Below are 55,409 nucleotides of genomic sequence, written 5' to 3' on the forward strand. Positions count from 1 at the left end.
GCAGAGCAGCACCTGCCAACTGGCCAACCCGAGCGTGAAAAAGCTCGCCGCGACCACATAGCCCCCCATGCTGTGCACGTCCGACATCCAGAATGAAAAAATGTTGTACCAGCTCCAGTTTTGGTCGCGCGTCGGCGCGAGATCTTCATTACATAGTCGCGGGCTGTAGCCGGCGGTCGCGTCTTTGGCCGAAACCTGATGCATGTGTGTTGAATGTGGCATGAAACCTGCTCCTCTTGTTATGTGGATTGCTGAGGCTATTGCAGGATCCAGGCCACAATGGCTGATTTTGCATACAGAAACCGAGCGTTATGTATACGATTTTGCTATCGATAGGTGAAACCGGAGTGGGTGAATGAATACTGAACATTGTCTCCAGGCCGCGCCAGCGCTGCAGGACAAAGATGAAACCATTTATCAGGCGTTGATGACGGCGATTGTCGAGCATCAGCTGCCACCGGGCAGCAAATTGCCGGAGGAGGCGTTGTCCGACGTGTTTGCCGTGAGCCGCACCGGCATCCGTAAGGTGCTGCAACGACTCGCCGCTGTGCAAATGGTTAGCCTGAAGCCCAAACGTGGTGCATATGTCGCCAGCCCGACGGTGGAAGAGGCGCAGGCTATCTTCCGCACGCGCGCGCTGCTGGAGGTCGCCAACCTTCCCGATATTATCGCCCGCTGTCGGGCGCCCCATCTGGCGGCACTGGAGCGCATTATTCAGCTGGAACAGCAGGTGCATGAGGCTTACGACGGCCCGGCGGCGATTCGCTATTCCGCCGATTTTCATATTCAGCTGCAGGCGATCTCGGGCAATTCGGTTATCACCGACATGGTGACGCGTCTTTGCCAGCGTTCTTCCCTGGTCATCGCCACCTGGGGCGCGCCGTGGCGGCAGGGGGGCCGTTGCGACGATCATCAGCAGTTGGTCGGTTTGTTGCGGGATAAAGCGCTGCAGCCTCTGAGCGACGCCCTGATGCGCCATTTTGATCATATTGTCGCCAGCCTGCGCTTTGAGCGCGATGGCGTCAGCCTGCCCGATTTTTCCCGGCTGTTCGCCGGTTACAAGGAGCCGTGATGTCTTCTGTTTGCATACAGGTTATCAACCCCAACACCAGTCAGGCGATGACCGACACCATCGCCGCTGCCGCGCGCACCGCCGCCGCGCCGGGCACCGAGATCCTGGCGGTGTGTCCGCGCGACGGGGTGCCGTCCATTGAAGGGCACTTTGACGAAGCCATCGCGGCGATCGGCGTGCTGGAACAGGTGAGGGCGGGGCGACGGCAGGGCGTTGACGGTCATGTGATCGCCTGTTTCGGCGATCCGGGATTGCTGGCCGCGCGCGAGCTGGCGCAGGGGCCGGTGATCGGCATTGCGGAAGCGGCGATGCATATGGCGTCGATGGTGGCGACCCGTTTTTCGATCGTCACCACGTTACCGCGCACGCTGATTATCGCCCGCCACCTGCTGCATCAGTACGGTTTTCATCAGCATTGCGCGGCGCTGCACGCCATTGACTTGCCGGTGCTGGCGCTGGAGGACGGCAGCGGGCTGGCGCAGGAGAAAGTGCGCGAGCGCTGCATCCGTGCTCTGAAAGAGGATGGCTGCGGGGCGATTGTGCTCGGCTGCGGCGGAATGGCGACGCTGGCGCAGGAACTGACCCGCGAGCTGCGGGCGCCGGTGATTGATGGCGTCAGCGCGGCGGTAAAAATGGTGGAGTCGCTGGTGGCGTTGGGGTTATCGACCAGCAAACAAGGGGACTTGGCCTATCCCGAAACCAAAGCGTTAAGCGGTCAATTTCAGTCGTTAAATCTATTTTAAAGGGATGAAGAATGGTCATTGTCGATGAGAATTACCCCCGTGACCTGCGAGGCTACGCCGGAGATCCGCCGCATGCGCGCTGGCCGGGCAACGCGCGGATTGCCGTGCAGTTCGTGCTCAATTACGAGGAGGGTGCGGAGAATCATGTGCTGCATGGCGATGCGGGATCGGAACAGTTTCTCTCCGATATTATCGGCGCCGCCAGCTATCCGGCGCGCCATATGTCGATGGATTCGCTGTACGAATACGGCAGCCGGGCGGGCTTTTGGCGGATCCACCGCGAGTTCAGCCGGCGTGGCCTGCCGTTGACGGTCTTCGGCGTGGCGATGGCGCTGGCGCGCCAGCCGGAGATTGTCGCGGCGATCAAAGCGGCGAAATACGATGTGGTCAGCCATGGTTGGCGCTGGATCCATTATCAACATATGGATATCGCTGAGGAGCGTGAGCATATGCAAAAAGCGGTGCAAGTGCTGGCCGACCTGTTCGGCAAAGCGCCTACCGGCTGGTATACCGGGCGCGATAGCCCCAACACTCGGCAACTGGTCGTGGAGCAGGGCGGTTTTGATTATGACAGCGATTATTACGGCGATGATTTGCCGTTCTGGAGCGAAGTGGCGTGCGGCGACGGCAGCCGTCGGCCGCACCTGATCGTTCCTTACACGCTGGACGCCAACGACATGCGTTTCGCCACCGCTCAGGGGTTTAATACCGCCGAGCAATTTTACACCTATCTGAAAGACAGCTTCGACGTGCTGTACGCTGAGGGCGAGGAGGCGCCGAAGATGATGTCGGTGGGGATGCACTGTCGTCTGCTGGGCAGGCCGGGGCGTTTTCGCGCGCTGCAGCGTTTTCTCGATTATATCCAGCAACACGAACGGGTGTGGGTCTGTACGCGGCAGCAGATAGCGGACCACTGGCGCGAGACCCATCCGTACCCGGGAACATGACGCATGCCTGGCGGCGCTGTGTCGGTTCCACTGCGCAGCGTGTTTTCATATGGCCAATAACGCTGCCGCTCAGCTCGTTCCAGTGCTTTGATGGATCGACAGAGCGGCCGTAGGGCAAACGACCCGCCGCCAATTGAACCTTCGTTTATTTTGCCGCGTTACAATAGGTGAAAATTTCCCCATGGAGCCTATCGTGCGCAAATCCAGATTCTTTATCGTGACCTTGCTGTGCCTGTGCGGCGCCGCTGTGCTGTACGTCATGGCTTACCGGGCGTTGGGGCATTACCTCAGCGACGGGGAGAAGGCCTACCCGGACATCACCGTTGAAATCCGCTGAGGGCCGTGCGCCGCCGCGGTGATTGCGCCGATTTTTTCGCACTGATTTACCCGCCATTTACCCGCCGTCGGCAATGATGACGCTGCGTCTCCACACTGTGTGGTTCTCTTGGGCGGAATGCGGTTATGTCACTGCAACAGGTATCGAATGTTTCTTTGAGCAATAACGGCTTAAAAGGCATCGGTTACAAACATTACGCGTTGGCGATCGTGGCGTTTTCGGCGATCGTGCGGTTTATTTCCTTAACGGATCGGTATTTTTGGTGCGACGAGGCCTCCAGCGTGCTGACCAGCCGCTATGATGTGGGCGCTTTGCTGTACCATGCTTCCTTCGATGTTCACCCGCCGCTTTATTACCTGCTGCTGCATGGCTGGATGGTGCTGTTTGGCGACGGCATTATGGCGGCCCGCGCGCTGAGCCTGGTGTTCGGCGTGATTACGGTGGCGCTGGCGATGCGTTTTACCCGTTGGTTGGCCAACGAGCGGGCGGCGCTGACCGCGGGATGGCTGATGGCGATCATGCCGATGGCGGTGCGTTACAGCCAGGAGGCGCGCATGTATGCGCTGATGGGGCTGTTGGCGATCGCCGCCGCCATGGCGCTGGCGAAGTGGCTGAAAACGCCGGATAACCGCCGCTATCTGGCGCTGTATGCGCTGTTGATGACGCTGAGCTTTTATACTCACTACTTCACGATTTTCACGCTGATCGCGCACTGGCTGGTGGTGTTGGCGCTGTCGTGCCGCCGCGAAGGCGAGTGTTACATCAGGCTGCCGGCGTGGTGGGGGGCCAATGCGGCGATTGGAGTGGCCTATATTCCCTGGCTGCTGGTGCTGCTCAATCTGCTGGCGCATATTGCCGAACTGCGGGTCGGCGGCGACGTCGGTTGGATCCCTCAGGTTGCCTGGAGCGATCTGCCGGCGATGTATTGGCGTTTTCTCACCGGGCATGATGGCAGCAACTATCCCACGATCATTCTCTGGCTGCTGCCGGCGATGTTTGTCGCCTTATGTTCACTGCTGCTGTGGCGGCGCCAGATGCCGAGAAAATATGCGCTGCTGCTGCTTGGCGGCATGCTGATCCCGGTGACGTTGGTATTCGCCATTTCCTGGCGTTCGCCGCTGTTTGTCGATCGCTACCTTTATTCCGCCGCGCTCGGCATTCCGCTGGTATTGGGCGTGCTGATCGCCGGTACGAAAAGCCGGGTGCGCGGGATCTCTTTGCTGCTGTTCTTCAGCCTGCTGTTCGGCTGCGGCGTGCGCAACGACTATCCGGTCGAGAAAGATGAGTTCAAGGTGATGGTGAACTACATCAACAGTAACTATCAGCCCAACGATGCGGTGGTGGTCAGCAACATGTTCAACTACCTGAGCTATGTGTATTACAACAAGAAGGGCTATCGCGCCTTGCTGTATACCCCCGCCAGGCCCAACGGCATTTCGGGCAAGCCCAATGCCTATGGTTTCGGCACCTTTTTCCACGATCGGGCGGCGCAGACCTACGTCGATAACCTCAGCGCGTTAGCGAAAGGCCATCGCCGGGTCTGGCTGGTCAGCGGCGGGGATTTCAATCAGGACTTCGGTCGTTCGCCGCCGGGGTGGGTCAACACCGGCACCTTCAAAAGCGGCGGTTTCGAGTCGAGGCTATTCGTGGTGCCTTGAGCGGAATGTCATATTTCCCATTCGGCGTTACATCTGGCCGAGCAAACTTACGCGGGGATGACAGTTCTATACATTGGGATTGGTACTGTAGCTCTACCCGATGATGTTGTGTGTTATCCATTCCCTGTAGTGTATTACCCCATCCCTGTTAAGTTTATCCCGCCTTGTGCGGGATTTTTTTTATCTGCGCATACCCGGCGGCGCGTAGCGCGATTTTTTTGAATAACACCGTCAGTTTTATTCAGTATTCAGCCGTTGCGCGCTTGATTAGATTGAACGCGAGATGGGCGTCGTCGGCGCCTCTGTGCAATGAGTGGAGAATTTCTATGGCGAAGACAGTAGTGGTGTTTCATTCCGGCTACGGCCATACCGAGCGTTTGGCGAAAGTGGTGGCGGAAGGCGCAGGGGCCGAACTGATCGCTATCGATCAGGAAGGCGATATCAGCGATGAAGCGTGGCAGAAGCTGGATGAGGCGGACGCCATCATCTTTGGCTCACCGACCTATATGGGCGGCCCGTCCTGGCAGTTCAAGAAATTCGCCGACGCCAGCTCCAAAGCCTGGTTCGGCCGCAAGTGGCAGGACAAAGTGTTCGGCGGCTTTACCAACAGCGCCAGCCTGAACGGCGACAAGCAGGTCACGCTGATTGCGCTGCAAACGCTGGCTTCTCAACATGGCGGCCTGTGGGTCAGTCTGGGGCTGCTACCGGCCAACACCAAATCGGCGCAGCGTACCGATGTCAACAACCTGGGCGGTTCGGTGGGGCTGTTGGTACAGACGCCGTCGGATGCCGGCGTGGACGAGATGCTGTCGGGCGATCTGGCGACCGCCAAGCTTTATGGCCAGCGCGTGGCGGGCTTTGCCGCCAAACTGGCGTAAGGCCTTGCCGCGTGCAGCGTTCATTTTTTCTGCACATTTGGCGTGTAAGCTGCGAAATGTTATTAGCCTGCTTGGGCTAACGCTGCATTTCGTACAAATATTCCCGGTTCCTAGGCCGGGTTTTTTGTTGCTAAGGTCTGCTTAAGCTTTCGCCGCTACACTGCATGGCAGCACAGGCATGCAATGAATGGCTGTGTCGTAACTGTCGATTTGCTGTTGTTCAAGCAAGCCCGCTTTAGGCGGGCTTTTTTTGGGTTGTTATTGCACGGGCGGCCCAGTTGCAGGAAAATACTCGCGTAGTTATTCAAATATCATTCAACGAGCAATAACCACAATCTTATTAATGTAATTAACGTCGGTCGGCGGCCTATTACGCTTTGCGCTATGCTGTCAGCAGAGCTGAGCATTATTTTCCGACGGTATGCGGGGGAGTCCGCCGCCGCCATATTAGGTTAAGAAAAGTCTGTTAATTAATTGTTAATGCTTTTTATTATTGATTTGTCTGGCTTTTTTGGTTGAAATCCGGGTTGATTATCCCTCACTGGCCGGGCGAGAGAGTATGCACATTATTATTCTGGTTATTAGCAAAATATGGGCGAGGCGATGAACGCCAGAATAAACGCCAGGCATGGCCTGCCGCTTACGGTTCAGCTCATCAATCTTTTCATGCTGGCCTTTTTACTTTCCCTGGTGGGCATTCTTAGCCGGCCGATTGGCTCGCTTTCTTTATTTTGGCCGGTGAATGCGATTCTGCTCGGCCTGCTGCTGCGCAAACCCGCTTACGCCACGCCGCTCGGCTGGCTCACGACCTATCTGGGCATGGTTGCCGCCGATCTCAGCACCGGCGAGGGCTGGTCTTTGGCGCTGTGGCTGAACGCCTGCAACATGTCGCTGATCGTCGTCGGTTACGGCATCATGCTGATGCTGCCGCAATCTCAACGGCGCATGGGTAAACCCCAGGCGATACTCTATATGTTCAGCGCCAGCCTGGCCGGTGCGGCGGTGGCGTCGACGCTGTCCGTGCTGCGTAACGATAGCCTGTACAACAACACGGTGGTGGTCGCCTGGCTGGCCTGGTTCAGCGAACAGTTTTCGACGACCCTGCTGCTGTTGCCGGTGCTGATGGCGGCGCCGCGGTTGAAACAGCTGTTGCGCATGCAGGTGCGTTGGCGCTTGAAAGGCTGCCTGCCGCTGCTGGCGCTGCTGCTGTCACTGGCGTTCAGCGTCTATATCGGCGGGCCGGGCGCGATCGCCTTCCCGATCCCGGCGCTGCTGTGGTGCGCGGTGCGCTACCAGCTGTTCCCGGTGACGTTGCTGACGCTGTTGACCGGTATGTCTGAGATCAGCAGCATCTCCGCCAACCTGGTGCTGTATGAAACGCCGAACAACCATAATGCCTTCCTCGACACGCTGATGTCCGCCCGATTGGGTATCGCCATGCTGGTGATGGGGCCGCTGATCCTCGCCAGTTCCATCGCGGCCAACCGTAAGCTTATGCGGCGTCTGGAGCACAGCGCCAACCACGATTTCCTGACCGGCGTGCTGGCGCGCAGCGCGATGACGCGCAAAGCGGGCGAGCTGTTGGAGCACAAGCACCGTTCCAAAGAAGCGGTGTCGTTACTGCTGATCGATATCGATCATTTCAAGCAGATCAACGATACGCACGGCCACAGCGCCGGCGATCAGGTGCTGGCGTCGTTCGCGCACATCGTGCGGCGCGAGCTGCGGCACGATCAGCTGTTCGGCCGCTTGGGCGGGGAAGAGTTCGCCATCATGCTGCCGCGCGCGTTGGCGGCGCAGGGCGTGGCGCTGGGGGAGCATCTGCGCCGGTTGGTGGAGCAGACGGAGCTGCAGGCGGAAGGCAAGCAGACGTTGAAAATCACCATCAGCGTCGGCGTCGCCAGTTTGGCGATGAACGAGGTGAAATCGCTGGAGCAGTTGATGAACATGGCGGATATCGCGCTGTATCGCGCCAAATCGCAGGGGCGTAATCGGGTGGAGTCGTTCAACGTGGTGAACGGCAACAGCGTCGAGCATATCCTGTTCCGCTAACCGTTTTCAGCCTTGCCTGGGTTCGAAGCGGGTTTCGCAATTAGGGCAAATCAATATCACGTCTTGCAGCATTGCCGCGCATTTTTGCCGGGTAACATAGCCGCATTTAGGGCAGACGATTTGGGTGGAGCGGTTGATAAAACCTTTGACGCTGCTGGAATCGGACATATCAATAGCCTGTGTCAGGTGAAAACTCACGCTAACACAGGCGACGACATATTTCGTTGGTTATTTTCTGTACGCAGAGGCTTACAGGCTTTTCAGCGCCTTGATGGTCTCATCCATGTCGATCTCGTGCTCGGAGAAGGTATGGGTGGTGTTCTGGAAGGTGGTGATGGTCAGCATGCGCAGCGTTTGCATGGCCTGCGCCTGGTCTTCGGACTGCGGGCGAATGCGGTTCATCAGCAGGCCGACTGACAGCACGGTGTTCTCTTTATCCACGTCGGCTTTGACCGGCACTTCCTTGGTGAAGGTATTGAAAGACTTGATGCTGGCGATCTTGATTCTTTCGTTGGCGATGATGATGTATTTGCTGGGCGCCAACACTTTGACCGCATAAGCCGACGGGCCTTTGGTGTTGTTGGTCGGTTCGAAGGTCACCGCCGCGTTTTTCTTAATCAGCTCCGGGTTTTGCACTTTAATCACGTGAAAATAACGATTTTCTCCGTTCTCGTCGGTAATAAAGCCGAAGCCTTTGTCTTCAAAAAAAGTCGTTATCTTGCCGTTCATCGCTATTCTCACAAAAAGGTTCAATACAGCGCTTATGATAGCGCGGAATGCCTTGCAGCGACAGATTGCGCGGGCGGCATTTAGTCATGCGATAACGGCATTTAGCGGCTTCCCAGCGACATGCTATGTTCATGCTGACTTTATTCAATGCGCAAAAAGGAATAGCGATGGGCATCAAACGTCTCAATCACGCCGTGCTGTACGTCAGCGACGTGCGGCAGAGCGCCGACTTTTATCATCAGGTATTGGGCTTCAAGCTGAAGCCGTCCGACAGCCCCGATCGGGCGGTATTTACCCAGGCCGCCGACTCGGACAACGATCACGATTTGGCGTTGTTCAGCAAGAACCTGGGCCAGCAGCGCGCCGGGGTGTTTCGCGCCAACGGCGAGCCGCCGGCGGAGCATGAGCCGCCGGCCGGGCTGTATCATCTGGCCTGGGAAGTGGACAGCCTGGAAGAGCTGGAGCGCATTCGCCATCAGCTGGCCGAACGCGGCATTCTCGGGTTGGAAGAGGATCACGGCGTGCACAAAAGCATTTATGGTCACGACCCGGACGGGCTGCTGTTTGAGGTGACCTGGTTTATTCCCCCGGCGTTGCTGACCGAAGAGGACAAAAACCAGCAGGGGATCCGCCCGTTGGATTTCGCCGCCGAGAAGCGGCGTTTCGCCGGCCTCTAACCTGCTCCTGCGCGGGGCGCATCGGCGCCCCGACGCTCACAGTACTTTGTTGAGGAAGTTGACGGTGCGCGGGTGCTGCGGCTGAGCCAGCACCTGTCTGGCATCGCCCTGCTCGACGATCTGCCCGTCGACCATAAACACCACCCGATCCGCCGCTTCGCGCGCAAAGCCGATTTCATGCGTCACCACCACCAGCGTGACGCCCAGATCCGCCAACCCTTTAATCACGTCCAGCACTTCGCCGACCAGCTCGGGATCGAGCGCGGAGGTCGGCTCATCGAACAGGATCACCTTCGGGTTCAGAGCCAGCGCGCGCGCGATGGCGATGCGCTGCTGTTGGCCGCCGGAGAGGTGGCGCGGGTAGGCGTCCGCCTTGTGGCGCAGCCCGACCGTATCCAGCAGCTCATAGGCCACCGCTTTCGCCCGTTCGCGGGAGTGGATCTTGTGCACCACCGGCGCTTCGATGATGTTTTCCAGCACCGTCAGATGCGGGAACAGGTTGAAGTTTTGGAACACGTAGCCGACGTTGATGCGCTGCCGGAGGATGGCCTTTTCCTTCAGCTCGTACAGCCGGTTGCCCTTGCGGCGATAGCCGACGTAGTCGCCGTCAATACGGATAAAGCCCTCGTCGACGCGCTCCAGATGGTTGATCGCCCGCAGCAGCGTCGATTTTCCGGAGCCGGAAGGCCCGAGGATCACGGTCACGGTGCCCGGCTGCAGCGTCAGGCTGACGTCGTCCAACGCCTTGTGTTTGCCGAAGAATTTGCTGACGTTGCTGATTTCGATCAGGCCGCGCGCCGGCACCGGGGTGAGGTTGCGTGCCGGCTGTTCGGGCAAGGCGTAATAATCAATGGCTTCAGACATGCGGGTCTCCTAACGTTTTAGCCAGCCGGCCAGTTTCTGCCAGGGCGTCGGCGGCAGTTCGCGCACCGCACCCCGGGCGAAATAGCGTTCGATGTAGTATTGGATCACCGACAGGGCGGTGGTGATGAACAGATACCAGACGGTGGCCACCATCAGCAGCGGTATCACCTGCTGGGTGCGGTTATAGATCACCTGGATGGTGTAAAACAGCTCCGGCAGCGCCAGCACATAAACGATTGAGGTGCCTTTCGCCAGACTGATGATCTCGTTGAATCCGGTCGGAATAATGGATCGCAGCGCCTGCGGCAGAATGATGCGGAAGGTGCGGCGATAGCCCGGCAGGCCCAGCGCCGCCGCCGCTTCGTGCTGGCCGTAATCCACGCCCAGGATGCCGCCGCGGATGATCTCGGCGGTATAGGCGGACTGCACCAGCGTCAGACCCAGCACCGCCACGGCGAACTGGCCGAGGATATCGATGGTCGGGTAGCTGGCGAACACCACCGAGGTAAAGGGAATGCCCAGCGAGATGGCATCGTACAGATAGGAAAAGTTATACAGGATGATCAGCACCAGGATCAGCGGCAGCGAGCGAAACAGCCAGATATACCCCCAGGCCAGCGACGCCAGCAGGTAAGAACGCGACAGCCGCGCCAGGGCCAGCAGGGTGCCGAACAGAATGCTGAACAGCGTGCCGAGCAGCGTCAGCAGCAGGGTCTGTCCCAGCCCCGCCAGCACCGCCGGGGCGAAGAACCACTCGGCGAACACGCCCCATTCCCAGCGCGCGTTGCCCGCCACCGATTGCACGATGGCGGCCAGAATAAACAGCGAAAACAGCGCGCCGATCAGCCGCAGCGGATAGCGGGCGGGCACCACTTTCAAGACTTCTTGTTTGGACATGTCATGTCTCCTGATACAGATAAAGGGGCCTTAGGCGATTTTCCTTTCCGACGCGCAACAACAGGCGTCTTCTGCAATCAGGCTTTTGCGGAACGGCAGGCGGCCATCGTAGGGCGGGCGGCTGTAAACCTCGCTGTCGACGGTGGGATCGAACTGCGGCTGATAACCGTTGCTCAGGTACAGGCCCACCGCTTCGGGCTGGCGAAAGCCGGTGGTCAGATAGAGCCGGCGATAACCCTGCGCCAGCGCCAGCGTTTCCAACTGCTGCAACACCCGTTGCGCCAGGCCCTGGCGGCGCAGATCGCCCCGCGTCCAGATACGCTTCAGCTCGGCGGTTTGCCCGTCATAGCGCTTGAAGGCACCCATGGCGATCGGCGTACCGGCGCGCAGCAGCACGATGAAGGCGCCCTGCGGCGGCGCGTACAGGTCCAGCGGTTCCGGTTCCTGGTCACCAAAATAGTCGCCGTAGCGCTGACGATATTCGCCGAACAGCCCCTCGATCACCGGGGCGACCAGCGGATCGGTCGGCAGCGTCTGAATGAAAGTGTCTTGCGTCATCGCGCGCTCCTAATCGCCCAGACCGGGCGGGTTGATTTCCGACTGCGCAAGGCGTTCGACGCTCTCGCCCCAGCGGTTGAGCACCTGATCGTACTGTCCGCCGCGGATCGCGCCGTTCAGCGCTTCATTCACCGCCTGCACCAGCCCGTTGCCTTTACGGGTGGTGACGGCGATGTGCGCCGCCTTGGGCCAACCGCCTTCCACCGTGCCCGCCAGCCGGGTACGGCCATTCAGCGCCGCTTTATAGGCGCCCAGCACGTTGGGCCCGAAATAGGCGTCGGCCCGGCCGGATTGGATCGCCAGCGTGGCGGCCGCATCGTCGGTCACGTAGATCGGCTGGAAGGGTTTGAGCCCCTGCTGCCGATTCTGCTTGTCCCATGCCAGCAAGATGGCTTCCTGGTTGGTGCCAGAGCCGACGATGATCTTTAATCCGGCGATATCGGCAGGCTGTTTGATCGTCGCGATCTTGCCGCCGGTTTTGACATAAAAGCCGAGCGAGTCGATGCGATAGGTGGCGAAGTCGAAGCGGGTTTTGCGCTCTTTGGTGACGGTGACGTTGGTGATGGCCGCGTCATACTTGCCGGAAACCACCCCCAGCGGCCAGTCTTCCCACGAGGTTTGCACCACGTTCAGTTCCAGGCCCAGGCTGTCGGCTACCAACTGCGCGATATCCACTTCGCTGCCGATAAGCCGCCGGTTGTCGGCGGCGAACAGCGCCAGCGGCGGCGTGTTGAGCGCGGCGATCGCGACGGTGAACCGGCCCGGCTTCACGAAGCGGAAATCGGCCGGCAGCTTGGCGATCGCCTGCGGGTTTTTCGGCGCATGGATAGGGGTTTCATTGGCCTGCAAATCGATGCCGGTGCCCGCCTGCGCGGCGCCGGTCAGGCTCAGCAAGGCCGCCACGAGAGCGGCGGTAACGGTTTTCTGCATAGCGGGTATCCCTGAAAACGATCTTATTATTGGGTGAATCTGTTCAACGGACGCTTCAGGCCCAGGTGCTCGCGCAGCGTATCGCCGTGGTACGCCTGGCGGAACAGGCCGCGCCGTTGCAGGACGGGCACCACCCGATCGACGAAGTGCCCGAAGGCGTTGGGCGTACCGCCGCTGATGATGAAGCCGTCGGCGGCTTCGCCGTCGAACCAGCGTTGCAGGCCGTCCGCCACCGCTTCCGGCGTGCCGCTGAACACCGGGCGCGGCGAGGCGGCCTCCAGCGCCACCTGGCGCAGCGTGAGGTTACGCTCGCGGGCGTTGCGCTTGATGGCGTCGGTGGTGCTGCGGAAGCTGTTTTGCCCCAGATCGCCGATGTCCGGGAAGGGCGCGTCCAGCGGATGGCGGGCGAAGTCGTAATGCTCGAAGTAGCGGCCAAGGTAGTTGAGAGCGTTCTCGATGCTGACCAGACGGGCGGTCTCTTGGTACTGGCGCTCGACGTCCGCATCGTCGTCGCCGACGATCACGCTGACGCCCTGGAAGATGCGCAGGTCGTCCGGTTCGCGCCCCTGTTCCACCAGCTGCCGCTTCACGTCTTGGTAGAAATCCTGCGCCTGCTCCAGCGTGTCGTGATGGGTGAAGATCGCATCGGCGTGCTTGGCCGCCAGCCGTTTGCCGTCTTCGGAGGCGCCGGCCTGGAACAGGATCGGGCGGCCCTGCGGCGTGCGGCCAATGTTCAACGGCCCCTGCACCGAGAAGAACTCCCCCTGATGATTGAGGGTGTGCAGTTTCCCGGCGCGGAAAAATTCGCCGCTGGCCTTATTGCGCACGAAGGCATCGTCCTCCCAGGAGTCCCATAGTCCTTTGGCGACGTCGAGAAACTCGCCGGCGATGCGGTAACGCAGGCTGTGCTCCGGGTGTTCGGCGCGCGAGAAGTTTTTGGCCGAACCTTCCAGCGGCGACGTCACCACGTTCCAGCCCGCGCGGCCGTTGCTCAGGTGATCGAGGCTGGCGAACTGGCGGGCGACGGTGAACGGATCGCTGTAGGATGTGGAGAGCGTGCCCACCAGGCCAATTTTGTCGGTGGCGGCGGACAGCGCGGCCAATAAGGTCAACGGCTCGAAACGGTTAAGAAAATGCGGAATGGACTTTTCGTTGATATATAAGCCATCGGCGACAAAGACGAAATCGAATTTCCCTTGTTCGGCTTTTTTCGCCGAGGCGATATTAAATTCGAGGTTGATGCTGGCGTCGGCGGTGGCGTCCGGGTGGCGCCAGGCGGACATATTTCCCGAGGCGCCGTGCAGAATGGCGCCCAGCCGTAATTGCCGTTGATTATTCGCGTTGTCGCTCATCGTGATTATCCTGTCATGCGCCGAAAGGCGCGCGGTGTCTGATGCGTCCACTATTGATGAGCGCTGTCGGGATGTAAAACAACAAAACAGCATATTCAAATGTTGAAAACTGCAAATATCACGGCGAGCGAAAATAATAATCCCCGGCGCGGCATCAGCGGCGTCGGGGAAATACTATTTCACGTTATTCAGGCGTTGCTGAGGGCTTTTTTCGCTGCGGGGGTTAATTGCTGCAGCGTGCGCTCCGCCAGCAGCGAAAAATAGTGGGCGGCAGGAAAGAGGGCGCGCTCATCGGGATTGAAACGCGGATGGTGCAGGCCGAATTCGCTGGCGGAGCCGATGCTGACGAACACGCCCGGCACGTGATGCAGATACAGCGCGAAATCCTCGCCGCCCATCTGCAGCTCCGCCTCTTCGACCCGGTAGCCGGCCTCGGCGGCGACGGTTTTGCTGAACGCCGCCCAATGGGCGTCGTTGATCACCGCCGGCGGCCCCGGCTGCCAGTGGAGTTCGGCCTGCGCGCCGAGCGCGGCGGCAACGCCGTCGATCACCTGGCGAATTTTATCCGGCACCTGGCGGCGCACCGCATCGCTGTGGGTGCGCACCGTGCCTTCCAGCTCGACGGTTTGCGGCAGCACGTTCCAGGTATTGCCGCCTTCGATGCGCGTCACGCTCACCACCAGCGACTCCAGCGAGCTGAAGCTGCGGCTGGGCAGCGTTTGCAGCGCGCCGACGATCTGGCTGGCGGTGACGATGGTATCGACACCCTGTTCCGGTTTGGCGGCGTGGGCGCCTTTGCCGGTAATGCGGATCTGGAAGCGATCGACGTTGGCGTAGAACGGCCCGGCGCGGGTGGCGAAGGTGCCGGTGGGCAGCTCCGGCGCATTGTGCAGGCCAAATATCGCCGCGACGTTATCCAGCGCGCCGGCGTCGATCAGGTGTCGGGCGCCGTTGAAGGTCTCTTCCGCCGGCTGGAAGAAGATGCGCACCGTACCCGCCAGTTCGGCTTCACGCGCTTTGAGCAGGTGTGCGGCGCCGAGCATCACCGAGGTGTGAAAGTCGTGCCCGCAGGCGTGCATCACGCCGCTGTTTTGCGAACTGAAGGGCACGTCGGCGATTTCGTCGATCGGCAGGGCGTCGATGTCGCCGCGCAGCGCGATGATCGGCCCCTGGCCGCTGCCGATCTCCGCCACGACGCCGGTTTTCAGCGCCAACGGCAGAAGGCGAATGCCCGCCTCTTGCAGCCAGCGGGTCAGGCGGGCGGTGGTGGCGAATTCATGATTGGAAAGCTCCGGGTTTTGGTGCAGTTCACGCCGATAGGCGATGATCTTGTCTGCCAACTGGCTGGTCATAGGCTTGGCTCACAGTGGGAAATAAACCCTAACCCTAGTGCAGGGGCCGCCGAAGCAAAAAGACCATCTGGTTATATTTCATAGCGATTGTGTCTGCACGGCGCGTCAACGATGGGGGGAAGGGGCAGGTTTAGGCGTTCGCGCGTTGTTCGCCGGCGCAGGGAGAGGATTGACCTGGAACGGTAACTTACTGCAACCGGTGTCATTCATTTACACCGGACAACACGGATTTTTTCACTCTTTATCGGATTTCTGTGATCGCGGTGGTGGACAAAATCCTGCCTGCTTGCTGTACTGTAATCGACACAGGTTTTGTGTCTTTCATTCACGTTAAAGGTAAGTTTGATGTCTAAGATTAAAGGTAGCGTTAAGTGGTTTAATGAATCCAAGGGCTTCGGTTTCATTACTCCGGAAGATGGTAGCAAGGACGTTTTCGTTCACTTCTCTGCCATCGTTAGCAACGGTTTCAAAACGCTTGCTGAAGGCCAGCGTGTAGAATTTGAAATCACGAACGGTGCCAAAGGCCCATCTGCCGCTAACGTTACTGCTATCTAAGCTGCGTAGCTGAATTTCTTAAAACCCGCTCATTGAGCGGGTTTTTTATTGGGCGCGTTATGCGTCGCTGCGGCGGGCCAACAGGCTGAACAGCAGGATGGCGATGGCGTAGCAGCCGACGATGGTCAGCGCCATCGACAGGCCCGAGGTGCCGCCCAGCCCGGTGAGCGGCACGGCGCAGGCGCCGAGCGCGAACATGCACACGCCGATCAAGGCCGACGCGCTGCCGGCTTTGTCCCCCTGGCTTTGCATCGCCAGCGACGAGGCGGTCGGGCCGACGATGCCGATCACCGCCACCGAGAAGAACAGCGGCACCAGCAACACGACCAACGGCGCATGCAGCGCGGCGGCCAACAGCAGCAACAGCGATGCGACGGCCGCCAGCGTTAACCCGCCCCTCAACACCCGGCGTTCCCCCCAACGTGAACTGAGACGGCTGGCCAGCTGCGCCGCAATGATCAGCCCGACGCCGTTAATGGCGAAGCACAGGCTGAACATCTGCGGGCTGAGGCCGTAGATCTGCTGCAAGACGAAAGGCGAAGCGCCGATATAGGCGAACATGCCGGCCATTACGAAGCCCTGCGTCAGGCACAGGCCCATGAAATAGCGCTGGGTCAGCAACCCGCCGAGCGACATCAACATCGCCAGAATGCCGCCCTGGCTGCGGCGCTCGACCGGCAGGGATTCGCGCAGCTTCAGCGCCGACAGGCTGAACAGCAGCACGGCGATGGCCGCCAGCACGCCGAAGATGCCGCGCCAGTTCATCACCTGCAGCATGACGCCGCCCAGCACCGGCGCGACGATCGGCGCCAGGCCGTTAACCAGCATCAGCAGGGCGAAGAAACGGGTCAGCTCGTGGCCGGCGTACAGATCGCGAGCAATGGCGCGGGAAATCACCGCCCCGCCGGCGCCGGCGATGCCCTGGAGCAGGCGGGCGATCAGCAATTGGTCAATGGTGGGCGCCAGCGCGCACCACAGCGAAGCGCCGAGCAGCAGGATCAGCGACAGCAGCAGCGGGCGCATACGGCCCAGTTTGTCGCTGTAAGGGCCAAAAATCAGCTGGCCGACGCCCAGGCCGAGCAGCCCGGCGGTCAGGCTGAGCTGCGCGGCGGCGGTGGAGGTATTCAGCTCGCCCGCCATTTCCGGCAGGGCGGGCAGATAGAGATCGGTGCACAGCGGCCCCAGCGCGGCCAACAGGCCAAGCACGACGGCGTACACCAGACGTTGTCTGGCTAAGTGTTTGGTCATGGGAGATTAAGATTTCCTGAACAGGTGAGAAATGGCCTGCTGATACAGATCGCGCAGCAGGGACGCATCGGCTTTTTGCGTGGTAAGGATACGGTAACCGGTGCCTTCGCTCATGACGGCGATAAACTCCACCCGCGCGGCGATCTCTTCCGCGCTGAAATCGGGATACAGCCGCTGCAGGTTGTGGCACACGTGGCGAAACAGCCGCGCCTCCGCATCGCTGAGCAGTTTGGCCACCACCGGGTTGCGCGTGGCCTCGGCGGTCACTTCCAGCATCAGCATGTGATCGGTTTCGCTCTCGCCCGGTTGCTGAAACAGCGTGCGCGCCGCCAGCGTGCCGGCGATCAGGTTGATGTGATCGCCAAGGTTTTCCAGGCGCTGCATCTTGCTGGTGATGATGCGATTGACGATCTCTTCGATAATCGCGTCTTTATTGGCGAAATAGCGATAGATTTGCCCGACGCTGAGCTGCGAGCCCTGGGCAATCTCCGCCATGCTGGCGGCATGGAAGCCGTGGCGGCGGAAGCTGGTTTTCGCCGCTTCGACGATCTGATCGCGGCGCGCCTGCACTTTGGCCTGTTTACTGTCGTTGGGGGAGAGCATCTGCCCGATCCTTTGCTGCGCGTGAGCCGGGTTCACAATTTTGGGTGTGAACGTTCATTCTCAATTGTAGTGTAACGGATGGGGAGGACGCAAGATGAACGCGCGTTGCGGGGAAAAGGTGTTTAGGCGAACAGGTAGGCGTTGATAAAGGCGGCGACGATCAGCACGCACAGCGCAACGGCGATCGCTTCGGCGGTGGTTTTCGGCAGGCTAAACATAGCGATTTCTCATCCAGTCAGGAGTTCTGGATGAGATTATGCGCATGCAAGATTAAGGAAACATTAAGGGCTTAGCGCCCGTTGACCCACATCACCAGCATGAAGGCCAGCAGCGTCATCGCCAGCGAGCCGGCCAGGTTAAGCAGCATGTTGGCCAATGCCCAGCCGAAGCGGCCGTCCTGCATCAGATACACCACCTCCAGCGAAAAGGTGGAGAAGGTGGTCAGGCCGCCGCAGAAGCCGGTGGTGATCAGCAGTTTCCAGGTGGGATCCAGGTGTGTCATGCGGGTGAAAATCGCCATCGCCAGACCGATGATAAAACCGCCGATCAGATTGACCATCAGCGTCCCTAGCGGAATGTGGGCGTTCAGCGGATTCATTTTCATGCTTACCGCCCAGCGCAAAACGCTGCCGACGCCGCCGCCGATAAAGACGGCCAGTAAAGAACTCAACATGGGGCAACTCCCTTTCAAACAGAGAAATTCACGGGCTCGGAAAGGGACAGGCGTAACGCTACGCGCCTCTCTCCGAGAGGTTACGTAGACATCATCAGCCTGTGAAGGCGGTTAGGGAGGAATGTCATCTCCAGCGTGCCGCACGGCCTTTTTCACCGTACCCGATGGATGTTACACCTAACGCCGTCTATTTTGTAGTATCGACCCCCTGCGAGGTAAAACCGATGGAAATCAGAGCGGCGCGTCTGGGCGACCGGCACGCTATCGCCGAATTGATGACGGTGTTGGGCTATCCTGGCACCGAGGCGTTTCTGACGCAGCGCATGCAGCAACTGTTGGCGCACCCGGACGAGGCGCTGCTGGTGGCGGCGGACGGGGCGCAAGTGCTGGGCGTGTTGTCGCTGCATTTCCTGCCGCAGCTGGCGTTGGCCGGCGACATTGGCCGCATCAGCTATTTTTGCGTCGACGATCGGGCGCGCGGCGCGGGCGTGGGGCGGCGGTTGTTGGCGGAGGGAGAGGCGTTGGCGCACCGTCGCGGCTGCGATCGGTTGGAGGTTCATTGCCACAGTCGCCGCGAGCGGGCCCATGCGTTTTACCTGCGCGAAGGCTTTGTTGAAGCGCCGAAGTATTTTGCCAAGTTATTAAGTCAGTAAGTTACTCCCCTGGCGGCACTGCCGTTTCCAGCCGGTTGCGGCCGTTTTGCTTCGCCCGATAGAGCGCGCTGTCGGCCGCTTTCAGCCAGTCCAGATAGCCGCCCAACGCGGGGTGGTAGTTGGCGATGCCGGCGCTGATCTGCAGCCGCAGTTGCGGCGCCTCCTTGAAGCTGACCGCATCCAGCCGCTGCTGGATGCGTCGCAGGACGATTTCCGCCTGCTCGGCGTTGGTGTTCGGCAGCAGCGCGCCAAACTCGTCGCCGCCGTAGCGCCCGACGATATCCACGTTACGCAAGCCGATCAGCAGCTCTTCCGCCAGCGCCGCCAGGGCCTCATCCCCCAAAGCATGGCCGAAGGTGTCGTTGATGGTTTTGAAGCGGTCGATATCCATCAGGATCAGCGTGGCCTTATCCTGGTAGCGACGGCAACTGTCGAACTGACGATGCAGCAGATGCTCCCAGTGGCGACGGTTGTATAAGCCGGTCAGCCCATCGCGGGTGCTGATGCGCTGCAGCTCCTGTTTCTTTTCCGCCAGCCGCTTGGCGGTGCGGTAAGTCACCAGCCCGAGCAGCGTCGGGTAAAGGTAGATCATCGGCAGGCACAGATAGACCTGCAACGGCGTGCTGTACGGGTGAAACGGGAAGCCGAGCAGCGCGGCGGTGAACACCGCCGTGGCCAGTTGCATGGCCAATCCTTTTACAAATAGCGTTTTGCCGGCTGAAGCGATGTTATTCATGCTCATCATCGACAGGATGACGATGGCGGGCAGCGCGTTGAACGCCATCATCGCCGCCCAGAAGCCGCCGAAAGCGGAGTCGATCAACAGGTTGCGAATTTCGGCTTTGAACGGATCTTTGGCGCGGCGGGCCAGGCGGTAGGCGAGATGCGGCCAGAGAAAGCCGTGAAAGGCCAGCAATAGCCAGACCGCCGCGGGCGGAGCCAGGGGGTAGAGCGCGGCGCAGACGCAGATAAAGCCGAGCCCCAGACCGACGGCGCGGGGCAGGTAGGTGCGTTTGGCGAAGCTGAGGCCGGATTTTCGGGCATCGAAAATGGGTGGGGCAATATACATCCGGCATCTCCCTGATGAGTATCATGGCAGCGTATCATGCGGGTGATAAACTAAGAATAGTCTGGGATTCACGTCCAGAGGCCCTGTGGCATTACTGCGACCGATCTCACTCTGTTACATGTTGCGGTTGTGCGAGCCGAAGGAAAGTCGCTAAATATTCGCAGGCAAGGTCAGTTTTTCTCGCTGTTCACGCAGCGCTCTATGATAAGAAGGTGAGTATGGAAGGTATCAGCATTACCAAACTTCTGGTGATTGCGGTGTTGGTGATTTTACTGTTCGGCACCAGCAAACTGCGTACGCTCGGCGCCGATCTTGGCGCGGCGCTGAAAGGCTTTAAAAAAGCCGTGGGCGATGACAGCACGCCGCCGGCCGCCGGCAACAACGCCGCCGAAAGCCAGTCCGCTCAGCAGAGCGTCGAAAAGAAAGACGTTTAACCCCGTCTGACTGCGCGCAATAAAAAACGGATGCCTTGCGGACATCCGTTTTTTGGCGTTTCCGCCGTCTATAGCGTAACAAACTATTACGCGTTATTTCACTTCCATCCCTTTGGCCTGCAGATCGGCGTGGTAAGACGAACGCACGAACGGGCCGCAGGCGGCGTGGGTGAAGCCCATCGCCATCGCTTCTTCTTTCATCTCGTCAAACTCGGCAGGGCTGACGTAGCGCTGCACCGGCAGGTGGTGACGGCTCGGCTGCAGGTACTGACCCAGCGTCAGCATGGTCACGCCGTGGCGACGCAGATCGCGCATCACTTCAATGATTTCCGCGTTGGTTTCGCCCAGGCCGACCATCAGGCCGGATTTGGTCGGGATATCCGGGTGCGCTTCTTTAAAGCGCTCCAGCAGCTTCAGCGACCATTCGTAGTTGGCGCCCGGACGCACCTGGCGGTAGACGCGCGGCACGTTTTCCAGGTTGTGGTTGAATACGTCCGGCGGCGTGGCGGTGAGGATCTCCAGCGCGCGGTCCATACGGCCGCGGAAGTCCGGCACCAGCGTTTCAATTTTGATGTTCGGGCTTTTGGCGCGGATGGCGGAGATGCAGTCGGCAAAGTGCTGAGCGCCGCCGTCGCGCAGATCGTCGCGGTCAACCGAGGTGATCACCACGTAACGCAGCGCCATGTCGGCGATGGTTTGCGCCAGCTTTTCCGGCTCGTTGGCGTCCGGCGCGATCGGGCGGCCGTGGGCCACGTCGCAGAACGGGCAGCGGCGGGTGCAGATGGCGCCGAGGATCATAAAGGTAGCGGTACCGTGGTTGAAACACTCGGACAGGTTAGGGCACGAGGCTTCCTCACAGACGGAGTGCAGGCCGTTCTTGCGCATCGCGGCTTTGATGCCCTGAATGCGCGTTGAGTCGGCAGGCAGTTTGATCTTCATCCACTCGGGTTTACGCAACAGCTCCTGCCGTTCGGTGACCACCGTTTTGACCGGGATCAGCGCCATTTTGTCAGCATCGCGGTATTTGACGCCGCGTTCCATCTGAATTGGTTTACTCATAATCGTGCAGGTTCCAGTTACGAAGCTCGACCGTCTGGTAGCCGAGTAAATGAACAAATTCCTGTACCAGGATTGGGTGTATGTCTTCAATGCCAACGCCGGGCGCCAGCGCGCTGACCTGCGTCATCTGCATACCGGCGTAACCGCAAGGGTTGATGCGTTGGAAGGGGCTGAGATCCATTGCCACATTCAGGGCCAGGCCGTGGAATGAGCTGCCTTTGCGGATCCGCAAACCCAACGAACAGATTTTCTGCTCCCCCACGTACACGCCGGGCGCATCCGGACGGGCGCGCGATGCGAGGCGGAAGTGGGCGAGAGTGTTGATAACCGTATCTTCTATCGCCGTGACCAACTGACGTACGCCGACCTTGTTGCGTTTCAGATCGACCATCACGTACATCACCTGCTGACCCGGCCCGTGGTAGGTCACCTGGCCGCCGCGATCGCTCTGGACAACCGGGATGTCGCCGGGCATCAGCACGTGTTCGGCTTTGCCGGCCTGACCCTGGGTGAACACCGGGTGATGCTGCACCAGCCACAGCTCGTCCGGCGTGGTCTCGGTACGACTGTCGGTGAAGTTATGCATGGCTTGGGATACAGGCGCGTAGGGCTGCAACCCCAGCTGACGCAAAATGATCTTGTCTGGTTGCAAAAGAGTCATCGTCAGGTTACAGAAGTGGTAAAGCCATTATACCGGGCGCTCCGGCCTGCGACCAGCCTTTCGCTGACCAAAAATGCGCAACCCGGGAAGACGCTGCGCCATCCCGGGTTGATAAGCAGAGGTTTATGCTGGAATTACAGCACCATGCGAACAATTTCAATGTTGCCCAACTCTTCGTACAGGGTTTCGACCTGCTCGATGTGAGTGGCGTTGATGGTGATGGATACGGAGTGGTAGTTGCCTTTGCTGCTTGGCTTGACCTGCGGGTTGTAATCGCCCGGCGCATGGCGCTGCACCACTTCAACCACCTGGTCAACCAGCTCAGGCTGCGCCAGGCCCATTACCTTGTAGGTAAACGAGCAAGGGAATTCGAGCAGTTCGTTCAGTTTAGTTTTTTGCATGTGCGTGCGCTCCAGAGTGCTAGCTAATCTATAAAGTATAACTCCCGCCGGGGCGGGAGTTAGTGTTATTCACTATATGGGGACGATTTCGCCCGTTTCAACCGTTAACCGAACCAGTGGTGGAACATCAGTTTGATGTAGTCCACGATGCGGCTGAAGAAGCCGCCTTCTTTCACTTCGTTCATCACCACCAGCGGACGCTGGTCGATGGTTTTGCCGTCCAGCTGGAAGTTGATGCTGCCCACCACCTGGTTTTTCGCCAGCGGCGCGTGAATTTCCGGCGTGTTCAGCACGTAGCTGGCCTTCAGATCTTTCATGCGGCCGCGCGGAATGGTCAGGTAGACGTCTTTGTCCACGCCCAGCTCAACGCGGTCGGCATCGCCGAACCAGACCGGCTCGGAGGCGAACTCTTTACCGACTTTCAGCGGCGCCACGGTTTCGAAGAAGCGGAAGCCCCAGGTCAGCAGTTTCTTGCTTTCGGCTTCACGGCCTTTGTAGGTGCGGCCGCCCATCACGGCGGAGATCAGGCGCATTTGGCCTTCGGTCGCCGAAGCCACCAGGTTGTAGCCCGCCGCGTCGGTATGGCCGGTTTTGATGCCGTCGACGTTCAGGCTGTTATCCCACAGCAGACCGTTGCGGTTCATCTGGCGGATATTGTTGAAGGTGAACTCTTTTTCCTTGTAGATCGCGTATTCTTCCGGCACGTCGCGGATCAGCGCCTGGCCGATCAGCGCCATGTCGCGCGCCGAGCTGTATTGGCCCTGCGCATCCAGGCCGTGCACCGTCTGGAAGTGGGTATTCTTCAGGCCCAGCTTGCTGACGTAGGTGTTCATCAGGTTGACGAACGCGTCCTGGCTGCCGGCGACGTAGTCGGCCATTGCCACGCAGGCGTCGTTACCGGACTGCAGGTTGATGCCGCGGGTCAGTTTAGAGACCGGCACGCGATCGCCCGGCTTCAGGAACATCAGCGAGGAGCCTTTGAACACCGGGTTGCCGGTCGCCCAGGCGTCCTGGCCGACGGTCACCAGATCGTCCTGGCCGATTTTGCCCGCTTTCAGCGCCTGGCCGATGACGTAGCTGGTCATCATTTTGGTCAGGCTGGCCGGATCGCGACGCGCATCGGCGTTCATCTCGGCCAGCACCTTGCCGGAGTTGTAATCAATCAGGATGTACGCTTCCGCATCGATCTGCGGGACACCTGGGATCATGGTTTTGATGTTAACGTCATCGGCGTGCGCAACGGAGGCTGCGCTCATTGCGATAACGGTGCCGAGGGCGATGCTTTTGATTAAGCGAAAAGAAGTTACTTGTTTCATGATCGGGACTACAACATCCGTGAAAGTAAAGTTAAAAAACGAGCCACACTATAGCAGATGCGATCCCGGCAGGCATTACCCATTCATCTGACTAATTGCGGTTAGTGCCCTTTTAGCTGCAAGAAAATGTTTCAGCTAAATAACCGCTTATCGGCCGTGAATGCCCGCCGGGCTTAACGCTCAGGGTGCAGCAGTAACGAAAGACTGTTGTTGCGCTTCGCTCGCCAGGCGTTGCTGCAGCTGGGCCGCCTGTTGACGGCTGCTGAACGGGCCAAGCTGGACGCGGTAAACGTTGCCGTTAGCCGCCACTTTGCCGGGCACGCCAAACTGTTGGCTCAGGCTCTGTTGCCAGCTCTGGGCGCGTTCGGCGCTGCTCAGCGCGCCGACCTGCACCACGTAGCCGCCGGAAGAGGCGGCAGCAGCCGTGCCGACAGCCGCAGCGCCGGCCGCGACCGGTGCGGCTACCGCGGCGGCTTCAGGTTCGGAACCTTCCAGCACCCCGGCCGGCACCGCGCTCGGCGCGCCGAGGAAACCGCTGCGGCCGTTGGCGGCATTGCCGCCGGCAGCTGGGGCGCTGTTGTCGTCGGTGCGCAGAGTGCTGTTATCGATCGGGCGCACCGCCGCGCCGCTGGCGATCGGCGCCTCCTGTTGAATAGGGGTGCCCATGCCGCTGGAGCCGAGATCCGGGCGCGCCGGCAGGGCGTAGCTCTGTTTCGCCACGATGGTGCCGATGGTGCCGGGGCCGCTCAGCGTGCCGTCCGGCGCCACGTTGATGAAATCTACCTTGACCTTGGTGTTGTTGGACAGGTTGAGGCGGTCGGCGGCGGCTTTCGACAGATCGATGATGCGGCCCTTGGTGTATGGCCCGCGATCGTTGACGCGCACCACCAGCTGACGGCCGTTGGCCAGGTTAGTGACGCGCACATAGCTTGGGATTGGCAGGGTCGGATGCGCCGCCGTCAGGCCGTTGGGGTCAAACTGCTCGCCCAGCGCCGTGGTGTTGCCGTTGGCCTCTTCGCCATACCAGGCCGCCAGGCCGGTCTGCGAGAAGTTCTGCGGATCTTTTACGATGCGGTAAGTATCGCCATTAACCTTATAATCCTGCATGTTATTAGGGTTATAGGGTTCATATTGAGGCTCGACGCCGCCGATTTCCACCACCGGGCCGTTGTACGGCTGCGGAGGGGCTTGCTGTTCCGTGGTCGGGGCGGTACAGGCGGAGAGCAACACCGCCGCGACGCCGATCCAAAGCCATTCCTTACGCATTACTCACCTCTTATAAACTTTTAGACAGCATTTTCCGATGCGTGTGGATCGACATGATGATGCCGAAACCGGCCATCAACACTATCAGCGCCGAACCCCCGTAACTGACCAGAGGCAAAGGTACGCCAACTACCGGCAAAATGCCACTGACCATACCGATGTTAACAAAGACATAAACGAACAAAATCAGCATCAAGCCGCCGACCATGACGCGGCCAAAGGTGGTTTGCGCCTTGGCGGCGATCATCAGCCCGCGGATGATCACCAGCAGGTAAAGCGCCAGCAGCACCAGTACCCCGATCAGCCCCAGCTCTTCGGCCAGGACGGCGAAGATAAAGTCGGTATGACGCTCCGGCAAAAACTCCAGCTGCGACTGGGTGCCGTGCAGCCAGCCCTTGCCGGACAGGCCGCCGGAACCGATGGCGATCTTGGATTGAATGATGTGATAACCGGCGCCGAGCGGGTCGCTCTCCGGATCGAGCAGCATCATGACGCGGTCGCGCTGATAGCCGTGCATCAGGAAGAACCACAGCACCGGGATGAAGGCCGCCAGCGCGACGGCGGCGACGGCGATCAGCTTCCAGCTCATGCCGGACAGGAACAGTACGAACAGGCCGGAAGCGGCGATCAGGATAGAGGTGCCCAGATCCGGCTGCGCGGCCACCAGCAGCGTCGGCAGGAAGATCAGCACCAGCGCGATGGCGGTGTTTTTCAGCGAAGGCGGGCAGACGTCGCGGTTCATAAAGCGCGCCACCATCAGCGGCACGGCGATCTTGGCGATTTCCGACGGCTGGAAGCGCACTACGCCGAGATCCAACCAGCGCTGCGCGCCTTTACTGATCTGCCCGAAGGCGTCCACCAGGATCAGCAAAATCACGCAGAAGATATACAGATAGGGCGCCCAGCTTTCGTACACGCGCGGCGGGATCTGCGCCATGACGGCCATCACGATCAGCCCCATGACGATCTGCCCGATCTTGCGCTCCATCATGCCGATGTCCTGGCCGCTGGCGCTCCACATCACGAAGGCGCTGTAGACCAACAGGGCCAGGATCAGCAGCAGGAACGTCGGGTCGATGTGGATTTTGGTCCAGATCGAGCCTTTTTGTTGGCTTTCAGTCATGTTCTACCTTAGTCACCTTCTACGCCAGGCGGCAGCGGGGCCTCGCTTGGCAATTGCGTATTGTTGTCGCCCAGCAGAATGTGGTCGAGGATCTGGCGGGTGATGGTCCCCACCGCCGGACCGGAGCCGCCGTTTTCCAGAATGATGGCGACCGACACCGTCGGGTTGTTGAACGGTGCGAAGGCGGTCATCAGTTTGTGATCGCGCAGGTGCTCCGCCAGTTTGTGGGCGTTGTAGGTTTCATAGCCGAATACCTGTGCGGTACCCGATTTCGCCGCGGCTTTATAAGGTGCGTCCGCAAAGTATTTGCGCGCCGTCCCGTTCGGACGGTTGGCCACACCGTACATGCCGTCTTTGGCAATTTCCCAGAAGCCGGAGTGAATATCGCCGATCTGCGTGTTTTCTTCCTGTTTGAACGGCACCAGCGCGCCGTTGATGCGGGTGCTCTGCAGCAGGTGCGGCGTTTTGACGGTGCCGTCATTGATCAGGGTGTTCAGCGCCTTGGCCATCTGGATCGGCGTCGCGGTCCAGTAACCCTGGCCGATGCCTACCGGAATGGTGTCGCCCTGATACCACGGTTTTTTATAGCGTTTCTGCTTCCATTCGCGCGTCGGCATCAGGCCGGAGCGCTCTTCGGACAGATCGATGCCGGTGTACTGGCCGTAACCGAATTTGGTCAGCCAGGTCGACAGCCGATCGATCCCCATGTCATAAGCGACCTGGTAGAAATAGGTATCTGCGGACTCTTCCAGCGCCTTGGTGACGTTCAGGCGGCCGTGGCCCCATTTCTTCCAGTCGCGAAAGCGTTTTTCCGAGCCGGGCAATTGCCACCAGCCGGGATCGAACACCACGGTGTTTTTGGTGATCACCCCGGCGCTCAGCGCCGACACCGCGATATAAGGCTTCACCGTCGAGGCGGGCGGGTAGACCCCCTGGGTGGCGCGGTTGATCAGCGGGCGATTCGGATCGTTCAGCAACCCCTGATAGTCCTTGCTGGAAATGCCGTCGACGAACAGGTTCGGATCGTAGCTCGGGTTGGAGACCATCGCCAGGATGGCGCCGGTGCGCGGATCGCTCACCACCACCGCGGCGCGGCTGCCGACCAACAGCTGTTCGATATAGCGCTGCAGGTTAAGATCGAGCGTCAGGTAGACGTCCTGACCGGCGGAAGGCGGCTGTTCGTGCAATTGGCGGATCACCCGGCCGCGGTTGTTGACCTCGACCTCTTCATAGCCGGTTTTGCCGTGCAGCGTGTCTTCGTAATAGCGTTCGATGCCCAGCTTGCCGATATCGTGGGTGGCGGCGTAGTTGGCCAGTTTGCCGTCTTTGTCCAGCCGCTCGACGTCGCGATCGTTGATCTTGGACACGTAGCCAGTGACGTGGGTGAGGGCGGAGCCGTAGGGGTAGTAGCGGCGCTGGTAGCCTTTCACTTCCACACCCGGGAAGCGGAACTGATTGACCGCAAAACGGGCGACTTGCACCTCGGTCAGCGCGGTTTTCACCGGAATGGAGACGAAACGGCGCGAGCGCTTGCGCTCTTTTTCGAAATTGGTGATGTCGTCATCGGTCAAGTCGACCACCGGGCGCAGCGCCTGCAGCGTGGCTTTGAGATCGTCGACCTTTTCCGGCATCAGTTCCAGCTGATAAATGGTGCGGTTGAGCGCCAGCGGAGTGCCGTTGCGATCGTAGATAATGCCGCGGCTGGGCGCGATGGGCACCAGCTTGATGCGGTTTTCGTTGGAGCGGGTGCGGTAATCCTCGACGCGGACCACTTGCAGATTATACAGGTTGGCGATCAGGATGCCGGACAGCACCAGGATGACCAAGAACGCCACCAGGGCGCGGCGTACAAACAGGGCGGATTCAGCCGTATAGTCGCGAAAAGGGTTACGTTCTATTTTCATCCCGCTGCTTTATTTCACTCTGTCACGGTCACCACCGGTTATTCCCGGTGGTAAGGATGATTTGTAGTAATACTCCAGGCGCGGTAGAGGCTTTCGGCCACCAGGACGCGCACCAAAGGATGCGGCAGTGTCAACGGAGAAAGCGACCAACTCTGCTCGGCAGCGGCTTTGCAGGCGGGCGCCAGCCCTTCCGGGCCGCCGATCAGCAAGCTGACGTTGCGGCCATCCTGCTTCCAGCGCTCAAGCTGCTGCGCCAGCTGCGGCGTTTCCCACGGCGTGCCTGGGATATCCAGCGTAACGATGCGGTTGCCTTTGCCCACCGCCGCCAGCATTTGTTCGCCTTCCTTGTCCAGAATGCGTTTGATGTCGGCGTTTTTGCCGCGTTTGCCGGCCGGGATCTCGGTCAGCTCAAACGGCATATCTTTGGGAAAGCGGTGCAGGTAATCCATAAAGCCGGTTTGCACCCAGTCTGGCATTTTGGTGCCGACCGCCACCAATTGCAGTTTCACCGCTTAGCTCCAGAGTTTTTCCAGCTCGTACAGGCGACGGCTTTCTTCCTGCATCACGTGCACGATCACTTCGCCCAGATCGACCACGATCCAGTCGGAGGCTTCCTGGCCTTTCATGCCAAACAGCTCCATGCCCGCGGCGCGGGATTCCTGCACCACGTGGCTGGCGATCGACATCACGTGGCGAGTCGACGTGCCGGTGCAGATGATCATGCAATCGGTGATGCTGGATTTGCCCTGTACGTCCAGAGCGACAATGTCTTGGCCTTTGAGGTCATCGATTTTATCAATGACGAAATCTTGGAGCGCTTTACCTTGCAAAGGTTCCCCCTCGGGTATGTTCTGTTCAGTCGGCTGCGGCGGGCAAAATGCGCGCGCCGCGGCGTAACCGGATAAAGGTTTCGGCAGGCTGCCGCTGAAAGCCAGCTAACTGGTGACTGCCCGGCCAGCTAAGGTTTCCGGGGTTTTCAGCGGATACCTGAAAAATAGCGGCGCAGTATATCACGCACCTTTCGCTAGCGATATAAACCCTGCAACTCGATATAGCGCTGCACCGGGCGCGGCAGCAGATCGTCGCAGTTGAGGCCCTGATGGCGGCGCTGGCGGATCTCGGTGGCGGAAATTTCCAGCTCCGGCGTATCGGCCAGATAGATATGGCCGTGCGGGCGGCGGCTGAGCAGCGCCGGGTCGGCGGTGCGATGACGTTCCAGCCACTGCTGCAGTTCCGGCGTGTCCATGCGATCGTTATAGCCCGGGCGCGCCAACACCAGCAGATGGCAGACGTCCAACAGCGCCTGCCAGCGATGCCATTTATGCAGCGTCAGCAGCGAGTCCTGGCCAATAATAAACGCCAGCGGCTGGGCGGCGCCACGCTCTTTACGAATCGTTTCCAACGTCTCGATGGTGTAGGAGGGGGTGGTGCGATGCAGTTCGCGATCGTCGACCGCGAACAGCGGATTGCCGGCGATCGCCAGCTCGACCATCTTCAAGCGCTGCTGTGCGTTGGCCTCGGGCTGCGGGCGGTGCGGCGGCACGTGGTTAGGCAGCAGCGTAACACGATTCAGGCCCACTTCTGCGGCCAGCGCCTCCACCGGCCGCAGATGGCCGTAGTGGATCGGATCAAAGGTGCCGCCAAACAGCGCGTGCAATACGGTGGGGTGTTCCGGATTAGTGGGCATCGGTAAAACTCGTGGCCAGGGGTTTGCCGCACAGCAGCATCGACAGGGTTTCCAGTTCCGGCCAGACCGACTGGCCATAGTCCTGCTTGAGGGTCAGCTCGATTTGCGTCAGCAGCTGTACCGCTTGCTGCAGCTGGGCGCTGGACAGGCGTTGCAGCGCCTGGGTCACCAGCGGGCGGCGGTTCTGCCAGACCTTGTGCTGATCGAACAGCGTGCGCAGTGGCGCGGACGCCATGCGGCGCTGCAGCGTCAGCAACAGCAGCAGTTCGCGCTGCAGGGTGCGCAACAGGATCACCGGCTCGACGTCCTCTTGCTGCAGCTGCTGCAAAATATGCCAGGCGCGCTTGCTCTTACCGGCCAGCAAGGCGTCCAGCCAGTGGAACGGCGTGAAGTGGGCGGCGTCGTTCACCGCCTGCTCGACGCGCGGCAGGGTGAGCTTGCCGTCCGGGTGCAGCAGCGACAGCCGCTCCAGCGCCTGCGACAGCGCCAGCAGGTTGCCTTCGTAGCAATAGCACAGCAGCTGATTGGCCGCGTCGTCCAACTCCAGCTTCATCGCCTTGGCGCGCGCGGCGACCCAGCGCGGCAGCTGTGCCTGCTCAGGCGTCTGGCAACTGACGAGGGCGCCGTGCGGGCTGAGCGCCTTGAACCAGGCGCTGTTTTCCTGCGCTTTGGTGAGGCGCGGGCCGCGCAGGATCAACAGGATGTCGTCGTGCAGCAGGGGGGCGAGCTTGATCAGCTGTTCACCGATCGGCGCCGTCGGGCCGTTTTCCGGGAAAATCAGCAGCAGCGTCTGGCGGCTGGCGAACAGGCTCATCGCCTGGCAGATGCCGAAGATGGCGTCCCAGTCGGTATGGGCGTCGAGGGAAATGCTGTAGTGCTCGCTGAACTGCTGCTGTTGCGCGGCCTGCCGGAGCAGATCCTGGCTTTCCTGCAGCAGCAGCGGTTCATTGCCGCTCAATAAATAACAAGCGCGCAGCCCCTCTCGGAGCTGCGCGGCAAGTTGTTCCGGATAAATGCGGATCATTGTGCGGTTTGGCTTGCCGCTCGTTCGCCGACGGCAGCGGCTTTTTGCCGGTTTTCTTCTTCCGCCGCGTGCACGGTCAGCAGTTTGCGCACCAGCTGTTGCGCCGCCTGCTCACGCATTTCCTGGCGAATGATCTCCTGCTCGGAGTCTTTGGCCAGCGCGGTCAGCGGGTTGTCGAAGAACGAACGGAACACTTTCACCGACAGCGGATACAGGTCGTGCCCCGGGATCAGCACCTGGGCCTGCACGGTCAGCACCAGCTGATACTCGGCGGTTTTACCGTCCTGGAAGATCGAGGCGGTATCCTGGCTTTCCGTCGCGCCGACGATGCGCAGAGAAGGCACGTCTTTACGCTTCGGATCGCTGACGATGGTCACGGCGTTCAAACGCAGTTGCTCACGCACCGCGCGCGTCAATGGCCCGTAAGGATCCGAACTGTCCAGGATCAGCGTTTTCATTTCATTAGGCACCTGCGTGGTGCCACGCAGGTGAAAACCGCAGCCGGCGGTGACCAGCACCGCCAACCCCAGCAACAGCGTCAGAATACGTTGTCGCACAACTCCTCCTTGTGTTAACCCACAACCAGGTTAAGCAGTTTGCCCGGAACGTAGATCACTTTGCGAATCGTGACGCCGTCCAGATATTTAGCCACCAGATGCTCTTCGGCAGCGCGCGCGCGCACTTGCTCTTCGGTCGCATCGGCAGATACGGTGATTTTAGCGCGAACCTTGCCGTTCACCTGCACCACCACCAGCTTGGAGTCCTCGACCATCGCCTGCTCGTCGGCAACCGGCCATGGCGCGGTGTCCACGTCGCCTTCGCCGCCCAGCGCCTGCCACAGGGCGAAGCACACGTGCGGGGTGAACGGATACAGCATGCGAACGACGGCCAGCAGCGCTTCCTGCAGCAGCGCGCGATCCTGCTCGCTCTCCTGCGGCGCGCGGGCCAGTTTGTTCATCAGCTCCATCACGGCGGCGATCGCGGTGTTGAAGGTCTGGCGGCGGCCGATATCGTCGGTCACTTTGGCGATGGTTTTGTGCAGATCGCGGCGCAGCGCTTTCTGCTCTTCGGTCAGCGCCGCTACGTCCAGCGGCTGCACCGCGCCTTTTTCCACGTGATCGTAGGCCAGTTTCCATACGCGCTTCAGGAAGCGGTTAGCCCCTTCCACGCCGGATTCCTGCCACTCCAGCGTCATTTCTGCCGGTGAAGCGAACATCATGAACAGACGCACGGTGTCCGCGCCGTATTTTTCCACCATCTCCTGCGGGTCGATGCCGTTGTTCTTCGACTTCGACATTTTGCTCATGCCAGCATAGACCAGTTCACGGCCTTGCGGATCGGTGGCCTTGATGATGCGGCCTTTGTCATCGCGCTCGACGGTGGCGTCAACCGGGGATACCCAGACGCGCTCGCCGCTGTTGCCGGTGTAGTAGAAGGCGTCGGCCAGCACCATGCCCTGACACAGCAGGCGCTTGGCCGGCTCATCGGAATCCACCAGGCCCGCATCGCGCATCAGCTTGTGGAAGAAGCGGAAGTACATCAGGTGCATGATGGCGTGCTCGATACCGCCGATATATTGATCGACCGGCAGCCAGTAGTTGGCGGCGGCCGGATCCAGCATGCCCTGGTCGTACTGCGGGCAGGTATAGCGCGCGTAGTACCAGGAAGACTCCATAAAGGTGTCGAAAGTGTCGGTTTCACGCAGCGCCGGTTGGCCGTCAACGGTGGTCTTCGCCCACTCAGGGTCGGCCTTGATTGGGCTGGTGATGCCGTCCATGACCACGTCTTCCGGCAGGATCACCGGCAGTTGGTCTTCCGGCGTCGGCATCACGGTGCCGTCTTCCAGGGTCACCATCGGGATTGGCGCGCCCCAGTAACGCTGACGGGAAACGCCCCAGTCGCGCAGACGGTAGTTGACCTTGCGCTGGCCGACGCCTTTGGCGACCAGTTTGTCGGCGATGGCGTTAAAGCCCGCTTCGTTGTCCAGACCGTCAAACTCGCCGGAGTTGAACAGCACGCCTTTGTCGGTCATCGCTTCGGCGCTCACGTCAGGCTGGCTGCCGTCGAGGTTCAGGATCACCGGTTTGATCGGCAAATCATATTTGGTGGCGAATTCCCAGTCGCGCTGGTCGTGCGCCGGCACCGCCATCACGGCGCCGGTGCCGTATTCCATCAGCACGAAGTTGGCGACCCACACCGGCAGCTTCTCGCCGCTCAGCGGATGGACAACGAACAGGCCAGTCGGCATGCCTTTCTTCTCCATCGTCGCCATTTCGGCTTCGGCCACTTTGGTGTTGCGGCATTCGTCGATGAAGTCGGTCAGCGCCGGGTTGTTGTGTGCGCCCTGTTGCGCCAGCGGGTGGCCCGCGGCGACTGCCACGTAGGTGGCGCCCATGAAGGTGTCGGGACGGGTGGTGTAAACCGTCAGCTTCTCTTCGCTGCCAGCCACGTCGAAGGTGATTTCCACGCCTTCGGAGCGGCCAATCCAGTTGCGCTGCATGGTTTTCACCTGCTCCGGCCAGCTTTCCAGCGTGTCCAGATCGTTCAGCAGCTGATCGGCGTAGGCGGTGATTTTGATGAACCACTGCGGGATCTCTTTACGCTCGACCTTGGTGTCGCAGCGCCAGCAGCAGCCGTCGATAACCTGTTCGTTGGCCAGCACGGTCAGATCGTGCGGACACCAGTTCACCGCCGAGGTCTTCTTGTAGACCAGGCCTTTTTCATACAGCTTGGTGAAGAACCACTGTTCCCAGCGATAGTATTCCGGCTGGCAGGTGGCGATTTCGCGATCCCAGTCGTAGCCGAAGCCCAGCAGTTTCAGCTGGTTCTTCATGTATTCGATGTTGTCGTAGGTCCACGGGGCCGGTGCGGTGTTGTTTTTCACCGCCGCGCCTTCCGCCGGCAGGCCGAACGCATCCCAGCCGATCGGCTGCAGTACGTTTTTGCCCAGCATGCGCTGATAGCGCGAGATCACGTCGCCGATAGTGTAGTTACGAACGTGGCCCATGTGCAGTCGGCCGGACGGGTAAGGCAGCATGGATAGGCAGTAGTACTTTTCCTTGCTGTCGTCTTCGGTAACTTTGAAAGTCTGCTTCTCTTGCCAGTGAAGCTGTACGTTCGATTCTATGTCTTCTGGACGGTATTGCTCTTGCATGGCGGCCGGTGGTCCTGTAGGTGTAAACCGTTGCCTCGGTCAGAGGCAACGCAATGAACATTTAGTATTCGTAGATCCGCATAGCATAGCTGATAAGACCTCCCGGCAACAACTCCAAGCGCCTGACTCGGCGCATTTAAAAAAAACGCCGCCATGACGCGGCTCACAACCTGCGGATCCCGCGTCTTGCCAAGTGACATCAGTCATTTACGGCTAAAATAAGAACAAGTAGCTTAAGGGTATCCCCATGGCCAAGTCCGGCGCAGCGTTTATCGAGGAGAGTCTATGAACAAGGTTGCTCAGTATTACCGCGAATTGGTGGCATCGCTGACCGAACGTCTGAAAAACGGCGAACGCGATATCGACGAACTGGTGGCCAGCGCGGAGCGGCGGTTGAACGAGGCCGAAGATCTGACGCGCGACGAGGTGCGGCAGGTGACGCAGGCGGTGCGGCGCGATCTGGAAGAGTTCGCCCGCAGCTATCAGGAAAGCCGGGACGAGTTTACCGACAGCGTGTTTATGCGGGTGATTAAGGAGAGCCTGTGGCAGGAACTGGCGGATATCACCGATAAAACCCAGTTGGAGTGGCGCGAGGTGTTCAAGGATGTCAGCCACCACGGCGTGTATCACAGCGGTGAAGTGGTGGGGCTGGGCAATCTGGTCTGCGAACAATGTCACTACCACCTGGCGTTTTACACGCCGGAAGTGCTGCCGCTCTGCCCGAAATGCGGTCACGACCAATTCCAGCGTCGGCCGTTTGAACCCTGATGACGTCCCCCGCCGCGGCGGGGGACGCTGACGTTTACCGTTAACGGAACAGTTTCTTCAGCAGGTTGCTCAGGAAACCGCCGCTGACGGCTTCTTGGGCGACGTTTGCCGGCGCCGGTGCGCTGGCCGGGACGGCGACGCCGGCCGGGATTTTCTGCGCGACCGCGATGCGGCTGTCCTGGGCGGCTTTCTCCGCCGCTTCCGGGCCGTAGGCGAAGCCTTCCGCCAGCACGAATTCAACGTCGGTGATGCCGATAAAGCCCAGGAACAGTTTCACGTACGGGGTGATCAGATCCGTCGGCGTGTCGGCGTGGATGCCGCCGCGGCTGGAGATGACGATCGCTTTCTTGCCCGTCACCAGCCCTTCGGCGCCGGCGGAGGTGTAGCGGAACGTCTGACCGGCGCGGGCGATCAGATCGAAGTAGATCTTCAGCTGCGTCGGGATGTTGAAGTTGTACATCGGGGCGCTGATGATCAGCGTGTCGTGCGACTTCAGCTCGGCAATCAGCTCATCGGACAGCGCCAGGGTGCTTTGCTGATGCGGCGTCAACGGTTTGTCGCCGGCGGTAAAGCCGGCCATCACTTCGCCATCCAGCTCCGGCAGCGTTGGGTTGGCCAAGTCGCGCACGGTGAAAGTGTCTTCCGGATGAGCTTCACGCCATTGTTCAACAAAAAAATCGACTAATTTTCCAGACTGGGAATATTCACCCAGAATACTTGATTTCAGGACCAGTACGCGGCTCATTGGCTTATCTCCAGGCGAAGTGTAATCGGTAACGATGTCAATCGGTGTAAACGCATGGTAGAGGCAAGCCATCAACAGTGATAGCGCAAAAATTCGCTGAGTTAAATCAAAAAAGTTGAATGAGGGCGCGAGCGCGCCCCGAGAGGATTAATAACGCGCGACGCGCTCGGCCAGCAGATCGATAAAGCCTGCGCGATCGATGCCGGTCAGCACTTCCACGTTGGCCGCGTTGCCGGTTTGCTGGAAATAGTCCACCACCGTCATGCCGACGGTGTATTCCCCTTTGGTTTCCACACCGACCCAGCGTTCAACGCCGGTAAACAGCTGCGGCGCCAGCAGCCAGGCGATGGTGCAGGGATCGTGCATCGCCGCGCCAGGCAGGCCGCGCGGGTGGCTGAGATACAGCGGCAGGTAAAAATCGAGCATCTCCGCCACCGCCTGCGCGACCGGATTGGCTATCTGACGAATGCGCTCGATATCCTGCGGCAGCACCAGCGCCTGATGGGTGACGTTCAGCCCAGCCATGGTCAGCGGCACGCCGGATTTCAACACCATCTCGGCGGCTTCGGGATCGACGAAGATATTGAACTCCGCGACCGGCGTGGTATTGCCGGCATTCATGCCGCCGCCCATAAACACGATGCGCTCGATACGGCTTTTCAGCTCGGCGTGCTGGGCCAACAGCAGGGCGATGTTGGTCATCGGGCCGGTCACCACCAGGGTGATTGGCTGCGGGCTGGCGCGCAGCAGGTCGGCGATCAGCTCGACGGCGCCGCGGGGATCGGGTTTGAGGGCCGGCGTCGGCAGGTGGGTGTTGCCCATGCCGGTTTTGCCGTGGACATAGTCGGCGATCACCAGCTCGCGCATCAGCGGGCGAGCGGCGCCGGCGGCGACAGGGATGTCCTCGCGCTGCATCAGGGTCAACAGACCCAGCGCGTTATGCAGGGTTTTCTCCGGCGTCTGGTTGCCGGCGGAGGTGGTGATGGCTTTGACGTCCAGCTCCGGCGAGCGCAGCGCCATAGCCAGCGCGATGGCGTCGTCGAGGCCGGGATCGCAATCGATGATAATAGGGCGGGGCATGTTCTTTCTCCTCTGTTTGTTATCCGGCGAGCATCGGATCAAAAACGAGGAGATACAAGCGCTTTTCGTGCCGGGAGAAAAGATGCGCCCCTGGCGGGGCGCATAGTGAGAACTTAGTGCAGGATCTTGGCGAGGAAGTCCTTGGCGCGATCGGACTCGGGGTTGTTGAAGAAATCGTCTTTGTTGCGGTCTTCGACGATTTTGCCTTCGTCCATAAAGATCACGCGGTTCGCCACCTTGCGGGCGAAGCCCATTTCGTGGGTCACCACCATCATGGTCATGCCTTCGTTCGCCAGCTCGACCATCACGTCCAGCACTTCGTTGATCATTTCCGGATCGAGCGCCGAGGTCGGTTCGTCGAACAGCATGGCGATCGGATCCATGCACAGCGCGCGGGCGATGGCGACGCGCTGTTGCTGGCCGCCGGAGAGCTGACCGGGGAACTTGTTGGCATGGGCGGACAGGCCGACGCGTTCCAGCAGCTTCAGGCCCTTCTCGCGTGAGGCGGTCTTGTCGCGCTTGAGCACTTTTACCTGCGCCAGCGTCAGGTTGTCGATAATGGACAGGTGCGGGAACAGTTCAAAGTGTTGGAACACCATGCCGACCTTGGCGCGCAGCTGCGCCAGGTTGGTTTTCTTGTCGTTGACGGGCGTGCCGTTCACCAGGATGCTTCCCTGCTGGATCGGCTCCAGGCCGTTGACGGTTTTGATCAGGGTGGACTTGCCGGAGCCTGAAGGACCGCAGACGACGACCACTTCGCCTTTTTTCACTTCGGTGGTGCAATCGGTCAACACTTGAAAGTGACCGTACCACTTGGAAACATTTTTCAGGGATATCATCAAACAGTCCTTTTCTTCAAATAGCTTACCAGCGCCGAGGCGGCGAGGCTGATAACAAAATAGACAAAGCCGGCGAACAGGATCATTTCAACCTGGGTGCCGTCGCGTTCGCCGATGGTCGATGCGGTGCGGAAGAAGTCGGCCAGGCTCAGTACGTAAACCAGCGAGGTATCCTGGAACAGGACGATGCCCTGGGTCAGCAGCAGTGGCACCATGGCGCGGAACGCCTGCGGCAGGATCACCAACCGCATGGATTGCCAATGCGTCATGCCCAGCGCCAACGCGGCGGAGGATTGGCCGCGCGAGATGCTGATGATACCGGCGCGGATGATTTCCGAGTAATAGGCCGCTTCAAACAGGGAAAAGGCTACCATAGCCGAGATCAGGCGAATATCGGTTTTCGGCGACAGGCCTAGAACCTGTTGTAATAAGCTTGGAACCACCAGATAGAACCACAGCAGCACCATCACCAGCGGCACCGAGCGGAACAGGTTAACATACAGGGTGGCGAACCAGCTGATGGGCTTGAACGGCGACAGACGCATCACCGCCAGCACGGTGCCCCACAGAATACCGACCACGATGGCGGTCACGGTGATCTTCAGCGTGATCGCCATGCCCTGCAGCAGATAAGGGAAGCTTGGGACGATCGACGCCCAGTCAAATTCGTACATTATTTACTCCCCAGGTTGCCAGGCAACTGCACTTTCTTTTCGACCAGACGCATAAACAGCATGATCACGGCGTTGATGCCGATATAAGCCAGCGTAATGGCAGTAAAGGATTCATAGGCGTGTGCGGAGTAATCCAACAGCTTGCCGGCCTGTGCGGCCATGTCCACCAGTCCGATGGTGGAGGCGATGGCGGAGTTTTTGACCAGGTTGAGCATCTCCGAGGTCATCGGCGGCACGATAACCCGGTAGGCGTTCGGCAACAGCACGTAGCGGTAGGTTTGCGGCAGCGTCAGGCCCATCGCCAACCCGGCGGCTTTCTGGCCGCGCGGCAGGGATTGAATGGCGGCGCGCACTTGCTCGCAAACGCGGGCGGCGGTAAACAGCCCCAGACAGAGCATGGAAGAGACGAAGAACTGCACGTTGGGATCCAGCTCGGTCTTGAACCAGGTGCCGATATTGGCCGGCAACAGCTCGGGGATCACCAGATACCAGGTAAAGAATTGCACGATCAGCGGCACGTTGCGGAACAGTTCGACGTAACAGGTGCCGAGAGTGGAAAGAAAGCGGTTGGGCACGGTACGCAAGATACCGAACAGCGAACCGACGAAGAAAGCGATAATCCATGCACAGACGGAGAGGGCCACCGTGACCTGAAAGCCGGACCAGATCCAGCCGAGGTAAGTGGTGTTCCCAAACGGGGCCTGCTGCAGGAAGATACCCCAGTTCCAATCTATTGACATAACAAACTCCGATAAACGGGCGCAGGGCGCCGAAGAGTGATGACTTGATAGGCGCCGATCGCCGTGCGGCCAGTCGGGCTGGCTTGTTGTGTGCGGAGATCGGTGACGCGCCTTGGGGAAAATGAGGGAGGGGAACGGCCCCCCTCATTCCTGTCTGTCCCAGTCATCAACTGGGCCGGTTTGGCTTGGCGGCCGCCCCGGCTTTATTCTATTGAGTTAGTTCAACGCTTTGTCGTTAGGCGCTTTGAACAGTTGCTTCATGTCGTCCGACAGCTCGAAGTTCATGTTGAGGTTTTTCGGTGGGATAGGCTGCTTGAACCATTTATCAAACCACTTGGCCGCTTCACCGGAGGTTTGCGCCTGGGCGATAGTGTCATCGACCAGTTTCTTGAACTCAGGATCGTCTTTACGCAGCATGCAACCGTAGGCTTCTTTCGACTGCGGCGTGCCGATGATTTCCCATTGATCCGGCTTCTTGGCTTTGGCGCGCTCGCCCGCCAGCAGGGCGTCATCCATCATGAAGGCCACCGCGCGGCCGCTTTCCAGGGTGCGGAAGGAGTCGCCGTGGTCTTTGGCGCTGATGATGCGCATGTTCATTTTGTCGCTGTCGTTCAGTTTGTTCAGCAACACTTCGGACGTGGTGCCGGAGGTGACCACCACCGGTTTGCCGGCCAGGTCTTTAAAGTCTTTGATGTCGGAGCCTTTCTTCACCAGCAGGCGGGTGCCGACCACAAAGATGGTGTCGGAGAAGGCGGCCTGTTTCTGGCGCTCTACGTTATTGGTGGTAGAACCGCATTCGAAGTCATAGGTGCCGTTTTGCAGCAGCGGGATGCGGTTCTGCGAGGTAATCGGCAGCATTTTCACCTGCAGATTCGGTGCATTCAGCTTTTTCTTAACGGCTTCAACGATTTGGTTGGAGTAGTCCTGAGAGTAGCCCACAACTTTTTGCTGGTTGTCGTAGTAGGAAAAGGGCACAGACGATTCGCGGTGGCCGACAACGATAACGCCGTTGTCTTTGATTTTCTTCAGCGTACCGGTCAGGTCTTCCGCGTGCGCTACGCTACCTGCCATACCGAGCAGCAGTAACGATAACGCCAATTTACGCATTTGCATGGTCCAACTCCTTTGCTGTTGTGGTGGCTCTGACTAAAGAGCGTCAGGTTTAAATCGACTATTTATTGCTCAGATTATAAAGATAGTCTTAGAACGGATAGCCGTTAAAAAATAACCGATTGTGAATATCTTGAAACTAAAATGTTTCATTTTTTGAGACGCCGCGCGCACCAAATCAATGCAACCAAACCCCGACGCACCTGCATGGTGCGTTCGGCGCCTCCAAAATGTGCACGGGTGCGACAAAACGTCAGCAAAAGTTAACCGACGTGCGATGTCACCTTAGATAAAGCAAGGAGTGTGCCAGCCGCGTTGATTTAACGACGTTTTCTGACCGAGGTGGGGGAACGTTTACGGAAACGCGGGGCGCGGCGGGCGCGCCCCGGCGAAGAGGACTATTTGCGGCGCAGGCCCAACATCAGCGCCCAACCGCCCAGCAACAGGGTGATCACCCACAGCGGCGCGGCGCCGAAACGCGCGTAAGGCGTGACGCCGGTGGTCGGTGTGACCTTCACTTCAAGCACCTGACGAGTGAACTGCGGGATCTCGGCGATCACGTCGCCGTTCGCGTCCACTGCGGCGGTGACGCCGTTGTTGGTGCTGCGCAGCAGCGGCCGGCCCAGTTCCAGCGCTCGCATGCGCGCCATCTGGAAGTGCTGCCATGGGCCGATGGAGTGGCCGAACCAGGCGTCGTTGGAGATGGTCAGCAGGAAGTTGGTATCCGGGCGGAAGTTATCGCGCACCTGCTGGCCCAACACGATTTCGTAGCAAATGGCCGCCGTCAGGTTGTAGCCGCGTACGCTGAGCTGCGGTTGTACGTAGTCGCCGCGGCTGAAGGAGGACATCGGCAGGTCGAAGAACGGCGCCAGCGGCCGCAGCAGCGTCTCCAGCGGCACGAACTCGCCGAACGGCACCAGGTGGTGCTTGTTGTAGCGATCGTTGGCTGGGTACCTGTACGGCGTCGGTTCACCGAGCACGATGGCGCTGTTGTAGATTTGCTGGCCCTGCGGCGTGGCGCGCACGTCGACGATGCCGGTGATGAGGCTGCTGTTCTTCGCCCGCATCAGGTCGTCTATCATCGTCAGGAAGCCGTTCTGATTGGCTTCATAATCTGGGATGGCGGATTCCGGCCAGATGACGATCGGTGCCTTACCCATGTAGGGACGGGTTTCGTCCAGATAGGTTTGCAGCGTGCTGACCAGCGCTTTCGGATCCCATTTCATCGATTGAGCGATGTTGCCTTGCACCATGGCGACATTCACCGCTTTATCCGTCTGCGGAGTAAACCACTGCAGCTGGCGCAGCGGCCATGGCAACAGCAGCAGCGCGGCGGCGATCACCGCCGCCGAGAGGCGGCGCTGATTGACGGCGTACACCAGCAGGCCGGCGATGGCCATCAGCACAAAGGTGATGGCGTCGACGCCCAGCAGCGGCGCGATGCCTTTCAGCGGGCCGTTGATCTGGCTATAGCCGAACTGCAGCCACGGGAAGCCGGTCAGCACCCAGCCGCGCAGGAATTCCGTGACCTGCCACAGCGCCGGCGCGGCGATGGCCAGCCGCCACCAGCGGGTAGCCGGCCACAGGCGGGTCAGCAGCCCGGCGAACAGCCCGGTATACAGCGACAGGTAAGCGGCGAGCAGCGCCACCAGGAAGACGTTGACGGCGAAGGGCATGCCGCCGAAATCGGCGATGCTGACATACACCCAGTTGATCCCGCTGCCGAACAACCCGAAGCCCCAGACAAAGCCGAGCAGGGCGGACTGTTTGGTGGTGCGATTGAGGGTAACGGCCAGCAGGCCGAACAGGGAGACGATGGCCGCGGGCCAGAAATCGTAGGGCGAGAACGCCAGCGTCCCGCCGGCACCTGACAACAGCGCCAGCAGGGCGCGAACCCACTGGCGTTCAAGTAATGAGGCTTTAGCCATGTTGGATTTAATCTTCCAGTTTCGGTGGTGGAGAGTCGTCCGGAATTTTTACATGAACCTGGATGATACGTCGACTGTCTGCCATGGCAACTTTAAATAGGTAACCTTCGATTTCAATGGTTTCCCCGCGTGCAGGCAGATGGCCGAAGGCTTGCATCACCAAACCGCCGATGGTATCGACCTCGTCGTCGCTGAAATGGGTGCCGAAGGCTTCGTTGAAGTCTTCGATCGGTGCCAGCGCGCGTACGGTGTACATGTGGCGGCTGAGCTGGCGGATATCCAGATCGTCTTCGTCGTCATATTCGTCTTCGATCTCGCCGACGATCAGTTCCAGAATGTCTTCGATGGTGACCAGGCCGGACACGCCGCCGAATTCGTCAATGACAATCGCCATGTGGTAGCGCTGGGAGCGGAACTCTTTCAACATCCGGTCGACGCGCTTGCTTTCCGGCACCACCACCGCGGTGCGCAGCACTTTGTCGATGCTGAACGGCTCGGAGTCTGCGCGCATGAACGGCAGCAGATCCTTGGCCATCAGGATGCCTTCGATGTGATCTTTGTCTTCGCTGATCACCGGGAAGCGCGAGTGGGCGGAGTCGATAATCACGTCCAGGCACTCTTCCAGCGTCTGGTTGCGCTTGAGCGTCACCATCTGGGAGCGGGGGATCATGATGTCGCGCACGCGCTGTTCGGCGATATCCATCACGCCTTCCAGCATGTCGCGGGTATCGGGATCGATCAGGTCGTTTTGTTCGGAATCACGGATCAGCTCGACCAGATCGCCACGGTTTTTGGGCTCGCCGTGGAACAGCTGGTTAAGGATAAGAGTAAAGAACCCCTTCTTGGGACTGGGGCTGTCATTGCTTTGTGAATGGTCGTCGCTCATGGCGTTTTCGTTACTGTCACTCATGTCAGAGTTAAGGGGCGTCAGCGACAGCCCCGTTAGGGGCTGTGGGGTAAACGGCTGACGTCAGACGGGGTCTTTTTCCGCCAGGTACGGATCAGGATAGCCCAGTCCGTGCATGATTTCGGTTTCCAAAGACTCCATTTCTTCGGCTTCATCGTCTTCGATGTGGTCATACCCTAGCAGATGAAGGCTGCCGTGGACAACCATATGCGCCCAGTGGGCCTCCAGCGCCTTGCCTTGCTCAATCGCTTCCTGTTCAACCACCTGGCGGCAGATGATCAGATCGCCGAGCAGCGGCAGTTCGATGCCCGGCGGAGCCTCGAACGGGAAAGAGAGCACGTTGGTCGGCTTGTCTTTGCCGCGGTAGGTCAGGTTCAGCTCGTGGCTTTCCGCTTCGTCCACCAGACGCACGGTCACCTCGGCCTCTTCCTGAAATTGCGGCAGCACGCCTTCCAGCCAGCGCTGGAAGGTGGCCTCATCCGGCAGGCCGTCGCTGCTTTCACAGGCAATCTGCAGATCCAAAATCACCTGACTCATGGTGTCTCCTGCTCGGAGGCGGCGAGCGCCTCGCGCTTACGTTGTTCGGCAATCGCATCTTTTCGCTTCTGTTCGGCCGCTTCCCAGGCCTCATAGGCGATGACTACGCGGGCCACCACCGGGTGGCGCACCACGTCTTCGCTGTGGAAGAAGTTGAAGCTCAGTTCTTCCACGTCCGACAGCACTTCCACCGCGTGGCGCAGGCCGGATTTCTGGTTGCGCGGCAGGTCGATCTGGGTGACGTCGCCGGTGATGACCGCCTTAGAGTTGAAGCCGATGCGCGTCAGGAACATCTTCATCTGCTCGATGGTGGTGTTCTGGCTCTCATCCAGAATGATAAAGGCATCGTTCAGCGTACGGCCGCGCATATAGGCCAGCGGCGCGACTTCGATCACGTTGCGCTCAATGAGCTTCTCCACGCGCTCGAAGCCCAGCATTTCGAACAGGGCGTCGTACAGCGGGCGCAGATAAGGATCAACCTTCTGGCTCAGATCGCCCGGCAGGAAGCCCAGCTTTTCGCCGGCTTCGACCGCGGGACGGGTCAGCAGAATGCGGCGAATTTCCTGGCGTTCCAGCGCATCCACCGCGGCGGCGACCGCCAGGTAGGTTTTGCCGGTACCGGCCGGGCCGATGCCGAAGGTGATGTCGTGATCGAGAATGTTGGCGATGTACTGCGCCTGGTTAGGCGTGCGCGGTTTCACCATGCCGCGCTTGGTTTTGATGGTGACCGCCTTGCCGTAATCCGGCACGCTGTCCGCCACCTGTTCCAGCACCCGGCTCTCTTTGATCGCCAGATGGATTTGCTCCGGATCGATATCCGGGATCACGCCGCGAATCGGCGCGGTATCCACGTACAGATGGCGCAGGATATCGGCGGCGGCGACCACGCACAGGTTTTTGCCGACCAGCTTGAAGCGGTTGTCGCGACGATTGATTTCGATGCCCAATCGGCGCTCGAGTTGCTTGATGTTGTCATCAAACGGGCCGCACAGGCTGAGCAAACGCTTGTTGTCTGCGGGCTCCAACATAATTTCTTGTGTTGCGACGTTCAAACTATTCCTCTAGGTCACATCGGGCCTGGTTGATGTCACATAGCGCGTCCGGGACGCGCGCGTTCAGGGCGAGCCTGAATACTCTCTTTCTTGAATTATTCATGGTGCGCCGCAACGGCGCAAGTTTACCGCTGATCTATCTGTGCGCCGTCGGCGGAATTCAAGGGAAGATAAGGAAAAAACGCGGCGGGGCGCAAAGCCCGCCGCGTCATCACAGGACAAGGCCGCCGAGAATCAGTTCTTTTTCACGAACTCGGATTTCAGTTTCATCGGGCCGAAACCGTCGATTTTGCAGTCGATGTTGTGATCGCCTTCCACCAGACGAATGTTTTTCACCTTGGTGCCGATCTTCAGCATCGAGGAGCTGCCTTTAACCTTCAGGTCCTTGATCACGGTGACCGCGTCGCCGTCCGCCAGCAGGTTGCCGTTGGCGTCTTTGACGATCAGCGCGTCCTGATCTTCCGCCGGGGCGCTGTCGCTCCACTCGTGGGCGCACTCAGGGCAGATGAACAGGGCATTGTCCTGGTAGGTGTATTCGGAGTTGCACTTCGGGCAGTGTGGGAGTTGCATGTTATGTCGCCTCTTCAACAATAAAAAATAAAAAAAAGAACATCACCGGGCGCGGACGCCCGGCGGAGAAACGGTAAGGAGTAGCGCGAACGGGCGGCGATAAGGCGAGCCGCCGCGGCGTCAGGGCTGGTAAATGCCGACGCCCAGCGCGTTTTCTTTGCGGGTACGGGCGATCACCGACTGCGGGGATTCATGTACGCGCAGATCCATCTGCTGTTCGGTGCGCACCACTGCGCCACGCAGGGTGTTGGTCAGCACCTCGGTAATTTCCACGTCGACAAACTGGCCGATCATGTCGGGCGTGCCTTCGAAGTTTACCACACGGTTGCACTCCGTGCGCCCGGCCAGCTCCATCACGCTTCTGCGCGAGGTGCCTTCCACCAGAATGCGCTGGACGGTGCCGAGCATGCGGCGGCTGAACTGCAGCGCCTGCTGGTTGATGCGATCCTGCAGAATATACAGCCGCTGTTTTTTCTCTTCTTCGCTGACGTCGTCAACCATGTCCGCCGCCGGCGTACCGGGGCGCGACGAATAGATGAAGCTGAAGCTGACGTCGAAGTTGACGTCGGCGATCAGGTTCATGGTCTGTTCGAAGTCGGCCTGGCTCTCGCCCGGGAAACCGACGATGAAGTCGGAGCTGAGCTGGATGTTCGGGCGCGCCTTGCGCAGCTTGCGGATAATCGCCTTATACTCCAGCGCGGTATGGGCGCGTTTCATCATGGTCAGGATGCGATCCGAACCGCTCTGCACCGGCAGGTGCAGGAAGCTGACCAGCTCCGGCGTGTCTTCGTACACCGCGATGATGTCATCGGTGAACTCGATAGGGTGGCTGGTGGTGAAGCGAATGCGATCGATGCCGTCGATGGCGGCCACCAGGCGCAGCAGTTCGGCGAACGAGCAGATATCGCCGTCATGCGTGGCGCCGCGGTACGCGTTGACGTTTTGGCCGAGCAGGTTGACTTCGCGCACGCCCTGCGCCGCCAGTTGGGCGATTTCGAACAGCACGTCGTCGCTCGGGCGGCTCACTTCCTCGCCGCGGGTGTATGGCACCACGCAGAAAGTGCAGTATTTGTTGCAGCCTTCCATGATCGACACGAACGCGGTCGGGCCTTCGGCGCGCGGCTCCGGCAGGCGGTCGAACTTTTCGATCTCAGGGAAACTGATATCGACCACCGGGCTGCGGGTGCCCTGAACGTGGTTGATCATTTCCGGCAGGCGGTGCAGGGTCTGCGGGCCGAATACCACGTCGACGCAAGGCGCGCGGCTGCGGATCAGTTCGCCTTCTTGCGAGGCCACGCAACCGCCGACGCCGATGATGACAGACGGGTTCTTCTCTTTCAGCAAGCGCCAGCGCCCCAGCATGGCGAAAACTTTTTCCTGCGCTTTTTCACGGATCGAGCAGGTATTCAGCAACAGCACGTCCGCTTCCTCGGCGTTGTCGGTCCACTCGAAGCCGTGCGTGCTGTTCAACAGGTCGGCCATTTTCGATGAATCGTACTCATTCATCTGGCAGCCCCAGGTTTTGATATGTAGTTTTTTCGTCATTGACTTGCCATTACTCAGTGCGGAGCGAAAGTTGCGTTACGCGACATGCAGGGCGCGTATTGTAATCATTTGCCGCCGTTGTGACCAGCGCGGGGGAAAATGGCATGCAACCTGAAGCCGAAGCGAAAATCCGGTACACTGCGCAAAACGCCATGTCGGGTGGGATGGCGAGCATTCACATAGAAAACATAGCCAATATGAAGACATCTCAAAATCGGTACGACGCGGTGGTGGTGGGCGGCGGCATGGTCGGCGCGGCGGCGGCTCTGGGCCTGGCGCAGGCGGGCTGGTCGGTGGCGTTGCTGGAACATCAGGCGCCGCAGGCGTTCGAGGCGCAAAGCCCGCCGGACCTGCGCATTTCCGCTATCGGCTGCACCTCGGTGGGGCTGCTGAAACAGCTCGGCGCCTGGCCCGCCGTGACGGCGATGCGCACGGTGCCGTATCGCCGGCTGGAGACCTGGGAATGGGCGTCGTCGCGCGTGGCGTTCGATGCGCTATCGCTGGGGCTGCCGGAGTTGGGCTTTATGGTGGAAAACCGCATTTTGCAGCTGGCGCTGTGGCAGCAGTTCGCACAGTGCGCCAATTTGACGCTGCTGTGCCCCGCCAGGCTGCAATCGCTGCAGCGGGCGGACAAGGCCTGGCAACTGACGCTGGACAGCGGTGAAACGCTGCAGGCGCGGCTGGTTGTCGGCGCCGACGGCGCCAACTCGCAGGTGCGCAAGCTGGCGGCGATCGGCACCAACGGCTGGCAGTATCGTCAGGCGTGCATGTTGATCACCGTCGATACCGGCGCGCCGCAGCAGGATGTGACCTGGCAGCGCTTCTTCCCGTCAGGGCCGCGCGCTTTCCTGCCGCTGTACGACAGCTGGGCGTCGCTGGTGTGGTATGACAGCCCGCAGCGCATTCGCCAACTGCAGGCGATGCCGCCGGCGCAGCTGGAGCGCGAGATCGCCGCCGCTTTTCCGGCGCGACTGGGCCCGGTCAAGGTGCATGCCGCCGGATCGTTCCCGTTGACGCGCCGTCATGCGCAGCGCTACGTGCTGCCGGGCCTGGCGCTGCTGGGCGATGCGGCGCATACCATCAATCCGCTGGCCGGGCAGGGCGTCAATCTGGGGTATCGCGATGTGGATGCCTTGCTGAACGTGCTGAGCGAGGCGCGAGAGCAGGGAGAAGACTGGAGCGGCGAGGCGGTGCTGCTGCGCTATCAACGCCGCCGCCGTACCGACAATCTGTTGATGCAGAGCGGCATGGATCTGTTCTATACCGCCTTCAGCAATAACCTGGCGCCGCTGACCGTGGCGCGCAATCTGGCGCTGATGGCCGCGCAGCGGGCGGGCAAGCTGAAAGAGCATGCGTTGAAGTACGCCTTGGGATTGTAACCGACAGGGCTCAGCGGTGGCTGGGCCTATTTAAGGTTGGCTGAACGGCAGACAGCAAAAAGCCCGCCGAAGCGGGCTTTTCTAAATATGGCTGGGGTGCCAGGATTCGAACCTGGGTATGCTGGTATCAGAAACCAGAGCCTTACCGCTTGGCGACACCCCAATTATGGTGGCTACGACGGGATTTGAACCTGTGACCCCATCATTATGAGTGATGTGCTCTAACCAGCTGAGCTACGTAGCCGATGTTACTTTTTACTTCTTTGATTTGCAAGCAGTTTGTTATGGCTGGGGTACCTGGATTCGAACCAGGGAATGCCGGTATCAAAAACCGGTGCCTTACCGCTTGGCGATACCCCACCTGCAAACAAATCTTATGTTGAAACCCCGTTCCCGAAAGAATATGGCTGGGGTACCTGGATTCGAACCAGGGAATGCCGGTATCAAAAACCGGTGCCTTACCGCTTGGCGATACCCCATCAACATACTGCGCCGACGATGAAGAGAAATGGTGCGGGAGGCGAGACTTGAACTCGCACACCTTGCGGCGCCAGAACCTAAATCTGGTGCGTCTACCAATTTCGCCACTCCCGCAAATACAAAAAAGAGATGGTGGCTACGACGGGATTCGAACCTGTGACCCCATCATTATGAGTGATGTGCTCTAACCAGCTGAGCTACGTAGCCCTCTTTTTTTGCTTTGCCTTCATCGGCGTTGCGGGGCGCATTATGCGTATATGACCGATTTGCGTCAACAAGTTTTTTCCCGAAAAAGCGCCCGGAAGCGCCGTTTGTCTGGGTTGTGAACATTATGGCGATAAAATCGGCAATTCAGGCAGTTGGCGGGCGGAAAAGGCAACAAAAAGGCGGGCCAAAAGGCCCGCCCCGGGGAAAATGCCGCGCGATTATTTATAGGCGGCCTGGTGCACGCCGACGGCGCGGCCGGAAGGATCGTCCATCTTCTTGAACGATTCATCCCACTCGATGGCCTTGGCGGACGAGCAGGCGACGGATGGGCCGCCCGGCACGCATTCGGCGGCGCTCGGCAGCGGGAACAGCTCCTCGAAGATTTCGCGGTACAGGTAGCCTTCTTTCGACGTCGGCGTGTTGTACGGGAAGCGGAAACGCGCGGTTTCGAGCTGTTGATCGCTAATTTGCTGCGCAGCCACCTCTTTTAGCGTGTCGATCCAGCTGTAGCCGACGCCGTCGGAGAACTGCTCTTTCTGGCGCCAGGCCACGCTGGCGGGCAAATAGGACTCGAAACATTCGCGAACGATGTGTTTTTCCATTTTGCCGTTGCCGCACATTTTATCTTTCGGGTTGATACGCATTGCCACGTCGAGGAATTTCTTGTCCAGGAACGGCACGCGGGCTTCGACGCCCCAGGCGGACATCGCCTTGTTGGCGCGCGCGCAGTCGAACATGTGCAGCGCCAGCAGTTTGCGTACGGTCTCTTCATGGAATTCGCGGGCGTCCGGCGCCTTATGGAAGTACAGGTAGCCGCCGAACACTTCGTCCGCGCCTTCGCCGGAAAGCACCATCTTGATGCCCATCGCCTTGATTTTGCGCGACATCAGGTACATCGGCGTCGACGCGCGGATGGTGGTGACGTCATAGGTTTCGATGTGGTAAATCACGTCGCGGATGGCGTCCAGCCCTTCCTGCACGGTGAAGTGGATCTCATGGTGCACGGTGCCCAGATGGTTGGCCACCTCCTGCGCGGCGCGCAGATCCGGCGAGCCTTCCAGCCCGACGGCGAAGGAGTGCAGCTGCGGCCACCAGGCTTCGCTGCGTTCCTGATCTTCCACGCGGCGCGCGGCGTACTTCTTGGTGATCGCCGAAATGACTGAAGAATCCAGCCCGCCCGAGAGCAGCACGCCGTAAGGCACGTCGGACATCAGGTGGCTTTTCACCGACTCTTCCAGCGCGGTGCGCAGGGCGGCGGCGTCGGTCACGTTGTCCTTGACGCTGTCGTAATCGAACCAGTCGCGGCGATAGTATTCGCGGATCTGGCCGTCCTGGCTCCACAGGTAGCTGCCGGCCGGGAATTCCTTGATGGTGCGGCACACCGGCACCAGCGCTTTCATTTCCGAGGCAACGTACAGGTTGCCGTGTTCGTCATGGCCCATATACAGCGGGATGATGCCCAGGTGATCGCGGCCGATCAGGTAGGCGTCTTTTTCGGTGTCATACAGGGCAAAGGCGAACATGCCTTGCAGATCGTCGAGGAACTCCGGGCCTTTCTCCTGATACAGCGCCAGGATCACTTCACAGTCGGAGCCGGTCTGGAAGGCATAGCGGTCGCTCAGCTGTTGGCGCAGCGCCTGATGGTTGTAAATTTCGCCGTTGACCGCCAGAACGTGGGTGTGCGCAGCGTTGTACAGCGGTTGAGCGCCGTTGTTGACGTCGACGATCGACAGGCGTTCGTGAGCCAGAATGGCTTTGTCGCTGGCGTAAACGCCGGACCAATCCGGGCCGCGGTGGCGCATCAGACGTGACAGCTCCAGCGCTTTCTTACGCAGTTCAACGGGATCGGACTTCAGATCGAGCACACCGAAAATAGAACACATACAACTCTCCTAACGGGCTTTTATGACTGTGATGTTGTTTTTACTGTTATGGGCAGCATTGCCGATTTATCAGCGATAACGCGGTTTTGCTGCGCTGTGGTTATGAAAATGCGCCAAAAGCTGCAGAGGATGCAAGCGTTTTAGCCATGCGCTGAGAAATAGTTGTTTGCGTGGCTGAGGTTTTTAACGGATTTTCAGTTATCGGCGTAAAAAATTGTCGATTATGCAATTTTTAGCGTGATGGCGGGATTGCCGGCCAGTTTGACCGGCAATCGATTAGCGATTAGGCGATGAGCTGCCAGAGGGTGAACGCGGCATCCGGCGTCCAGCCGGCATTGGAGGTGTGCGCCTGAATACAGGTGTATTTCTTGCCTTTATAACTCACGACGTCGCCGGCTTTGTAGCTGTGGTTGTTCTGCCACTCGGGCGCGCCCGGATCGGGCGGCGTACCGTCATTGGCGGTTTTGACCGCCAGCGCGCTGCTCGGCAGGGAGGTATTGCCCAGGGTGTCGGTCGCGGTAACGAAGTAGCTGTACTGGGTTGCCGGCGTCAGACCGCTGTCGGCCAGCGACAGACCGGCGGTTTGGCCGATCGGGTTGCCGTTGCGGTAGACGGTGTAGCTGGCGATCGGTGAGGCGCCGGTGGCGGCGGCCCAGCTCAGTTTCAGCGAGGTGGCGCCCAGCTCGGCGACCGTCAGCGCCGTCGGCGCATTAGGCTTTCCCGGCGGCGGGGTGACGCCGCCCTGAATCAGCGGCGCATAGCGGGTTTTGAACTCCCAATTGTAGGCGACGCCGGCTTTGCTCTTGCCGTTATCCCAGTTGATTGACCAGGTCATCAGGCCCTTGATCGACAGGTTTTTGGCGTCGAGACGTGAGAAAGCGTTATACACCGCCTGTTTATCGATCACGTAGCCGGTGGCGGCGGCGTCGTTGTTGCTCGGCAGGCCGATGACGAATTTCGCCGCCGGGATCTTCGCATAGCCGCGGGTGCCGGTAACCAGGCTTTCCGTCAGGTAGTAGAGGAAGTCTTCCTTCTTGGTATCGTCGTTTTGGGTCAGCCAGGTTTTAATTTCTTCAACCCAAAGGCCATCGCCACCCTGGTTATAATATTGCGGCGCGATAAAGTCGTAATAGCCTTCGAGGGCGCTGATATAATCCAGGTAGGTGCCATTTTCACGTAAGTATGGGAATTCCGGCGCCATGCTGATAATAAAGTTTTTCCCCTGGGCGGCGTAATGGTCTTTTACTTTTTTCAGCGCCGCAGGCAAGACGGTTTTATTATTGGCGGCGCCGATCGCCGCCTGTTCCAGATCGATATCCAGTCCGTCGAAGCCATAGACTTCCACCAGGCGAATAATCTCGTCTTTCAGCTTGTCTTCGTCGCCGGTTTTCAGCTCGATATGCGCGTCTGCGCCGCCGAGGGAGATCAGCACCGCGCGGCCCTGGCTGTTCAGCACGCCCACCTGGCGGCGGAACTCGGCGTCGGACAGGTTGTAAGGCTTGAAGGTTGGGATGCCCTGGCCTTTCATAAAGGCGACGGCCACCACGTTGTACTCGGCGGGAATGTCGGTCAGGTTCATATTGGTGAACTGGCCTTGCTGATAGCCGTCACTGGCGCCGGCGGCCCAGTTGTGCCAGAAACCCATCAGGATCTTTTTATTGGCGATAGACGGCATAATGGCCGCGTCATCGGCGGCGACGGCATTAATCGTGTTATTTGTGCTCATGGTAGCCTCATTAATTAGGGGTAAGGGTTTTTCGCTCGCCGGCAATATCAGCTATTGGCGGGGCGTAACGTTATAATGAGGATTTTTAACGCAGGCAGGCTGAAACCTTTTACGGCCATGAACGAATTAAATTCAAACTGACGCTGAGGGAGAAGGAAATAATGGCGGCCGGGCGGCCGCCATGGCCGCATCAGAAGATGGTGATATCGGCGACGGAAGGGTAGACGTAGCTCGGGCGGAACGGCATGGTTTCGATGTCGCTCAGCGTGGAGACGCCGGACAGCACCAGCACGGTTTCCAGGCCGGCCTGGAAGCCCGCCAGAATGTCGGTGCGCAGGTTATCGCCGACGATCACCGTCTCTTCCGAGTGCGCCTGCATTTTGTTCAGTGCGGCGCGAATGATCCACGGGCTGGGCTTGCCGACGTAAAACGGCTTGCGGCCGGTGATCTTCTCAATGGGGGCGCACAGCGCGCCACAGGCCGGCGAGAAGCCGTGGCCGTGACTATCCGGGTTGGTGGCGATAAAGCGCGCGCCGTTGCTCACGAAGTAGGCGGCTTTATGCATCATGTCCCAGTTGTAAGAGCGGGTTTCACCGACGATCACGAAGTCCGGGTTGATGTCGGTGATGGTGAAACCGGCTTTGTACAGCTCATGGATCAGGGCGCCTTCGCCGACCACATAGGCTTTTTTGCCTTCCTGACGGCGCAGGAAATCGGCGGTGGCCATCGCCGAGGTGTAGAACGCGCTCTCCGGCACTTCCAGCCCGGCGGCGGCGAAGCGGTTCGCCAGATCCTGTGCGGTCTGTGATGGGTAGTTGGTCAGCACCACCAGCGGCATGCCTTGTTCCTGGATGCGCGCCAGGAACAGGTCGGCGCCGGGAACCGGCGTATTGTCATGCAGCAGCACGCCGTCGATATCGCATATAACGTTTTTGATTTTCATTTGTCGCTGTTTCTCATGATTACGGCAGGCGAAGGGTGACGATAACACGCCTGCCAGAAGCGGCGGATCAGCTTTCCAGCAATCGCTGCAAGAGCACGCCGTTGAGCATCGCGCGTTTGGCCAGGGCGAAAGCGCCGATCGCCGAGCGATGATTGAGTTCGGAGGTCACCACCGGCAGATTTTTGCGGAAGTCCTTCAGCACCTGGGTATTGATGCAGCTCAGGATCGCCGGCAGCAGCACCTTGTCCGCTTCGGTGATCTCACCGGCGATCACCACCTTCTGCGGATTGAACAGGTTGATGGCGATGGCCACCGCTTTGCCCAGATAGCGGCCTACGTGTTCGATCACTTCGCTGGCCAGCAGATCGCCGCGGTTGGCGGCCTTGCAGATGGCGTTGATGCCGCAGTCTTCCAGCGTCAGTTTGCTCGGGTAGCCCTGGCTCAGCAGCTGGCGCACGCGCTGTTCGATCGCGGCGTTGGCGGCCACGGTTTCCAGGCAGCCGAAGTTGCCGCAGTGGCAGCGTTCCCCCAACGGATCGATCTGGATATGGCCGATCTCGCCGACGTTGCCGTTGTTGCCGAGAAAAATCTGCCCGTTGACGATGATGCCGGCGCCGGTGCCGCGGTGCAGGCGCACCAGAATCGAGTCTTCGCAGTCGCGGGTGGCGCCGAAGTAGTGCTCCGCCAGCGCCAGGCTGCGGATGTCGTGGCCGACGAAGCTGGTGACGTTAAAGCGCTGCTGCAGGTTGTCCACCAGCGCCCAATTGCTGACGCTGATGTGCGGCATGTAGCGCACCACGCCCAGCGCCGGATCCACCAGGCCGGGCAGGATCACCGCGATGGCGATCAGCTCGCGCAGGCGGCGCTGGTTAGCGTCGATGAATTGGGCGATGGCGGCGAACAGCGCATTCTCCAGCGTTTCTTGAGTGCGTTCCGGCAGCGGATAGTGTTCTTCGCTGAGCGACTTGCCGCTCATGTCATACAGGGTGATGGTGGCGTCGTGGCGGCCGAGACGCACCGCGACGGTATGGAAATGACGGGTTTCCGACACGATGGAGATCGCGCGGCGGCCGCCGGTGGAGGCCTGCTGATCGACTTCTTTGATCAGCCCGCGCTCCAGCAGCTGGCGAGTAATTTTGGTGACGCTGGCGGGGGCGAGCTGGCTGAGTTCGGCAATCTGAATGCGCGAGATCGGGCCCTGCTGGTCGATCAGGCGGTAAACTGCCGCGCCGTTAAGTTGTTTGACTAAGTCAACGTTCCCTATTTGTGCTTGTCCGCCAGTGCTCATCAATAATTTTACTCGCTGTTCATTGAATTAAACCTCGTTACCGTTAACGAGCGTTTTGGTGATCTTGAAATCACGGGTGAAGGCGGTCAGGTTAGCCACCTTGCCGGCTTCGAGGGTGCCCAGACGGTGATCGACGCCGATGGCGCGCGCCGGATACAGCGTCGCCATGCGCAGCGCTTCGTCCAGCGCGATGCCGATATGCTCGACGCTGTTTCGCACCGCTTCGATCATGGTCAGCGCGGAACCGCTCAGAGTGCCGTTCTCATCCACGCACAGCCCATCCCGATAGTATATTGTTTTACCGGCGAAAATAAATTGGTCAATATCTGCACCCGCCGGCGCGGTGGCATCGGTGACCAAGACCAATTTATCACCTTTCAGGCGTTTGGCGTTACGGATACTCGCCCAGGCCACGTGATGGCCGTCGGCGATGATGCCGGTATAGACCTCCGGCGTATCGAAGATTGCCCCCATCAGCCCCGGTTCGCGGCCGGTGATATAAGGCATGGCGTTGTACAGGTGGGTGGCGAAGCTGATGCCGGCGGCGAAACCGGTGCGAGCCTGATCGTAGGTGGCGTTCGAGTGGCCGGCGGAGACCACGATGCCGGCCTCGGTCAGCTGCTTGATAAAGTGCGGTTCAACCATTTCCGGCGCCAGCGTCACCTTGGTGATCACGTCGGCGTTGGCGCACAGGTAATCGATCATTTCCTGGGTCGGCTTGCGAATGAACGCCGGATTGTGGGTGCCTTTTTTCACCGGGCTGAGGTATGGCCCTTCCAGGTGCAGGCCCAATGCCTGGTTTTGGTGCTTTTTCAGATAAGCGCGCATCACGTCGACGCTGTGCTTCATGAATTCGTCGCTGCTGGTGATCAACGTCGGCAGATAGCTGGTGCAGCCGGATTTCTCGTTGGCGCGCTGCATGATCTCCAGCGTTTCTTCCGAGATCGCTTCCAGCGAATCGTTGAACTGTACGCCGCCGCAGCCGTTCAGCTGCACGTCGATAAGCCCGGGGGCCAGGATGGCGCCACCCAGGTCGCGCGTTTCGATGCCGGCGGGCAATTCAGCCGCCGGGCAGACTTTCTCGATCAGCCCATCAGCGATAATGACTGCATGGTCATCAAGTACGTCGTGG

At 59.8% G+C, this 55,409-nt stretch carries 54 protein-coding genes, 6 tRNA genes, 2 pseudogenes and 1 riboswitch (2 of these 63 running past the window's edge); of the genes and pseudogenes, 13 read left to right on the forward strand and 49 right to left on the reverse strand.

The genetic code is table 11. From position 1 onward, the window contains the following. A protein-coding gene (locus tag ACJ8J1_RS11545) for an NCS1 family nucleobase:cation symporter-1 (protein WP_033642144.1) crosses the window boundary here: on the reverse strand, positions 1-222 show its beginning. The gene continues 1,275 nt to the left of window position 1, outside the view; the window shows 222 of its 1,497 coding nt (coding positions 1-222); its start codon is at positions 220-222; its stop codon lies beyond the left edge, outside the window. Positions 223-355: 133 nt separating this feature from the next. On the opposite strand from ACJ8J1_RS11545, the gene ACJ8J1_RS11550 reads away from it, so the two are divergent. The 7 genes and pseudogenes from ACJ8J1_RS11550 to ACJ8J1_RS11580 all read left to right on the forward strand — a co-directional run bounded on the left by ACJ8J1_RS11550 (position 356) and on the right by ACJ8J1_RS11580 (position 7,687). Next, positions 356-1,072, forward strand: coding sequence for a GntR family transcriptional regulator (locus ACJ8J1_RS11550; protein WP_033642145.1), 717 nt, complete (start codon positions 356-358; stop codon positions 1,070-1,072). Beyond that, positions 1,072-1,939: pseudogene (locus ACJ8J1_RS11555) on the forward strand (aspartate/glutamate racemase family protein); the annotation flags it as partial. The gene ACJ8J1_RS11550 and the pseudogene ACJ8J1_RS11555, both read left to right, overlap by 1 nt. Further along, positions 1,908-2,762 (forward strand): annotated as a pseudogene (gene puuE, locus ACJ8J1_RS11560) (allantoinase PuuE); the annotation flags it as partial. The pseudogenes ACJ8J1_RS11555 and puuE, both read left to right, overlap by 32 nt. 193 nt (positions 2,763-2,955) lie before the next feature. Beyond that, positions 2,956-3,099, forward strand: coding sequence for a hypothetical protein (locus ACJ8J1_RS11565; protein ID WP_181006766.1), 144 nt, complete (start codon positions 2,956-2,958; stop codon positions 3,097-3,099). A 125-nt stretch (positions 3,100-3,224) separates the two neighbouring features. Next, a complete protein-coding gene (locus tag ACJ8J1_RS11570) occupies positions 3,225-4,757 on the forward strand; it encodes a glycosyltransferase family 39 protein (protein ID WP_033642148.1) in 1,533 nt (510 codons plus the stop codon). Between the two features lie 326 nt (positions 4,758-5,083). Next, positions 5,084-5,635 carry a flavodoxin family protein gene (locus tag ACJ8J1_RS11575; RefSeq protein ID WP_033642149.1) on the forward strand — a complete coding sequence of 184 codons (552 nt, stop codon included), beginning with the start codon at positions 5,084-5,086 and terminating at the stop codon, positions 5,633-5,635. 603 nt (positions 5,636-6,238) lie between these two features. Next, on the forward strand, positions 6,239-7,687 hold the full coding sequence (locus tag ACJ8J1_RS11580) for a GGDEF domain-containing protein (protein ID WP_033644213.1): 1,449 nt from the start codon (positions 6,239-6,241) through the stop codon (positions 7,685-7,687). 6 nt (positions 7,688-7,693) lie between these two features. Here ACJ8J1_RS11580 and ACJ8J1_RS11585 read toward each other — a convergent pair whose 3' ends face one another. Continuing rightward, a complete protein-coding gene (locus ACJ8J1_RS11585; protein ID WP_015376921.1) occupies positions 7,694-7,855 on the reverse strand; it encodes a YnfU family zinc-binding protein in 162 nt (53 codons plus the stop codon). Positions 7,856-7,936: 81 nt separating this feature from the next. Continuing rightward, positions 7,937-8,416, reverse strand: coding sequence for a cold-shock protein (locus ACJ8J1_RS11590; protein ID WP_015376922.1), 480 nt, complete (start codon positions 8,414-8,416; stop codon positions 7,937-7,939). Between the two features lie 167 nt (positions 8,417-8,583). Here ACJ8J1_RS11590 and ACJ8J1_RS11595 point away from each other — a divergent pair, with 167 nt between their 5' ends. Then, entirely contained in the window at positions 8,584-9,093 is a 510-nt protein-coding gene (locus ACJ8J1_RS11595; RefSeq protein ID WP_015376923.1) for a VOC family protein, read from the forward strand. A 36-nt stretch (positions 9,094-9,129) separates the two neighbouring features. Here the strand turns inward: ACJ8J1_RS11595 and ACJ8J1_RS11600 are convergent, their stop codons facing one another. The 6 genes from ACJ8J1_RS11600 to ACJ8J1_RS11625 form a co-directional block, all read right to left on the reverse strand. Beyond that, entirely contained in the window at positions 9,130-9,957 is an 828-nt protein-coding gene (locus ACJ8J1_RS11600; protein ID WP_015376924.1) for an amino acid ABC transporter ATP-binding protein, read from the reverse strand. A 9-nt stretch (positions 9,958-9,966) separates the two neighbouring features. Then, a complete protein-coding gene (locus tag ACJ8J1_RS11605) occupies positions 9,967-10,854 on the reverse strand; it encodes an amino acid ABC transporter permease (RefSeq protein ID WP_004940038.1) in 888 nt (295 codons plus the stop codon). A gap of 30 nt (positions 10,855-10,884) precedes the next feature. Beyond that, a complete protein-coding gene (locus tag ACJ8J1_RS11610) occupies positions 10,885-11,412 on the reverse strand; it encodes a GNAT family N-acetyltransferase (protein WP_033642150.1) in 528 nt (175 codons plus the stop codon). A 9-nt stretch (positions 11,413-11,421) separates the two neighbouring features. After that, the gene (locus ACJ8J1_RS11615; protein WP_033642151.1) at positions 11,422-12,342 is read right to left on the reverse strand and encodes an ABC transporter substrate-binding protein; all 921 of its coding nucleotides are present in this window, start codon (positions 12,340-12,342) and stop codon (positions 11,422-11,424) included. A gap of 26 nt (positions 12,343-12,368) precedes the next feature. Next, complete coding sequence (locus ACJ8J1_RS11620; protein WP_033642152.1) at positions 12,369-13,694, reverse strand: LLM class flavin-dependent oxidoreductase; 1,326 nt, start codon at positions 13,692-13,694, stop codon at positions 12,369-12,371. Between the two features lie 188 nt (positions 13,695-13,882). Then, on the reverse strand, positions 13,883-15,046 hold the full coding sequence (locus ACJ8J1_RS11625) for a M20 peptidase aminoacylase family protein (protein ID WP_033642153.1): 1,164 nt from the start codon (positions 15,044-15,046) through the stop codon (positions 13,883-13,885). Between the two features lie 345 nt (positions 15,047-15,391). Here ACJ8J1_RS11625 and cspE point away from each other — a divergent pair, with 345 nt between their 5' ends. Further along, positions 15,392-15,601, forward strand: coding sequence for a transcription antiterminator/RNA stability regulator CspE (gene cspE, locus ACJ8J1_RS11630; RefSeq protein WP_004940030.1), 210 nt, complete (start codon positions 15,392-15,394; stop codon positions 15,599-15,601). A 57-nt stretch (positions 15,602-15,658) separates the two neighbouring features. On the opposite strand, the gene ACJ8J1_RS11635 is transcribed toward cspE, so the two are convergent. The 3 genes from ACJ8J1_RS11635 to crcB form a co-directional block, all read right to left on the reverse strand. Then, positions 15,659-16,849, reverse strand: coding sequence for a multidrug effflux MFS transporter (locus ACJ8J1_RS11635; RefSeq protein WP_033642154.1), 1,191 nt, complete (start codon positions 16,847-16,849; stop codon positions 15,659-15,661). Between the two features lie 6 nt (positions 16,850-16,855). Next, entirely contained in the window at positions 16,856-17,452 is a 597-nt protein-coding gene (locus ACJ8J1_RS11640; protein WP_033642155.1) for a TetR/AcrR family transcriptional regulator, read from the reverse strand. 289 nt (positions 17,453-17,741) lie between these two features. Beyond that, a complete protein-coding gene (gene crcB / locus ACJ8J1_RS11645) occupies positions 17,742-18,125 on the reverse strand; it encodes a fluoride efflux transporter CrcB (RefSeq protein ID WP_004940022.1) in 384 nt (127 codons plus the stop codon). Between the two features lie 78 nt (positions 18,126-18,203). After that, a riboswitch (Fluoride riboswitch) is annotated at positions 18,204-18,266 on the reverse strand. Between the two features lie 83 nt (positions 18,267-18,349). Between crcB and ACJ8J1_RS11650 the strand changes: the two genes are divergently transcribed. Then, positions 18,350-18,778 carry a GNAT family N-acetyltransferase gene (locus tag ACJ8J1_RS11650; protein ID WP_033642156.1) on the forward strand — a complete coding sequence of 143 codons (429 nt, stop codon included), beginning with the start codon at positions 18,350-18,352 and terminating at the stop codon, positions 18,776-18,778. A 1-nt stretch (position 18,779) separates the two neighbouring features. Here the strand turns inward: ACJ8J1_RS11650 and ACJ8J1_RS11655 are convergent, their stop codons facing one another. After that, positions 18,780-19,847: a diguanylate cyclase gene (locus ACJ8J1_RS11655; protein WP_033642157.1), complete on the reverse strand. Its 1,068-nt coding sequence runs from the start codon at positions 19,845-19,847 to the stop codon at positions 18,780-18,782. 218 nt (positions 19,848-20,065) lie between these two features. On the opposite strand from ACJ8J1_RS11655, the gene tatA reads away from it, so the two are divergent. Beyond that, positions 20,066-20,281: a Sec-independent protein translocase subunit TatA gene (gene tatA, locus ACJ8J1_RS11660; protein ID WP_004940019.1), complete on the forward strand. Its 216-nt coding sequence runs from the start codon at positions 20,066-20,068 to the stop codon at positions 20,279-20,281. A 93-nt stretch (positions 20,282-20,374) separates the two neighbouring features. Here tatA and lipA read toward each other — a convergent pair whose 3' ends face one another. From lipA to leuS, 13 genes are all read right to left on the reverse strand, one after another. Beyond that, entirely contained in the window at positions 20,375-21,340 is a 966-nt protein-coding gene (lipA, locus tag ACJ8J1_RS11665) for a lipoyl synthase (protein WP_004940018.1), read from the reverse strand. Then, entirely contained in the window at positions 21,333-22,001 is a 669-nt protein-coding gene (gene lipB / locus ACJ8J1_RS11670) for a lipoyl(octanoyl) transferase LipB (RefSeq protein WP_015376934.1), read from the reverse strand. The genes lipA and lipB overlap by 8 nt, the downstream gene beginning before the upstream one ends. A gap of 134 nt (positions 22,002-22,135) precedes the next feature. Then, positions 22,136-22,402, reverse strand: a complete 267-nt coding sequence (gene ybeD, locus ACJ8J1_RS11675; RefSeq protein WP_004940012.1) for a DUF493 family protein YbeD — start codon at positions 22,400-22,402, stop codon at positions 22,136-22,138. 104 nt (positions 22,403-22,506) lie between these two features. After that, positions 22,507-23,718, reverse strand: a complete 1,212-nt coding sequence (dacA, locus tag ACJ8J1_RS11680; RefSeq protein WP_033642158.1) for a D-alanyl-D-alanine carboxypeptidase DacA — start codon at positions 23,716-23,718, stop codon at positions 22,507-22,509. A 180-nt stretch (positions 23,719-23,898) separates the two neighbouring features. Next, positions 23,899-24,984, reverse strand: coding sequence for an endolytic peptidoglycan transglycosylase RlpA (rlpA, locus tag ACJ8J1_RS11685; RefSeq protein ID WP_033642159.1), 1,086 nt, complete (start codon positions 24,982-24,984; stop codon positions 23,899-23,901). Positions 24,985-24,994: 10 nt separating this feature from the next. Further along, the gene (mrdB, locus tag ACJ8J1_RS11690) at positions 24,995-26,107 is read right to left on the reverse strand and encodes a peptidoglycan glycosyltransferase MrdB (RefSeq protein ID WP_004940006.1); all 1,113 of its coding nucleotides are present in this window, start codon (positions 26,105-26,107) and stop codon (positions 24,995-24,997) included. A gap of 8 nt (positions 26,108-26,115) precedes the next feature. Then, positions 26,116-28,011 (reverse strand): peptidoglycan DD-transpeptidase MrdA, encoded by a 1,896-nt coding sequence (gene mrdA / locus ACJ8J1_RS11695; RefSeq protein ID WP_033642160.1) that lies wholly within the window; start codon positions 28,009-28,011, stop codon positions 26,116-26,118. Between the two features lie 38 nt (positions 28,012-28,049). Further along, positions 28,050-28,520 (reverse strand): 23S rRNA (pseudouridine(1915)-N(3))-methyltransferase RlmH, encoded by a 471-nt coding sequence (gene rlmH / locus ACJ8J1_RS11700; protein WP_004940002.1) that lies wholly within the window; start codon positions 28,518-28,520, stop codon positions 28,050-28,052. Between the two features lie 3 nt (positions 28,521-28,523). Continuing rightward, a complete protein-coding gene (gene rsfS, locus ACJ8J1_RS11705) occupies positions 28,524-28,841 on the reverse strand; it encodes a ribosome silencing factor (RefSeq protein ID WP_004940001.1) in 318 nt (105 codons plus the stop codon). Between the two features lie 194 nt (positions 28,842-29,035). Continuing rightward, positions 29,036-29,698, reverse strand: a complete 663-nt coding sequence (gene nadD / locus ACJ8J1_RS11710) for a nicotinate-nucleotide adenylyltransferase (protein WP_015376938.1) — start codon at positions 29,696-29,698, stop codon at positions 29,036-29,038. Continuing rightward, positions 29,688-30,722: a DNA polymerase III subunit delta gene (holA, locus tag ACJ8J1_RS11715; protein ID WP_033642161.1), complete on the reverse strand. Its 1,035-nt coding sequence runs from the start codon at positions 30,720-30,722 to the stop codon at positions 29,688-29,690. The genes nadD and holA overlap by 11 nt, the downstream gene beginning before the upstream one ends. Beyond that, positions 30,719-31,279: an LPS assembly lipoprotein LptE gene (gene lptE / locus ACJ8J1_RS11720; RefSeq protein WP_033633932.1), complete on the reverse strand. Its 561-nt coding sequence runs from the start codon at positions 31,277-31,279 to the stop codon at positions 30,719-30,721. The genes holA and lptE overlap by 4 nt, the downstream gene beginning before the upstream one ends. A gap of 14 nt (positions 31,280-31,293) precedes the next feature. Continuing rightward, complete coding sequence (gene leuS, locus ACJ8J1_RS11725; protein WP_033642163.1) at positions 31,294-33,876, reverse strand: leucine--tRNA ligase; 2,583 nt, start codon at positions 33,874-33,876, stop codon at positions 31,294-31,296. Between the two features lie 285 nt (positions 33,877-34,161). Between leuS and ACJ8J1_RS11730 the strand changes: the two genes are divergently transcribed. Next, positions 34,162-34,644 (forward strand): zinc ribbon-containing protein, encoded by a 483-nt coding sequence (locus ACJ8J1_RS11730; protein ID WP_025301844.1) that lies wholly within the window; start codon positions 34,162-34,164, stop codon positions 34,642-34,644. Between the two features lie 40 nt (positions 34,645-34,684). Here ACJ8J1_RS11730 and ACJ8J1_RS11735 read toward each other — a convergent pair whose 3' ends face one another. From ACJ8J1_RS11735 to miaB, 12 genes are all read right to left on the reverse strand, one after another. Further along, entirely contained in the window at positions 34,685-35,389 is a 705-nt protein-coding gene (locus ACJ8J1_RS11735; protein ID WP_033642164.1) for an FMN-dependent NADH-azoreductase, read from the reverse strand. Positions 35,390-35,536: 147 nt separating this feature from the next. Then, positions 35,537-36,469, reverse strand: a complete 933-nt coding sequence (rihA, locus tag ACJ8J1_RS11740) for a pyrimidine-specific ribonucleoside hydrolase RihA (protein ID WP_033642165.1) — start codon at positions 36,467-36,469, stop codon at positions 35,537-35,539. 113 nt (positions 36,470-36,582) lie between these two features. After that, a complete protein-coding gene (locus ACJ8J1_RS11745; RefSeq protein ID WP_004939983.1) occupies positions 36,583-37,308 on the reverse strand; it encodes an amino acid ABC transporter ATP-binding protein in 726 nt (241 codons plus the stop codon). Continuing rightward, a complete protein-coding gene (gene gltK / locus ACJ8J1_RS11750) occupies positions 37,308-37,982 on the reverse strand; it encodes a glutamate/aspartate ABC transporter permease GltK (RefSeq protein ID WP_015376945.1) in 675 nt (224 codons plus the stop codon). The genes ACJ8J1_RS11745 and gltK overlap by 1 nt, the downstream gene beginning before the upstream one ends. After that, positions 37,982-38,722, reverse strand: coding sequence for an amino acid ABC transporter permease (locus ACJ8J1_RS11755; RefSeq protein WP_004939979.1), 741 nt, complete (start codon positions 38,720-38,722; stop codon positions 37,982-37,984). The genes gltK and ACJ8J1_RS11755 overlap by 1 nt, the downstream gene beginning before the upstream one ends. A 216-nt stretch (positions 38,723-38,938) precedes the next feature. Continuing rightward, positions 38,939-39,835: an amino acid ABC transporter substrate-binding protein gene (locus ACJ8J1_RS11760; RefSeq protein ID WP_033642166.1), complete on the reverse strand. Its 897-nt coding sequence runs from the start codon at positions 39,833-39,835 to the stop codon at positions 38,939-38,941. A gap of 395 nt (positions 39,836-40,230) precedes the next feature. Beyond that, the gene (gene lnt, locus ACJ8J1_RS11765) at positions 40,231-41,760 is read right to left on the reverse strand and encodes an apolipoprotein N-acyltransferase (RefSeq protein WP_033642167.1); all 1,530 of its coding nucleotides are present in this window, start codon (positions 41,758-41,760) and stop codon (positions 40,231-40,233) included. A 7-nt stretch (positions 41,761-41,767) separates the two neighbouring features. Next, complete coding sequence (corC, locus tag ACJ8J1_RS11770) at positions 41,768-42,646, reverse strand: CNNM family magnesium/cobalt transport protein CorC (RefSeq protein ID WP_004939973.1); 879 nt, start codon at positions 42,644-42,646, stop codon at positions 41,768-41,770. Between the two features lie 84 nt (positions 42,647-42,730). Continuing rightward, positions 42,731-43,204, reverse strand: coding sequence for an rRNA maturation RNase YbeY (ybeY, locus tag ACJ8J1_RS11775; protein WP_004939970.1), 474 nt, complete (start codon positions 43,202-43,204; stop codon positions 42,731-42,733). After that, positions 43,201-44,232, reverse strand: a complete 1,032-nt coding sequence (locus ACJ8J1_RS11780) for a PhoH family protein (protein WP_170853105.1) — start codon at positions 44,230-44,232, stop codon at positions 43,201-43,203. Before ACJ8J1_RS11780 ends, ybeY begins: the two co-directional genes overlap by 4 nt. 258 nt (positions 44,233-44,490) lie before the next feature. Then, positions 44,491-44,826, reverse strand: coding sequence for a zinc ribbon domain-containing protein YjdM (locus tag ACJ8J1_RS11785; protein WP_004939967.1), 336 nt, complete (start codon positions 44,824-44,826; stop codon positions 44,491-44,493). A gap of 120 nt (positions 44,827-44,946) precedes the next feature. Beyond that, on the reverse strand, positions 44,947-46,371 hold the full coding sequence (gene miaB / locus ACJ8J1_RS11790) for a tRNA (N6-isopentenyl adenosine(37)-C2)-methylthiotransferase MiaB (protein WP_033642169.1): 1,425 nt from the start codon (positions 46,369-46,371) through the stop codon (positions 44,947-44,949). 197 nt (positions 46,372-46,568) lie between these two features. Here miaB and ubiF point away from each other — a divergent pair, with 197 nt between their 5' ends. Further along, on the forward strand, positions 46,569-47,750 hold the full coding sequence (gene ubiF, locus ACJ8J1_RS11795; RefSeq protein ID WP_033642170.1) for a 3-demethoxyubiquinol 3-hydroxylase: 1,182 nt from the start codon (positions 46,569-46,571) through the stop codon (positions 47,748-47,750). Between the two features lie 88 nt (positions 47,751-47,838). Here ubiF and ACJ8J1_RS11800 read toward each other — a convergent pair. From ACJ8J1_RS11800 to nagA, 11 genes are all read right to left on the reverse strand, one after another. After that, positions 47,839-47,913, reverse strand: a tRNA-Gln gene (locus ACJ8J1_RS11800). A gap of 4 nt (positions 47,914-47,917) precedes the next feature. After that, positions 47,918-47,994: transfer RNA gene (locus ACJ8J1_RS11805), tRNA-Met, on the reverse strand. A 41-nt stretch (positions 47,995-48,035) separates the two neighbouring features. Next, positions 48,036-48,110 (reverse strand) — tRNA-Gln (locus tag ACJ8J1_RS11810). Between the two features lie 44 nt (positions 48,111-48,154). Then, a tRNA-Gln gene (locus tag ACJ8J1_RS11815) sits at positions 48,155-48,229 on the reverse strand. A 30-nt stretch (positions 48,230-48,259) separates the two neighbouring features. Continuing rightward, positions 48,260-48,344 (reverse strand) — tRNA-Leu (locus tag ACJ8J1_RS11820). Between the two features lie 16 nt (positions 48,345-48,360). Beyond that, positions 48,361-48,437, reverse strand: a tRNA-Met gene (locus tag ACJ8J1_RS11825). Between the two features lie 218 nt (positions 48,438-48,655). Continuing rightward, positions 48,656-50,320 (reverse strand): asparagine synthase B, encoded by a 1,665-nt coding sequence (gene asnB / locus ACJ8J1_RS11830; protein WP_033642171.1) that lies wholly within the window; start codon positions 50,318-50,320, stop codon positions 48,656-48,658. Between the two features lie 283 nt (positions 50,321-50,603). Further along, positions 50,604-52,046, reverse strand: coding sequence for a carbohydrate-binding protein (locus ACJ8J1_RS11835; RefSeq protein WP_033642172.1), 1,443 nt, complete (start codon positions 52,044-52,046; stop codon positions 50,604-50,606). Positions 52,047-52,236: 190 nt separating this feature from the next. Then, positions 52,237-52,989, reverse strand: a complete 753-nt coding sequence (locus ACJ8J1_RS11840; protein ID WP_004939957.1) for an HAD-IIA family hydrolase — start codon at positions 52,987-52,989, stop codon at positions 52,237-52,239. A 67-nt stretch (positions 52,990-53,056) separates the two neighbouring features. Further along, positions 53,057-54,277 carry a DNA-binding transcriptional regulator NagC gene (gene nagC, locus ACJ8J1_RS11845; protein WP_442520343.1) on the reverse strand — a complete coding sequence of 407 codons (1,221 nt, stop codon included), beginning with the start codon at positions 54,275-54,277 and terminating at the stop codon, positions 53,057-53,059. A gap of 27 nt (positions 54,278-54,304) precedes the next feature. Then, positions 54,305-55,409, reverse strand: partial view of an N-acetylglucosamine-6-phosphate deacetylase gene (nagA, locus tag ACJ8J1_RS11850; protein ID WP_033642173.1) — the 3' portion only. The gene runs 35 nt beyond the window's last position; 1,105 of the gene's 1,140 nt are visible here — the last part of the coding sequence; its start codon lies off the right edge, out of view — the gene reads right to left on this strand; it ends in the stop codon at positions 54,305-54,307.

The sequence above is a fragment of the Serratia sp. CY37869 genome (assembly GCF_052168895.1).
Lineage (GTDB): Bacteria > Pseudomonadota > Gammaproteobacteria > Enterobacterales > Enterobacteriaceae > Serratia > Serratia ureilytica.

Bases quoted from the DNA above. Each gene is read 5' to 3' on its own strand.
- ACJ8J1_RS11550 (WP_033642145.1), top strand. From the start codon at position 356: ATGAATACTGAACATTGTCTCCAGGCCGCGCCAGCGCTGCAGGACAAA.
- ACJ8J1_RS11755 (WP_004939979.1), bottom strand. From the start codon at position 38,722: ATGTCAATAGATTGGAACTGGGGTATCTTCCTGCAGCAGGCCCCGTTT.
- mrdA (WP_033642160.1), bottom strand. From the start codon at position 28,011: ATGAAAATAGAACGTAACCCTTTTCGCGACTATACGGCTGAATCCGCC.
- ACJ8J1_RS11780 (WP_170853105.1), bottom strand. From the start codon at position 44,232: ATGTTGGAGCCCGCAGACAACAAGCGTTTGCTCAGCCTGTGCGGCCCG.
- rihA (WP_033642165.1), bottom strand. From the start codon at position 36,469: ATGCCCCGCCCTATTATCATCGATTGCGATCCCGGCCTCGACGACGCC.
- ACJ8J1_RS11640 (WP_033642155.1), bottom strand. From the start codon at position 17,452: ATGCTCTCCCCCAACGACAGTAAACAGGCCAAAGTGCAGGCGCGCCGC.
- cspE (WP_004940030.1), top strand. From the start codon at position 15,392: ATGTCTAAGATTAAAGGTAGCGTTAAGTGGTTTAATGAATCCAAGGGC.
- ACJ8J1_RS11570 (WP_033642148.1), top strand. From the start codon at position 3,225: ATGTCACTGCAACAGGTATCGAATGTTTCTTTGAGCAATAACGGCTTA.
- ACJ8J1_RS11735 (WP_033642164.1), bottom strand. From the start codon at position 35,389: ATGAGCCGCGTACTGGTCCTGAAATCAAGTATTCTGGGTGAATATTCC.
- ACJ8J1_RS11615 (WP_033642151.1), bottom strand. From the start codon at position 12,342: ATGCAGAAAACCGTTACCGCCGCTCTCGTGGCGGCCTTGCTGAGCCTG.
- gltK (WP_015376945.1), bottom strand. From the start codon at position 37,982: ATGTACGAATTTGACTGGGCGTCGATCGTCCCAAGCTTCCCTTATCTG.
- rlpA (WP_033642159.1), bottom strand. From the start codon at position 24,984: ATGCGTAAGGAATGGCTTTGGATCGGCGTCGCGGCGGTGTTGCTCTCC.
- ACJ8J1_RS11730 (WP_025301844.1), top strand. From the start codon at position 34,162: ATGAACAAGGTTGCTCAGTATTACCGCGAATTGGTGGCATCGCTGACC.
- tatA (WP_004940019.1), top strand. From the start codon at position 20,066: ATGGAAGGTATCAGCATTACCAAACTTCTGGTGATTGCGGTGTTGGTG.
- ACJ8J1_RS11590 (WP_015376922.1), bottom strand. From the start codon at position 8,416: ATGAACGGCAAGATAACGACTTTTTTTGAAGACAAAGGCTTCGGCTTT.
- ACJ8J1_RS11650 (WP_033642156.1), top strand. From the start codon at position 18,350: ATGGAAATCAGAGCGGCGCGTCTGGGCGACCGGCACGCTATCGCCGAA.
- ybeD (WP_004940012.1), bottom strand. From the start codon at position 22,402: ATGCAAAAAACTAAACTGAACGAACTGCTCGAATTCCCTTGCTCGTTT.
- asnB (WP_033642171.1), bottom strand. From the start codon at position 50,320: ATGTGTTCTATTTTCGGTGTGCTCGATCTGAAGTCCGATCCCGTTGAA.
- miaB (WP_033642169.1), bottom strand. From the start codon at position 46,371: ATGACGAAAAAACTACATATCAAAACCTGGGGCTGCCAGATGAATGAG.
- lipB (WP_015376934.1), bottom strand. From the start codon at position 22,001: ATGACTCTTTTGCAACCAGACAAGATCATTTTGCGTCAGCTGGGGTTG.
- ACJ8J1_RS11840 (WP_004939957.1), bottom strand. From the start codon at position 52,989: ATGAAAATCAAAAACGTTATATGCGATATCGACGGCGTGCTGCTGCAT.
- ACJ8J1_RS11605 (WP_004940038.1), bottom strand. From the start codon at position 10,854: ATGTCCAAACAAGAAGTCTTGAAAGTGGTGCCCGCCCGCTATCCGCTG.
- ACJ8J1_RS11655 (WP_033642157.1), bottom strand. From the start codon at position 19,847: ATGTATATTGCCCCACCCATTTTCGATGCCCGAAAATCCGGCCTCAGC.
- ACJ8J1_RS11585 (WP_015376921.1), bottom strand. From the start codon at position 7,855: ATGTCCGATTCCAGCAGCGTCAAAGGTTTTATCAACCGCTCCACCCAA.
- ACJ8J1_RS11835 (WP_033642172.1), bottom strand. From the start codon at position 52,046: ATGAGCACAAATAACACGATTAATGCCGTCGCCGCCGATGACGCGGCC.
- corC (WP_004939973.1), bottom strand. From the start codon at position 42,646: ATGAGCGACGACCATTCACAAAGCAATGACAGCCCCAGTCCCAAGAAG.
- ACJ8J1_RS11610 (WP_033642150.1), bottom strand. From the start codon at position 11,412: ATGACGCAAGACACTTTCATTCAGACGCTGCCGACCGATCCGCTGGTC.
- ACJ8J1_RS11595 (WP_015376923.1), top strand. From the start codon at position 8,584: ATGGGCATCAAACGTCTCAATCACGCCGTGCTGTACGTCAGCGACGTG.
- ACJ8J1_RS11625 (WP_033642153.1), bottom strand. From the start codon at position 15,046: ATGACCAGCCAGTTGGCAGACAAGATCATCGCCTATCGGCGTGAACTG.
- ACJ8J1_RS11760 (WP_033642166.1), bottom strand. From the start codon at position 39,835: ATGCAAATGCGTAAATTGGCGTTATCGTTACTGCTGCTCGGTATGGCA.
- nagC (WP_442520343.1), bottom strand. From the start codon at position 54,277: ATGAGCACTGGCGGACAAGCACAAATAGGGAACGTTGACTTAGTCAAA.
- nadD (WP_015376938.1), bottom strand. From the start codon at position 29,698: ATGCCCACTAATCCGGAACACCCCACCGTATTGCACGCGCTGTTTGGC.
- ACJ8J1_RS11580 (WP_033644213.1), top strand. From the start codon at position 6,239: ATGAACGCCAGAATAAACGCCAGGCATGGCCTGCCGCTTACGGTTCAG.
- holA (WP_033642161.1), bottom strand. From the start codon at position 30,722: ATGATCCGCATTTATCCGGAACAACTTGCCGCGCAGCTCCGAGAGGGG.
- ACJ8J1_RS11620 (WP_033642152.1), bottom strand. From the start codon at position 13,694: ATGAGCGACAACGCGAATAATCAACGGCAATTACGGCTGGGCGCCATT.
- leuS (WP_033642163.1), bottom strand. From the start codon at position 33,876: ATGCAAGAGCAATACCGTCCAGAAGACATAGAATCGAACGTACAGCTT.
- ACJ8J1_RS11600 (WP_015376924.1), bottom strand. From the start codon at position 9,957: ATGTCTGAAGCCATTGATTATTACGCCTTGCCCGAACAGCCGGCACGC.
- ubiF (WP_033642170.1), top strand. From the start codon at position 46,569: ATGAAGACATCTCAAAATCGGTACGACGCGGTGGTGGTGGGCGGCGGC.
- ybeY (WP_004939970.1), bottom strand. From the start codon at position 43,204: ATGAGTCAGGTGATTTTGGATCTGCAGATTGCCTGTGAAAGCAGCGAC.
- ACJ8J1_RS11745 (WP_004939983.1), bottom strand. From the start codon at position 37,308: ATGATATCCCTGAAAAATGTTTCCAAGTGGTACGGTCACTTTCAAGTG.
- lnt (WP_033642167.1), bottom strand. From the start codon at position 41,760: ATGGCTAAAGCCTCATTACTTGAACGCCAGTGGGTTCGCGCCCTGCTG.
- dacA (WP_033642158.1), bottom strand. From the start codon at position 23,718: ATGAAACAAGTAACTTCTTTTCGCTTAATCAAAAGCATCGCCCTCGGC.
- ACJ8J1_RS11575 (WP_033642149.1), top strand. From the start codon at position 5,084: ATGGCGAAGACAGTAGTGGTGTTTCATTCCGGCTACGGCCATACCGAG.
- ACJ8J1_RS11635 (WP_033642154.1), bottom strand. From the start codon at position 16,849: ATGACCAAACACTTAGCCAGACAACGTCTGGTGTACGCCGTCGTGCTT.
- crcB (WP_004940022.1), bottom strand. From the start codon at position 18,125: ATGTTGAGTTCTTTACTGGCCGTCTTTATCGGCGGCGGCGTCGGCAGC.
- mrdB (WP_004940006.1), bottom strand. From the start codon at position 26,107: ATGACTGAAAGCCAACAAAAAGGCTCGATCTGGACCAAAATCCACATC.
- lipA (WP_004940018.1), bottom strand. From the start codon at position 21,340: ATGAGTAAACCAATTCAGATGGAACGCGGCGTCAAATACCGCGATGCT.
- ACJ8J1_RS11785 (WP_004939967.1), bottom strand. From the start codon at position 44,826: ATGCAACTCCCACACTGCCCGAAGTGCAACTCCGAATACACCTACCAG.